At 58.9% G+C, this 56,861-nt stretch carries 50 protein-coding genes and 3 tRNA genes (1 of these 53 running past the window's edge); 26 read left to right on the top strand and 27 right to left on the bottom strand.

The genetic code is table 11. The annotated features are described in order from the left end of the window. A protein-coding gene (locus ADM64_RS08235; RefSeq protein WP_049172170.1) for a thiazole synthase crosses the window boundary here: on the top strand, positions 1-487 show its 3' portion. Its footprint begins 359 nt before the window's first position; the window shows 487 of its 846 coding nt (coding positions 360-846); the start codon falls outside the window, past its left edge; its stop codon occupies positions 485-487. After that, complete coding sequence (locus ADM64_RS08230; RefSeq protein WP_049172156.1) at positions 487-1,686, top strand: ThiF family adenylyltransferase; 1,200 nt, start codon at positions 487-489, stop codon at positions 1,684-1,686. The genes ADM64_RS08235 and ADM64_RS08230 overlap by 1 nt, the downstream gene beginning before the upstream one ends. A gap of 36 nt (positions 1,687-1,722) precedes the next feature. Here ADM64_RS08230 and ADM64_RS08225 read toward each other — a convergent pair whose 3' ends face one another. Next, positions 1,723-3,309, bottom strand: a complete 1,587-nt coding sequence (locus ADM64_RS08225) for an alkaline phosphatase D family protein (protein WP_049193827.1) — start codon at positions 3,307-3,309, stop codon at positions 1,723-1,725. Between the two features lie 209 nt (positions 3,310-3,518). Between ADM64_RS08225 and ADM64_RS08220 the strand changes: the two genes are divergently transcribed. After that, positions 3,519-5,330 carry a BCCT family transporter gene (locus tag ADM64_RS08220; RefSeq protein WP_049193825.1) on the top strand — a complete coding sequence of 604 codons (1,812 nt, stop codon included), beginning with the start codon at positions 3,519-3,521 and terminating at the stop codon, positions 5,328-5,330. Positions 5,331-5,546: 216 nt separating this feature from the next. Here the strand turns inward: ADM64_RS08220 and ADM64_RS08215 are convergent, their stop codons facing one another. The 5 genes from ADM64_RS08215 to ADM64_RS08195 form a co-directional block, all read right to left on the bottom strand. Further along, complete coding sequence (locus ADM64_RS08215) at positions 5,547-6,485, bottom strand: amino acid ABC transporter permease (protein WP_016421416.1); 939 nt, start codon at positions 6,483-6,485, stop codon at positions 5,547-5,549. Further along, a complete protein-coding gene (locus ADM64_RS08210; protein WP_042388211.1) occupies positions 6,485-7,171 on the bottom strand; it encodes an amino acid ABC transporter permease in 687 nt (228 codons plus the stop codon). The genes ADM64_RS08215 and ADM64_RS08210 overlap by 1 nt, the downstream gene beginning before the upstream one ends. Before the next feature lie 19 nt (positions 7,172-7,190). Then, complete coding sequence (locus ADM64_RS08205; RefSeq protein WP_049193824.1) at positions 7,191-8,132, bottom strand: glutamate ABC transporter substrate-binding protein; 942 nt, start codon at positions 8,130-8,132, stop codon at positions 7,191-7,193. 15 nt (positions 8,133-8,147) lie between these two features. Then, positions 8,148-8,876, bottom strand: coding sequence for an amino acid ABC transporter ATP-binding protein (locus ADM64_RS08200; RefSeq protein WP_042388208.1), 729 nt, complete (start codon positions 8,874-8,876; stop codon positions 8,148-8,150). A 120-nt stretch (positions 8,877-8,996) separates the two neighbouring features. Further along, positions 8,997-10,277, bottom strand: coding sequence for an MFS transporter (locus tag ADM64_RS08195; protein ID WP_049193822.1), 1,281 nt, complete (start codon positions 10,275-10,277; stop codon positions 8,997-8,999). Positions 10,278-10,538: 261 nt separating this feature from the next. Between ADM64_RS08195 and ADM64_RS08190 the strand changes: the two genes are divergently transcribed. From ADM64_RS08190 to ADM64_RS08175, 4 genes are all read left to right on the top strand, one after another. Further along, entirely contained in the window at positions 10,539-10,988 is a 450-nt protein-coding gene (locus ADM64_RS08190) for a MarR family winged helix-turn-helix transcriptional regulator (protein WP_049172172.1), read from the top strand. 34 nt (positions 10,989-11,022) lie between these two features. After that, the gene (purB, locus tag ADM64_RS08185) at positions 11,023-12,453 is read left to right on the top strand and encodes an adenylosuccinate lyase (protein ID WP_049193821.1); all 1,431 of its coding nucleotides are present in this window, start codon (positions 11,023-11,025) and stop codon (positions 12,451-12,453) included. 185 nt (positions 12,454-12,638) lie between these two features. Further along, complete coding sequence (locus tag ADM64_RS08180; protein WP_049193820.1) at positions 12,639-13,568, top strand: alpha/beta fold hydrolase; 930 nt, start codon at positions 12,639-12,641, stop codon at positions 13,566-13,568. Positions 13,569-13,934: 366 nt separating this feature from the next. Beyond that, a complete protein-coding gene (locus ADM64_RS08175) occupies positions 13,935-15,881 on the top strand; it encodes a vWA domain-containing protein (protein ID WP_224783812.1) in 1,947 nt (648 codons plus the stop codon). Between the two features lie 2 nt (positions 15,882-15,883). Here the strand turns inward: ADM64_RS08175 and ADM64_RS08170 are convergent, their stop codons facing one another. The 7 genes from ADM64_RS08170 to ADM64_RS08140 form a co-directional block, all read right to left on the bottom strand. Continuing rightward, on the bottom strand, positions 15,884-16,579 hold the full coding sequence (locus tag ADM64_RS08170) for a VOC family protein (RefSeq protein WP_049173075.1): 696 nt from the start codon (positions 16,577-16,579) through the stop codon (positions 15,884-15,886). Positions 16,580-16,699: 120 nt separating this feature from the next. Continuing rightward, complete coding sequence (locus ADM64_RS08165) at positions 16,700-17,275, bottom strand: NADPH-dependent FMN reductase (RefSeq protein ID WP_016421405.1); 576 nt, start codon at positions 17,273-17,275, stop codon at positions 16,700-16,702. Positions 17,276-17,317: 42 nt separating this feature from the next. Further along, on the bottom strand, positions 17,318-18,322 hold the full coding sequence (nrdF, locus tag ADM64_RS08160; protein ID WP_076773175.1) for a class 1b ribonucleoside-diphosphate reductase subunit beta: 1,005 nt from the start codon (positions 18,320-18,322) through the stop codon (positions 17,318-17,320). After that, the gene (gene nrdI / locus ADM64_RS08155) at positions 18,319-18,783 is read right to left on the bottom strand and encodes a class Ib ribonucleoside-diphosphate reductase assembly flavoprotein NrdI (protein ID WP_016421403.1); all 465 of its coding nucleotides are present in this window, start codon (positions 18,781-18,783) and stop codon (positions 18,319-18,321) included. The genes nrdF and nrdI overlap by 4 nt, the downstream gene beginning before the upstream one ends. Positions 18,784-19,127: 344 nt before the next feature. After that, positions 19,128-20,090 carry a MaoC/PaaZ C-terminal domain-containing protein gene (locus ADM64_RS08150; protein WP_016421402.1) on the bottom strand — a complete coding sequence of 321 codons (963 nt, stop codon included), beginning with the start codon at positions 20,088-20,090 and terminating at the stop codon, positions 19,128-19,130. Between the two features lie 53 nt (positions 20,091-20,143). Further along, positions 20,144-21,502: a 3-oxoacyl-ACP reductase gene (locus ADM64_RS08145; RefSeq protein ID WP_048732093.1), complete on the bottom strand. Its 1,359-nt coding sequence runs from the start codon at positions 21,500-21,502 to the stop codon at positions 20,144-20,146. A 47-nt stretch (positions 21,503-21,549) separates the two neighbouring features. Then, entirely contained in the window at positions 21,550-22,872 is a 1,323-nt protein-coding gene (locus tag ADM64_RS08140; RefSeq protein ID WP_016421400.1) for an acetyl-CoA C-acetyltransferase, read from the bottom strand. A gap of 296 nt (positions 22,873-23,168) precedes the next feature. Here ADM64_RS08140 and ADM64_RS08135 point away from each other — a divergent pair, with 296 nt between their 5' ends. The 5 genes from ADM64_RS08135 (at position 23,169) to ADM64_RS08115 (ending at position 28,456) form a co-directional block, all read left to right on the top strand. Beyond that, positions 23,169-24,062, top strand: coding sequence for a phosphoribosylaminoimidazolesuccinocarboxamide synthase (locus ADM64_RS08135; RefSeq protein WP_049173073.1), 894 nt, complete (start codon positions 23,169-23,171; stop codon positions 24,060-24,062). 5 nt (positions 24,063-24,067) lie between these two features. Further along, the gene (locus tag ADM64_RS08130) at positions 24,068-26,299 is read left to right on the top strand and encodes a S9 family peptidase (protein WP_370449653.1); all 2,232 of its coding nucleotides are present in this window, start codon (positions 24,068-24,070) and stop codon (positions 26,297-26,299) included. Between the two features lie 4 nt (positions 26,300-26,303). Further along, positions 26,304-26,975 (top strand): 5,6-dimethylbenzimidazole synthase, encoded by a 672-nt coding sequence (gene bluB / locus ADM64_RS08125; RefSeq protein ID WP_049173072.1) that lies wholly within the window; start codon positions 26,304-26,306, stop codon positions 26,973-26,975. Positions 26,976-27,108: 133 nt separating this feature from the next. Continuing rightward, positions 27,109-27,918: a polysaccharide deacetylase family protein gene (locus tag ADM64_RS08120; RefSeq protein WP_222865562.1), complete on the top strand. Its 810-nt coding sequence runs from the start codon at positions 27,109-27,111 to the stop codon at positions 27,916-27,918. Positions 27,919-27,964: 46 nt separating this feature from the next. Continuing rightward, positions 27,965-28,456: a glutathione peroxidase gene (locus ADM64_RS08115; RefSeq protein ID WP_049173070.1), complete on the top strand. Its 492-nt coding sequence runs from the start codon at positions 27,965-27,967 to the stop codon at positions 28,454-28,456. 6 nt (positions 28,457-28,462) lie between these two features. On the opposite strand, the gene ADM64_RS08110 is transcribed toward ADM64_RS08115, so the two are convergent. Next, positions 28,463-29,401, bottom strand: a complete 939-nt coding sequence (locus ADM64_RS08110) for a hypothetical protein (RefSeq protein ID WP_224783816.1) — start codon at positions 29,399-29,401, stop codon at positions 28,463-28,465. Positions 29,402-29,520: 119 nt separating this feature from the next. On the opposite strand from ADM64_RS08110, the gene ADM64_RS08105 reads away from it, so the two are divergent. Further along, positions 29,521-30,228, top strand: coding sequence for a hypothetical protein (locus ADM64_RS08105; protein WP_049193818.1), 708 nt, complete (start codon positions 29,521-29,523; stop codon positions 30,226-30,228). On the opposite strand, the gene ADM64_RS08100 is transcribed toward ADM64_RS08105, so the two are convergent. Next, complete coding sequence (locus ADM64_RS08100; RefSeq protein WP_016421392.1) at positions 30,225-31,232, bottom strand: acyl-CoA thioesterase; 1,008 nt, start codon at positions 31,230-31,232, stop codon at positions 30,225-30,227. The two genes, ADM64_RS08105 and ADM64_RS08100, sit on opposite strands and share 4 nt — an antisense overlap. A 29-nt stretch (positions 31,233-31,261) precedes the next feature. Here ADM64_RS08100 and ADM64_RS08095 point away from each other — a divergent pair, with 29 nt between their 5' ends. The 3 genes from ADM64_RS08095 (at position 31,262) to purM (ending at position 34,544) form a co-directional block, all read left to right on the top strand. Further along, a complete protein-coding gene (locus tag ADM64_RS08095; protein WP_016421391.1) occupies positions 31,262-31,702 on the top strand; it encodes a sterol carrier family protein in 441 nt (146 codons plus the stop codon). A 50-nt stretch (positions 31,703-31,752) separates the two neighbouring features. Further along, complete coding sequence (gene purF / locus ADM64_RS08090) at positions 31,753-33,321, top strand: amidophosphoribosyltransferase (RefSeq protein WP_049193817.1); 1,569 nt, start codon at positions 31,753-31,755, stop codon at positions 33,319-33,321. A 158-nt stretch (positions 33,322-33,479) separates the two neighbouring features. Next, positions 33,480-34,544: a phosphoribosylformylglycinamidine cyclo-ligase gene (gene purM / locus ADM64_RS08085; protein ID WP_016421389.1), complete on the top strand. Its 1,065-nt coding sequence runs from the start codon at positions 33,480-33,482 to the stop codon at positions 34,542-34,544. A gap of 370 nt (positions 34,545-34,914) precedes the next feature. Here the strand turns inward: purM and ADM64_RS08080 are convergent, their stop codons facing one another. After that, entirely contained in the window at positions 34,915-35,097 is a 183-nt protein-coding gene (locus tag ADM64_RS08080) for a DUF3073 domain-containing protein (RefSeq protein WP_005511943.1), read from the bottom strand. 260 nt (positions 35,098-35,357) lie between these two features. Next, on the bottom strand, positions 35,358-36,512 hold the full coding sequence (locus ADM64_RS08075; protein ID WP_049193816.1) for a YgfZ/GcvT domain-containing protein: 1,155 nt from the start codon (positions 36,510-36,512) through the stop codon (positions 35,358-35,360). A gap of 80 nt (positions 36,513-36,592) precedes the next feature. Between ADM64_RS08075 and ADM64_RS08070 the strand changes: the two genes are divergently transcribed. Continuing rightward, positions 36,593-37,480: an aminodeoxychorismate lyase gene (locus ADM64_RS08070; protein ID WP_049193815.1), complete on the top strand. Its 888-nt coding sequence runs from the start codon at positions 36,593-36,595 to the stop codon at positions 37,478-37,480. Positions 37,481-37,557: 77 nt separating this feature from the next. Here ADM64_RS08070 and ADM64_RS08065 read toward each other — a convergent pair whose 3' ends face one another. Both ADM64_RS08065 and ADM64_RS08060 read right to left on the bottom strand, forming a co-directional pair. After that, on the bottom strand, positions 37,558-38,238 hold the full coding sequence (locus ADM64_RS08065) for an FABP family protein (protein WP_016421386.1): 681 nt from the start codon (positions 38,236-38,238) through the stop codon (positions 37,558-37,560). 101 nt (positions 38,239-38,339) lie between these two features. Beyond that, positions 38,340-39,197: a DUF2993 domain-containing protein gene (locus ADM64_RS08060; RefSeq protein ID WP_016421385.1), complete on the bottom strand. Its 858-nt coding sequence runs from the start codon at positions 39,195-39,197 to the stop codon at positions 38,340-38,342. An 81-nt stretch (positions 39,198-39,278) separates the two neighbouring features. On the opposite strand from ADM64_RS08060, the gene mshD reads away from it, so the two are divergent. The 6 genes from mshD to ADM64_RS08030 all read left to right on the top strand — a co-directional run bounded on the left by mshD (position 39,279) and on the right by ADM64_RS08030 (position 45,754). Continuing rightward, complete coding sequence (gene mshD, locus ADM64_RS08055; RefSeq protein WP_049193814.1) at positions 39,279-40,187, top strand: mycothiol synthase; 909 nt, start codon at positions 39,279-39,281, stop codon at positions 40,185-40,187. 340 nt (positions 40,188-40,527) lie between these two features. After that, complete coding sequence (gene pstS / locus ADM64_RS08050) at positions 40,528-41,580, top strand: phosphate ABC transporter substrate-binding protein PstS (RefSeq protein ID WP_049193813.1); 1,053 nt, start codon at positions 40,528-40,530, stop codon at positions 41,578-41,580. Positions 41,581-41,816: 236 nt separating this feature from the next. Continuing rightward, positions 41,817-42,860, top strand: coding sequence for a phosphate ABC transporter permease subunit PstC (gene pstC / locus ADM64_RS08045; protein WP_049181149.1), 1,044 nt, complete (start codon positions 41,817-41,819; stop codon positions 42,858-42,860). A gap of 77 nt (positions 42,861-42,937) precedes the next feature. Then, positions 42,938-43,831 (top strand): phosphate ABC transporter permease PstA, encoded by an 894-nt coding sequence (gene pstA, locus ADM64_RS08040; RefSeq protein ID WP_049193812.1) that lies wholly within the window; start codon positions 42,938-42,940, stop codon positions 43,829-43,831. 48 nt (positions 43,832-43,879) lie between these two features. Beyond that, positions 43,880-44,656: a phosphate ABC transporter ATP-binding protein PstB gene (gene pstB, locus ADM64_RS08035; protein ID WP_049193811.1), complete on the top strand. Its 777-nt coding sequence runs from the start codon at positions 43,880-43,882 to the stop codon at positions 44,654-44,656. A gap of 267 nt (positions 44,657-44,923) precedes the next feature. Next, positions 44,924-45,754 (top strand): hypothetical protein, encoded by an 831-nt coding sequence (locus ADM64_RS08030; protein ID WP_049193810.1) that lies wholly within the window; start codon positions 44,924-44,926, stop codon positions 45,752-45,754. A gap of 350 nt (positions 45,755-46,104) precedes the next feature. On the opposite strand, the gene phoU is transcribed toward ADM64_RS08030, so the two are convergent. The 6 genes from phoU to ADM64_RS08000 all read right to left on the bottom strand — a co-directional run bounded on the left by phoU (position 46,105) and on the right by ADM64_RS08000 (position 54,164). Continuing rightward, the gene (gene phoU / locus ADM64_RS08025; RefSeq protein WP_080969597.1) at positions 46,105-46,842 is read right to left on the bottom strand and encodes a phosphate signaling complex protein PhoU; all 738 of its coding nucleotides are present in this window, start codon (positions 46,840-46,842) and stop codon (positions 46,105-46,107) included. Between the two features lie 90 nt (positions 46,843-46,932). After that, entirely contained in the window at positions 46,933-48,090 is a 1,158-nt protein-coding gene (dusB, locus tag ADM64_RS08020) for a tRNA dihydrouridine synthase DusB (protein ID WP_049193809.1), read from the bottom strand. A 132-nt stretch (positions 48,091-48,222) separates the two neighbouring features. Next, positions 48,223-49,962 carry a thiol reductant ABC exporter subunit CydC gene (gene cydC, locus ADM64_RS08015; RefSeq protein WP_049193808.1) on the bottom strand — a complete coding sequence of 580 codons (1,740 nt, stop codon included), beginning with the start codon at positions 49,960-49,962 and terminating at the stop codon, positions 48,223-48,225. Next, positions 49,959-51,509 carry an ABC transporter ATP-binding protein/permease gene (locus tag ADM64_RS08010; protein ID WP_080985627.1) on the bottom strand — a complete coding sequence of 517 codons (1,551 nt, stop codon included), beginning with the start codon at positions 51,507-51,509 and terminating at the stop codon, positions 49,959-49,961. Before ADM64_RS08010 ends, cydC begins: the two co-directional genes overlap by 4 nt. A gap of 29 nt (positions 51,510-51,538) precedes the next feature. Next, entirely contained in the window at positions 51,539-52,555 is a 1,017-nt protein-coding gene (cydB, locus tag ADM64_RS08005) for a cytochrome d ubiquinol oxidase subunit II (protein ID WP_049193806.1), read from the bottom strand. 19 nt (positions 52,556-52,574) lie between these two features. Beyond that, a complete protein-coding gene (locus ADM64_RS08000; RefSeq protein ID WP_049193804.1) occupies positions 52,575-54,164 on the bottom strand; it encodes a cytochrome ubiquinol oxidase subunit I in 1,590 nt (529 codons plus the stop codon). 218 nt (positions 54,165-54,382) lie between these two features. Here ADM64_RS08000 and ADM64_RS07995 point away from each other — a divergent pair. Beyond that, positions 54,383-54,455: transfer RNA gene (locus tag ADM64_RS07995), tRNA-Lys, on the top strand. A gap of 75 nt (positions 54,456-54,530) precedes the next feature. Here ADM64_RS07995 and ADM64_RS07990 read toward each other — a convergent pair. Beyond that, positions 54,531-55,061, bottom strand: coding sequence for an NUDIX hydrolase (locus ADM64_RS07990; protein WP_016421372.1), 531 nt, complete (start codon positions 55,059-55,061; stop codon positions 54,531-54,533). Between the two features lie 200 nt (positions 55,062-55,261). On the opposite strand from ADM64_RS07990, the gene ADM64_RS07985 reads away from it, so the two are divergent. After that, a tRNA-Glu gene (locus ADM64_RS07985) sits at positions 55,262-55,337 on the top strand. A 14-nt stretch (positions 55,338-55,351) separates the two neighbouring features. Continuing rightward, positions 55,352-55,425 (top strand) — tRNA-Asp (locus ADM64_RS07980). Between the two features lie 99 nt (positions 55,426-55,524). On the opposite strand, the gene ADM64_RS07975 is transcribed toward ADM64_RS07980, so the two are convergent. Then, positions 55,525-56,709 (bottom strand): IS256-like element IS3503 family transposase, encoded by a 1,185-nt coding sequence (locus ADM64_RS07975; protein WP_049193114.1) that lies wholly within the window; start codon positions 56,707-56,709, stop codon positions 55,525-55,527. Positions 56,710-56,861: the final 152 nt, after the last annotated feature.

Below are 56,861 nucleotides of genomic sequence, written 5' to 3'. Positions count from 1 at the left end.
GCTGCTGCCGGACCCGGTCGAGCTGGTTGCGGCAGCGGAGCAGTTGGTAGCTGACGACTTCGTCGTTTTCGCCTACACCAACGACGATCCGGCGCTGGCCAAGCGGCTGGAAGATCTGGGCTGTGCAGCTGTCATGCCGGCGGGCTCGCCGATTGGCACTGGTCTGGGCATTCTTAACCCACACAACATCGAGCTGATTGTGGACCGCGCGAATGTGCCCATCATCCTGGATGCGGGCATCGGTACCGCGTCTGAGGCAGCTCAGGCGATGGAGCTTGGCTGCGATGCAGTGCTGTTGGCATCCGCAGTGACCCGTGCACATGATCCGGTGGGCATGGCCACGGCGATGCGCTTCGGCGTTGAGGCAGGACTGACTGCTCGCGAGTCCGGCCGCATTCCACGGCGTCGACTAGCCCAGGCGAGCTCGTCGTTTGAGGGCATCATCACTGAGCGCGTCAGCGGCGCACGCGAGCAGGATTCTCTGTAATGGCTGAGCAGGGGGTCAATCTTTCGGACCGCGACCTGCGCCGGTACGCCCGGCACCTAACACTTCCGGGCTTTGGTGCCGAGGGGCAGCGAACTTTGCGAGCCTCCCGCGTCCTCGTCATCGGAGCTGGTGGCTTGGGATCGCCTGCGCTGTTGTACCTGGCCGGGGCAGGGGTCGGGCACATCACCATCATTGACGATGACGTGGTCGACGAGTCCAATCTTCAGCGCCAGGTCATTCACCGTGAGTCCGACATTGGTCGCCCGAAGGCCGAATCTGCCGCGGATGCCGTGCGGCGCCTTGACTCCGAGGCATCGGTGACCGCAATCGTCGGCAGGTTAAGCGTCGACAATGCTGAGGAGCTCTTCGCCACTCACGATGTAGTGCTCGACGGCGCGGACAATTTCGCCACCCGCTATCTGTCTTCCGATGCTGCGGAGCTGACCGGAACCCCGCTGGTCTGGGCCACAATCCTGCAGTTTGCAGGGCAACTGTCTGTGTTCTGGCCGGGCTGCGGTCCCATGCTTCGCGATCTCTACCCCGACATCCCCGACCCCGGCTCCGTGCCGTCGTGCGCCGCAGGTGGGGTTCTCGGCGCAATGGTCGGTCAGATTGGTTCCATGATGGTCGTCGAAGCAATCAAGGTGCTCACCGGTGTCGGCAAGGCCGCCGTCGGCAAGCTCGTGCTTATCGACGCTTTGGAGGCAACCACCCGCACACTGTCCTTTGCAACCGACCCGGAGCGCGAACCCGTTTCCGACCTGACCGAAATTGCGCAGGTGTGCGCAGCATCGTGGTCGGAAAATGAAGACGGCGCGGAGCAGAATGTGCGCAGCGTTGGTCCTCATGCAGTGCGTGAGCTTCTCGCCGAGGGCGTGCCTCTTATCGATGTACGCGAGCCCGAAGAGTATGCAGAGGCCGCCATTGCCGGATCGGTGCTTGTACCGCTCGGCGAAATTCGCAGCCGTAGGTGGGCTGCGATTCGCGAAGCGTGGGCTGAGCGGAACCTCCAGCCGAACTCCCCACGAGTTGTCATTCACTGCCACTCGGGTGCCCGTTCGCAGCAGGCAATTGAGCTGCTGGCTGGTGAGGTCGAGACTGATGGTGCCACGCCGGAGCTCATCAACTTGGACGGAGGTATTGTGGCCTGGCAGGCTGCGGGGCAGGAGACCGTCGTAAAGCGTGGTGGAACGCACTAATTAGCAGCTACCGCCACGCGCTGTTGAACAGTGTGCCTACGCCTGCGGCTTCAGCGTTGTCGACCACAACTCGGTGCCACGAGTGGTGAGCAGACGGACGGTCATCTCGCGTGAGTCGCCGTCGATATCGACTTCGCCGAAGTGCTGGAAGTCCTGTGTGGGGTCGGCGTTGGCATTTTCTTTACCCGGTGCGTGGACGTACTCCACCTTCGGCCCGAAGGTCGAGTCCATTTCGTTGGGGCCGAATGCGCCCGCGTGGAGAGGACCGGAGACGAATTCCCAGAAGGGTGCGAAGTCGGTGAACTGTGCGCGCTCTGGGCTGTAGTGGTGAGCCGCGGTGTAGTGCACATCGGCGGTGAGCCAGACGACATTTGAAACATCTTTAATGGCGCTGAGCAGGCGGGCGATTTCACGTTCACGTCCTGCAGGTGCACCGGCGGCACCATTGGATACGCTTTCTTGGTCACCATCGTCGCCGTCGGGGACGATGATTCCAAGCGGTAGGTCATTAGCAACAATCTTCCACGTCGCGCGGGAGTCCTTGAGGGAGTCGATTAACCAGTTGGTCTGCTTTTCGCCAAGGATTGGTTCTTCGGTTGTCGAGCGCGGATTATTGGAAGTGTTTTCTCCCTTGTAACTGCGCATATCCAGAATGAAGATGTCTAGCAACGGGCCGTAGGAAACCTTGCGGTAGACGCGCCCATCTACAGCCATTTGCTGATCAATTGGCTGCCACTCATGGAAGGCCTGGTAGGCGCGCTTGGCCAGAGTGTTGACATCGCGCTCGGTATAGCGATCGTCGTCTAGGACTTCGTTGGGGTACCAGTTGTTGACTGTTTCGTGGTCATCCCACTGAACCAGCTGCGGAACCTGCGCATTGAAGGCCAAGTAGTTCTTGTCCATGAGGTTGTAGGAGTACTGGCCACGATACTCTTCGAGGGTTTCAGCAACCTTGGATTTGGCCGGAGTGACATGGTTGCGCCACACAGTGCCGTCGGAAAGCGTGACGGATTCATCCAGCGGACCGTCGGCATAGCAGGTGTCGCCTGAGTGAATGAATAGGTCTGGATTGCGCTCCATCATGGTGGAAAAGCCGGTGTAGCCACCGATTTCGTCGTTAATTCCCCAACCCTGACCTGCGACATCGCCGGACCAGTGCAGGCGGATGTTGGATGCGCGGTTTGGGGCAGTACGGAAGGTGCCGATAACGGGATCAGAGCAGATTCCAGTATCTGCCTCTTCGAGCGTGACGCGATAGAAGATTTCCTGCCCCGGTTCGAGACCGACGACACGTAGACGTCCGGTGCCGTCAGTGTCTGGAGTTAACAGAGAGTTACTGCGGAATACCTTGGCATTCTGGAAGCTCTCAGTTGCAGCAGTTTCAACCACCATGTGGGCGGGGCGGTCTGAGCGAGCCCAAATTAATGCGCCGTCGCCGCGGATATCGCCACTTGCAACGCCGTGGGTGAGCTGTGGCCGAGAACGCAGTAACCCTGGGGAGGCCAGTGACGGCGAACCCGGTGTAGCTGAAGCCGCAGCTCTAGAGGCATGAGCGAGCGTGACTGAAGTGGCAAGTGCGGTGGATGCGCCTAAACGTAGAGCGCTGCGACGGGAAAGCTGCATGGAGTCGAACGATAGGTTTTCCACTTTGACGTTCAGTTAAACCAGCGTGAACTCGAAGGAAAAAGTCGCAATTACAGAACAAAGGCTTAGTTATTGAGAATGACTGGGCTTCCTTTTGTAACGTAGATAACCGACTTGGGAGGAATGTGTCTTCCGAGCTGTCTTTTCTGAGACAGACAATCTAGAAGTGAAAGGCGCTGACCCCGATAATGGGATCTACACAAACGCCACAAGTAAAAACGCAAGAAAAGAAGTCGGGCGGTTTTCTTAAGAACCTGCCGACCGACCCGTTGATCTTCACGACGGCGATGGGTTTCATTGTCCTCTTTGTGGCAGTGACCATAGCGCTGGGGGATACCGCTCGGGATGCCTACTCGGCCGCTTCCGATTGGGTTACGTCTAACATGGGCTGGCTGTTCATCGGTGGTGTCTCGGCAAGTTTTATCTTCCTCATCGGCTTGTTTGTGTCCCGCTACGGACGCATCCAGCTTGGCGATGATGACGAAGAGCCCGAATACACCATCGCCGAATGGTTCGGCATGCTCTTCGCCGGTGGTACTGGCTCCATGCTGATGTTCTGGGGCGTGGCTGAACCGCTCAACCATGCCTACAACCCGCCGTTCGGTCAAGAGCCGATGAGCCGCGAAGCTCAGAACACTGCGATGGCATTTACCATCTACCACCTGGGTATTCACATGTGGGTCATCATGGCGCTGCCGGGGCTCGCGCTCGGGTACTTCATTTACAAGCGTCACCTGCCGCCGCGCGTCTCCTCCATCTTCGCGCCGCTGCTCGGTACCCGCATCTACTCATGGCCGGGCAAGCTTATCGACGCCGTCGCCATCATCGGTACCGTCGTCGGTATCGCGGTATCGGTGGGCATGGGTGCGCTGCAGATTAACTCCGGTGCTGCTCGTGTAATCGGTACCCCGGAAAACTCGATGGTGCAGCTCATTCTGATTGCCATCATTATTGTGATTGCCTCGATTTCCGTGGCCCGCGGTCTGGACAAAGGTATTAAGGTGTTGTCCAATGCGAACATTTGGGCCGCCATGGCATTGATGGTTTTCGTGCTGCTCATGGGGCCGACTTTGACGCTGCTGCGCCAGACCGTCGATACGACAGGTGTCTACTTGGATGCGCTGCCTCGCATCATGTTCTGGACTGACTCTTACGACGTCAACCCGAATTGGAAACAGGGCGCCTGGACGGTCTTCTACTGGGCCTGGACAATCTGCTGGTCGCCATTTGTGGGCATGTTCGTCGCCCGTATTTCCCGCGGCCGTACAGTCCGTCAGTTCATTGCCGGTGTGATTGCACTGCCGACAATCGTGTCAATCATGTGGTTCTCTATCTTCGGCCGCGCTGGCTTCGAACTGGAAAATGAGCAGCCCGGTATTCTGACCAAACCAGTTGTCGAGGGCGGAGACCCGTCACCGGCGCTCTTTATCCTCCTGGAGCAGTTCCCGTTGGCAACGCTTGTCAGTGTGTTTGCGCTCTTTGTGATTATGATCTTCTTCGTCACTTCCATCGACTCGGCTTCGATGGTGATGGACATGATGTCTACCGGTGAGGAAAACAAGACTCCGACCTTCTACCGCGTGCTGTGGGGCGTCATGATTGGTGCAGTGGCAGCTTCTCTGCTGCTGATTTCTGGTGAAACCGCACTGGAAGCGCTGCAATCTGCGGTGATCGTCATCGGTGTACCGTTCTTCTTCCTCCACTTTGTGATGATGTACTCCTTGGTCAAAGGCATGAGTGATGACCACATGGCAGTGCGCAAGCCGGTTACCCGCCAGTGGGAGAAGACCGATACTCCAGAGAAGTTGGAGAAGCACGAAGCCGCACCCGCGCCGGGCTACGACGAAGAGGGCAATGAGCTGCCGCGCTTTGAGTACACCCACGATGAAGAGGGACGTCTGGTTATTCAGTCCGATGTGGTCGTTGAAGGTGAGTTTGAGTCTGGCGAAAAGTCGGAATCGGAGAGCCCAGAGGAGTCGGGGACGAAGTCTGAGTCATAGTAGAGCACGGTCGCAGTAGTGCCCGGCACTTGTGGCCACGCTATTCACCTATCGGTGCGCTGTAGCGTGGCCATCAGTGAGTAGTGCATCGATAAGAGCGAAGGCAAAGGCTGTAGCCAAATAAAAACGCCGCCCAGCGGAAACCTTTAGCAGTTTCCGTGGGCGGCGTCGCTGTGTTCGTCGTAAAGCAAGTGTGGCGTTAAGCCGTGATTAGCTCTACTCGTAGGTGCCTCGGAGGTCCTTGTAGTCCTCATCGTGCCAATCCACGTTGGCCTGGTCCTTGGTGGTGACACCGACGTCAGGCTGATGCGGGACCTTCGCAATGATGTTGCGGCGGGCGCGGCCGGCGCGGAGCTGGCTTTCGATACGCTCGGCAAGGTTGGCCAGGCCGAAGTTGATGGCAATGAGAATGATCGCCACGACGACCAGCGATGGAATCATGGCGCCGTAGTACTCGCCAAGCTGGCGGCCAGAGCGGACAACCTCGACGTAGCCAATCATGTAACCCAGCGCGGAGTCCTTCAGCGCAATGACCATCTGCGAGATAATCGCCGGCAGCATGGCGGCGACTGCCTGCGGCAGCAAAATAGTGACCATCGTCTGGCGGTGGGAGAGACCCAGCGCAATCGCGGCCTCACGCTGGCCCTTCGGCAGCGACTCGATGCCGGAGCGCAGTGTCTCGCCAATGACGGAGCCGTTGTACATGGTCAGGCCAAACACAACGGCGGCAAAGCCGAGGTAGTTCGACGGAAACAGCTGCCAAAGCGCGAACACCGAGTAGGCAAACAGCATGAGCACCAGCACCGGAATGGCGCGGAAGAACTCGACAATCACCGAGCACAGCCAGCGCACCGGTGCGACCGGGCTCAGCCTGCCGACGCCCAGGAGAGCGCCAATAACCAGTGCCAACACAATAGAGACGACAGCCGCGACAATGGTGCTGACCAGACCGGGCAGAATGTATGTGGTCCAGGTTGTGGATTCGAGGAAGAACGACCATTTATTGGCCTCGAACTGGCCCTTGTCGGCCAGCTTCATTCCCACCCAGGCGAGAATCGCAACGGTGATTGCGGCCACGATCCAGGTGAGGGTTCGGTTGAAGCGCTGAGCCTTGGGGCCCGGCGCGTCGTAAAGAACTGTTGCGCGAGTAGCCATTAGCGCTTCACCGCCCATCGCTTGCCAGCCCAGCCGAAGAACAGGCCGGTCGGCAGAGTCAGAATAATAAAGCCGACAGCGATGATGCCGAAGATAATCAGGATATCGCTGGCGTAGTTTTCGGTCATGGTCTTCATCAGCAGCGACGCTTCAGCCACACCGATTACCGAGGCAATCGTGGTGTTCTTGGTCAGCGCGATCAGGGTGTTGCCGAGCGGCACGATAGCGCCACGGAACGCCTGCGGGAAGATGATGTAGCGGAAGCTCTGGCCGAAGCTAAGCCCCAGGGAGCGGGCGGCTTCGGCCTGACCGAACGGCACAGTATTAATACCGGCGCGCAGGGACTCCGCAACGAAGCACGAGGTGTAGGCAACAAACGCCAACACCGCGAGACGGAAGTTCTGCTTGACAATGAAGGAGTCATTCTCCGCAGCCAGCAGCAGCCCCAAGTTGTAGTAGAGACCCATCGAGGCCAGCAGCACAATCAACGTCAGCGGGGTATTGCGGACAATGCTGATGTACCAGGTCGACAGGGTACGTAGGATTCCCACGGGGCTCACGCGCATAGCGGTGAGAAGCGTGCCAAAAATCAGGGAACCAATTGCCGAAGCAATCGTCAGTTTGATGGTTACCCAGAAAGCCGGAAGCAGTTCCGGCCCCATTTCACTCCATAGTTCTGGATTCATTGTTTGCTCGCACCCCTTCCTACTTCTTCTCTACGAACGACAGATCGCCGATTGCCGGCTTGTCGTCGAGCTCGAACTTGTCGCCCAAATGCTTCTTCAGGATCTTCTGAAGCTCACCGGTGTCGTACAGCGACTCCAGCGCCTCATTGATGGCCTCACGGCTGGCATCATCACCCTTGGGCAGGCCGATGCCGTAGTACTCATTGGTCCAGTAGGAACCATCGGGGTTGCGCAGCTCGACCACGCGGAAGTCGTCGCCGAAGCGCTCCTTGTAGCGCTGGGCGAAGCCCGCGAGAATAGTTGCATCGGTAGTCAGGGCATCGACGACACCCTGCTTCACACCTTCCGCGCACGCGGCGTAGGTATCGAACTCCTGCAGCTGTACCTCCGGCAGAGCGTCCTTGACCTTCTGCGCTGGGGTGGAGCCGGATACAGAACACAGGCGAGTGCCCGGGGCGACGTCGTCAAGCCCCTGGATGCCCTCGGAACCGCGCACTAACAGTGCCTGGTGCGTGACCAGGTACGGGCCGGCGAAGTCGACGGCAGCCAGGCGGCCAGCGTTGATGGAGTAGGTGGCGGCGATCATGTTGACCTCGCCGTTGTTAATCAGCGTCTCGCGCTGAGCGGACGGGGTCTCGCGCCACTCCATCTCGGGCACATCCCAACCGTTCTTGTTGGCGATGTACTCAATGACGTAGCGGGAAACATCGTTGTCGACGCCCGCGAACTCACGGTCCGGAGTGCGCTCACCGAGACCCGGCTGGTCAAACTTCGTACCCAGCGTCACGTGTCCGGCCTCGATATCGGCCAGCAGGTTTCGGGGTCCGCCGCTACCGCAGGCCGCGAGGCTCATTGTCGTGGCAACAGCTACAACAGCCGCCGCAACTCGCTTGCCGACGACACCTCGGCGGCCCCGGTTGCGACTGCGCCCCCGGCCTCCTCGTAAGAGTGAAAACTTCATAGTGACCAGCCCTGCCTAATGTCCGACGATTTTGGCCAAGAAATCCTTGGCGCGATCGCTCTGCGGGTTGGTGAAGAAGGTCTCCGGGTCGGTGTCTTCGACAATCGCACCGTCGGCCATGAACAGGATGCGGTCGGCCACGCGGCGGGCGAAGCTCATCTCGTGGGTGACACAGACCATGGTCATGCCGCCCTTGGCCAGGTCGGTCATGACATCGAGGACCTCGTTGATCATTTCCGGGTCGAGCGCGGAGGTGGGCTCGTCGAAAAGCATGACCTTCGGGTCCATGGCCAGGGCGCGTGCGATGGCGACGCGCTGCTGCTGACCGCCGGAGAGCTGCGCCGGGTACTTGTCAGCCTGTTCCGCAATGCCGACACGGGCGAGCAGCTTGTCCGCACGCTCGCGGGCCTCGGCTTTGGAGATCTTGCGGACCTTCAGTGGGGCCAACGTGACATTGTCGCGAATGGTCATGTGGCTGAAGAGGTTGAACTGCTGGAAGACCATGCCGACCTCAGCGCGCAGGCGGGTGAGTTCCTTACCTTCTTCGGGAAGGAGCTTGCCGTTGATGCGAATTTCGCCGCTGTCGATGGTTTCCAGGCGGTTGATGGTTCGGCACAGTGTGGATTTACCAGAGCCGGAGGGGCCGAGGATAACTACGACCTGGCCAGCTGGGATTTCCAGGTTGATGTCGCGCAAAGCGTGGTAATCGCCGTAGTGCTTGTTCACCTCGGCAATCGAAATCATGCTCTGTGGTGTGGATGATTCAGTCATGGGGGAAAGTATAGGTGACTCACGACACATAACTGCTATCGGTGTTCCTTGTCCGATATTCACCTGTAAAAAGTGACTGCACACCAATTAGTTCTAAAGATCCACGCGATGGCGCCTCGCAACAGGCTTGCGGCCATGCACGAACCAGTAGAAGACGGCCGCGAGAACCACCACGACCGCCAGGCCTGCGTACATCTTGTCGAAGCCCATAGTGGCGGCTACCGAACCAAGCACGATTGGGCCGAGGCCGATGCCCGCGTCGACAAGCAAGAGCAGCGTCGAGATGCCCGTGCCCAACTTGTGTGCCGGGGCCAGGTGCACAGAGATGGTCTGGCAGGCCGGCATCAGCGTGCCGTAGCCCAGGCCGCAGAGCGCACCGGCGGCGATAACGTGCCAGTCAGCGCTAGCGAAAGCCAGAACAAGCAGTGAGATGGTGAAGCACACCAGGCCGATGGCGATGACGGGGTTGTCGCCGCGGCGATCTTGTAGGCGTCCCAGTGAGAAACGCGCCGCCATCATCGCCACCGCATAGGCGATGAAGAAGAAGCTGGCGCCCCTAGTCAGGCCGCTCAGCTGCGAGTATCGGTTCAGGAATGTAATCACGCCCGCATACGCCAGGCCGACGAGCAGCATGAACAGGCCGATTGGCACCACTCTCGGCGTCATGATGTCATCGAAGGAAAATGTGCGCTTCGTCTCGCTTGCCGACGAATCCTCGGTGGCCTCGGCCTTGTCTGCCACGGTGGTGGGCTCGGTGTGTTGTGGGAGGACTAGCGCCAGCACCAGACCTATAACGGACAGGCCGAGGGCGGTGGCGAAGAGGACGCTGTAGCCGACCGAGCCAATGAGAGCCAGGCCAAGAGCTGGACCAATGGCCGTGGCCAGAGTGGTGCCGAGTGATATGTAGCCGGTGCCCTCTGCACGTCGCGAAGCGGGAATGGCGGTCTGGGCGGCGGCCATCACGGCGGTGGAGGCGAAAGCGTAGGTCAGGCCGTGGATGATGCGGATCGTAATTAAGATCGGCAGGGAAGCGGCCCAAATATAGGCGGCGCAGGCTGCAACGATGACAGTGAGCGAGCCGAGCATGATTTTGCGACCACCGAAGGTGTCCACCAAGTAGCCCGAGAAGAGGCGAGCGATGGTGGCACCGACAACGAAAGAACTGGCGGCGAAGCCACCGGCGGCGTCGGAGGCGGAGAAGCGCTGGACGGCGTAGAGCGCCATGACCGTGATTGAAAGGTAGAACACCAGGTACATGCTGAAGTTAATCAGCCAGCTGATTATGAAGGCGGGGGAGAAGAGCTTGTCTTGTCCGCGCTGCTCGTCCTGCTCGTTCTGTTTGTGCCTGGTCTGTGTGGTCGTATGCGTTGTCATGCTGAAAGTACGGTCTCTTTTCTCGTTTGAAAACAATCGTGGAATTAGTGCTGTGGCAAAACTGCTTTCCGGTATTTGTATCGTGCAAAAATGCAGTTAGGGGTCGAATTATAACAATTGGTTTGTATGATGCAAATGCATTCCCGTGGGATTAACTCTGTCCGCGGCACGCTAGAATAGGTGAGGAATTAAGCAAACAGATACATCCCGCAGGCCCATTAAAGGGCCGACATAAAGGCGACAAGAGGATTGACTGCCACCGTGCGAAACGACGACCTGGCCGCGCTCGTTTACGAGAACATGCTGCTATCCCGGGTGAGCTCCAGCGGCTACCGACCACATCGTAAGGACATCCTGTTGGATCGCTCCGCCGCAGCACTGCTGGCTAGGCTGGAAGCACAGCCGGATATGACAGTCGCCGAGCTCTCCGATGCACTAGGGCTGGACATTTCTACAGTGCATCGCCAGCTGGCCGCCGCCATGCGGCAGGGGTATATCGCGAAGAGGTCCGCGCCGTCGTCAAGCGCGAAGGTGCATAGCGCGACCGACAAGGGGCTAGAGCTGCTGCACCGGGAGATTGAGGCGCGTAAGAATACCGTCGATGACATTACGCATGGCTGGGAAGACTCGGAGCTCGCGGAGTTCGTGCGATTGATGCGCAAATTCAACGAGGGCGTGGAAGAAATGCGTGGTCATCCATGGCCTAGATAACCGCGGATGCCGGGGTCATGGAATACTTGAGGGCGTGGCTGAGAAAAAGAAGATTGCAAACGTCCTTGCTAACCGATACGCCTCTGCGACTCTGGCGGAGTTGTGGAGCCCTGAGTACAAGATCATCCTCGAGCGCAAGCTCTGGATTGCAGTTTTGAAGGCCCAGGTCGCCCGCGGAATTGAGGTTCCGGAGGGCACTATCGAGGCGTATGAAAAGGTCATCGACCAAGTTGACCTCGACTCCATTGCCGCCCGTGAGCGTATTACTCGCCACGATGTGAAGGCCCGCATTGAAGAGTTCTGTGAACTGGCTGGCACCGAGCACATTCACAAGGGAATGACCTCACGAGACCTGACTGAAAACGTCGAGCAGCTGCAGGTTCTGCAGTCGCTGAAGGTCGTGCGTGACAAGGCCGTTGCCGTTGCCGCCCGCACTGCCGAGAAGGCCTCCGAGTACCAGTCGCTGGTCATGGCGGGTCGTTCCCACAACGTCGCCGCGCAGGCAACGACTCTGGGCAAGCGCTTCGCCTCCGCTGCGGACGAGATGCTGCTGGGCATCGAGCGCGTAGAAGACCTGATTTCCCGCTACCCACTGCGTGGCATCAAGGGCCCGATGGGTACCGCCCAGGACATGCTGGATCTGCTTGACGGTGATGAGTCCGCACTGGCCTCCCTCGAAAACGAAATCGCTGAAGGCCTCGGCTTCGACCGCGTCTTTGACTCCGTTGGTCAGGTCTACCCGCGCACCCTCGACTTCGACGCTCTGTCCGCACTGGTCGAGCTGGGCGCAGGCCCGGCGTCGCTGGCCACCACCATCCGCCTGATGGCCGGTAATGAGACCGTCACCGAGGGCTTCAAGGAAGGCCAGGTCGGCTCTTCCGCCATGCCGCACAAGATGAACGCCCGCTCCTGTGAGCGCGTCCACGGTTTCCAGGTCATCCTGCGTGGTTACATGACCATGCTCTCCGAATACGCCGGTACTCAGTGGAACGAAGGCGACGTTTCCTGCTCCGTGGTTCGCCGCGTTGCACTGCCGGATGCTTTCTTCGCCATGGACGGCATGTTCGAAACCTTCCTCACCGTCCTGTCCGAGTTCGGTGCATTCCCGGCCATGATCGACCGTGAGCTGGAGCGCTACCTGCCGTTCCTGGCTTCCACCAAGATCCTCATGGCAGCCGTTCGCGCTGGTATGGGCCGCGAGGAAGCCCACGAGATCATCAAGGAGCACGCCGTCGCCACCGCACTGGATATGCGCGAAAAGGGTGCTGAGCAGAATCTCACTGAACGTCTCGCTGCAGATGAGCGTTTCCCGCTGGATGCCGCAGGGCTTGCCGACGCTCTGGCGAACCGCCATGCGTTCATCGGTGCCGCGGAATCCCAGGTTGACCGCGTAGTTGCACGTGTGCAGGCTGTCGTGGACAAGTACCCAGAGGCCGCGGCCTACAAGCCGGGCGAGATTCTGTAGCTTCGCGAGCGTCACGCGCGAAACACGTAAACGAAAAAACGTAAAGACGTAAGGTCCCTTGAAAAACTCTGTCACGTTGGTGGCAGAGTTTTTCTTTGTTTGTTGACGAAAGCACCAGTGAGCAGCCAAGTTCCTCGGTACGATGAGCGATAAGCATCGAAACCTCTACTCGAAAGGTGCCCGACGTGACATCGGCTGTTAGGACTTCGCTTTCTCGCCCAGGTGCCACATTGAATGTGCTGCGCTGGGTTCCAGAAAATGACAAGGGCGCGCCCATTACTCCTAAGGGAGTGGTGCAGATTGTCCACGGCATGGTCGAGTACGCCAACCGCTACGCCAAGTTCGCCGAGTACCTCGTATCCCAGGGTTATGCCGTCGTCGCGCACGACCATCGCGGCCACGGTATGACCAAGACGGATGCTGGCATCCCGGGCTTCTTCGCTGACTACGGTGGCTGGAACCTGATTCTCGAAGACCTCCACGCGGTGCGCCAGTACGTTGATGCAGAATTCCCAGGTAGCAAGCACTATATTCTCGGCCACTCCATGGGGTCGCTTCTGACTCGTAACTACATCGCCAAGTACGGCGAGGGGCTCACCGGTGTCATTATCATGGGCACTGTGTCGTGGCCAGGGGCTAAGGGCGACGCGGGAATGAAGGTGGCAAACCTGCTGGCTAAGATTCGTCCTACCGCGCCGGGCAAGCTGCTCAACACTCTCACCTTTGCTGATTACAACAAGGACTTTGAGCGCCGCACTAAGTTTGATTGGCTCACCCGCGACCACAAGATTGTCGATGCTTATATTGCGGACGACAAGTGTGGTTTCGTTCCCACCAATGCCTTTTTCCGCGACCTTCTCGTCGGCACGCACTACGCGAACTCGCCTGAAGCCTATGAGAAAGCGCCTGATGAGCTGCCGCTTTTCGTGGTTTCCGGTGCCGTTGATCCGGCGGGTGGCGCTGCCTGTGTGACTGAGGTCGTGGGCAAATACCTGAACGCGGGCAAGAAGGACGTGCGCTTTAAGGTCTATCCGGATGGTCGCCATGAGATTCTCAACGAGTTGAATAAGGAAGAGGTCTACTCCGACATTGTGGCGTGGTTGGAGTCCCGCTAGGGGGAGCTGGTTAATAGACAAAAAGTATGCGCGTTCGGCGGGTCGACCGGTGGGCATCTTTTGCTACTTATCCCAATGCGAGTTACTGACTGCGTTTATGTCAGCGGCGGCAGGGCGATGCAAGTTACTGACTGCGTTTATGACAAAAATGGCCTGAAAAATTGCCTGAAAGTGTCATAAACTCATACAGTTTCACATTTGCAGCCCGTAATCATATTTGGCGCCCGTAATTTTTGGGGTCTGCCCAGTCATTATCTTGAGAATCAGACATACTTTTGTCATGTAACGTTCTTTTTACGCTTGAAGATTTACGCTTGAAGAAAAGGAACCGACCACATGATCAGAAGAAGACAACTCTCAGCGGTCGTGCTCACCATCTCCATGCTGCTGGTGCTCGTAGGCTCTTTTGCGGGAATCACAACAGGGCGTGCACAGGCGCAAGAGGCCGCGAGTACTATCTCGCCAACCATGGTGATCCTGGATGCTTCAGGGTCAATGCTTGCCGACGACGCGGGCGGCCAGACCCGAATGGAGGCAGCGAAGACTGCCACGAGTAAGTTCGCGGGATCGGTGTCAGAGGACTCCGAAATTGGGTTCATGGTCTACGGCACGGAAGTTGGCAATTCGCCGGAGGAGCGGGAAGCTGGCTGTCAGGACATCACCACGCTGCTGCCCGTGCAGGCGGGTAACTCGGCGAAGATTCCTGCTGAAGTAGGAAAGGTCCAAGCCTCCGGCCACACCCCGATGGGGCCTGCGCTGCGTCAGGCTGCCGATGAGTTGCCGAAAGAAGGGCAACGTTCGATTGTGTTGGTCTCCGATGGTGAGGACACCTGTGCTCCGCCACCGGTGTGCGAGGTAGCCAAGGAACTCAAGCAGCAGGGCATTGACCTGGTCATCAACACAGTTGGTTTCCTTGTTGATGCAGGTGCACGTGCTGAACTGGAGTGCATTGCTGAGGCCACTGGCGGTGAGTACCTGGACGCCCAGGACTCCGATTCGCTGGCTGAGTCCATGAAGACGCTGGCGACCCGCACCGCACGCACCGCGCAGTCCAGCGCGCAAGAGATACAGGGCGGCGACGCTCCTACGAGCGCTACCAAGGTGCCTGCCGACGTGGAAACGTTCTCGACCAAGCTGCGGGAAAAGACTCCTGAGTCCGAGCGCAGCATCGGTAATCAGGAAGGCGACGGTGCTGAGTACTTCTCCGTCCCGGTTGCTGAGGGAGAGCGGCTTGCAATTAGTGCGGCTACCGTGCCGGGAGCGTCGTCAGGCGCGACGTTGATGGACCTAGATGTTCGTAACTTCGCGCTCACTATGCATTTGGATGACAGCAGTTGCTTCCTGGCCAATGATTTCGGCAATGGCATCATCGACTCCAATGGCCCCTTTTTCGCATCGATAACAACCAAGCAGTCCGGGGGAGCTGAGGGGGACTGTAAGCCGGGCAATGTGGTGTTCTCCGTGGCTCGGAAAGGCGGCTCCTTCGAGGGCCAGGACATTCCTGCAGAAGTAACCATCAAGCGTTTCGCCAACGAAAACCTGATTGATGTGCCGGAGGCGTTCCCGTCCGACAAGGAGAGCTTGAACCCTCCGCCCGCGACACCGGAAGCAGATCAGGCTAAGAAGGTCACCCCAGGTTCGTGGTTCGATGACGCCACGGAACTTACTGCCGACAACATCAGCAGCGTCACGGCCGACATTGTTCCTGGTGAGACGCACGTGTACAAGATCAAGTCCGAGTATGGGCAGCAGCTCCGCGGCGCCGTCAAACTCATTGACGCCCCAGAAGCGGACAAGCTTGCACAGATCTCCGGCCTGGATATCAAGACGCTGAACTCGGCACGCCAGCTCGCCGGCAGCGAGGAAAACCGTCCGGCCAATGAACACCAGATCGGTGAAGAGACTACATTTGGTAACTCGGCCCGGATTAACTATCGCAATCGGATCGGCGAAGATAGTGAAAAGTCGGGCGATTACGAGGCTGAAAGAGCCTGGTTGGATGGCGACCAGTACATCGTTGTCTTCTTCAACAACAGCTGGGGTGCCGGTCAATCCCACGATGTCGCGGGTGTTCAAAACGTCCCGGTGACTTACCAGCTGACCACGGAGTTGGTCGGCGAGAAGATTCCGGGCCCAGCTTTTGAACAGGTCGCGCACAAGTCGCCAAGTAGCGAGGCCCCGACTAGTAGCCAGCAGAATCCGAAGGGCACCGAAGAAAACGAGGATGACGGCTCTTCCAACATGATGTGGTTCTCTATTGGTGCAGTTCTGTTAGCCGTCGTCGGCGCGGCAATCGCGTTGACCCGTAAGTAACGCTAGAGCGTCCAGTACACGCCGAATCGGTCAGGCTTGACGACGGCTTCCGTGCCCTCGGCAACCTCAGCGCCTGTTAGGCCAAGCGCTTGGCAGGCGCTTTCGACCTCTTCGGCCGAATCGCTGGAGAGGCGCATCGCCACACCGTCGCCGAAGGTGAAATTGTGCATGCCCGGCGAGTCGAGCGTCATGAAATTCCCTGACCCGAAAAGCCGGTTGTATACCTCGGTGGCGGCGGCAGCCTGTGGTTCGTCGCCTGTCCACATGAAGTAGGGAATAACGGCGGGATTCGCTGTCTTTGCGGCAGCGTCCGTGCTTGCAGCCCCGCTGGTTAAGGAATCAATCATCAGTTGCCAGTTGACCCCATTGCCGTCGACCAACCAGCCAAAGAGCGGCGAGAAATCGTAGCTGGTCAGGGGCATGAGCGTAGCACCACCGCTGATGGTTTCATCACCCGCCATCAGATGCTCCCACAGTCTGCGCAGCTGGTTTTCCTGACCAGGGGCAAATCGCACCATAAAAGACACAGCGGGGGTTAATCGGCGGTTCCCGTTCTCAATGAGTTCAAAGTCCATCCCGCCGATGGTGAGCGTGGTGGAGTTGGGCTTGATGTTGGAGTGAAAACCTTCGGCGTAAAACCGCGCAGCGGCGCGGGGGTCGTCGTTAAGCGCGATCACGGCCGAGATAGAAACAGTCATGAAAATGAGCCTAACGACGAGCGCCTAACCGCGCAGAGAACGCAGCGTTTGATCCTAGTCAGTGAAGAATCTTCATACGGCGATATCCCCAGTAACGCTGCGCTGATTAGGGGATTTCAGTTAGTGGCGTGGGCTCTGCTCGCGAACTAGGTCTGCAAATCTGTTGATGTAGTCGCGAACAAAGTCCTCAGTGCTTGACGACGTGAATTCTCCTTGTTCGTCAATGAGTGTTGGCGATTGTCCCAGGAAGACCTCTGGCTGACCGAGCATCGGCATGTCGAAGTACGACAGCGCGAGTCGCAAGTTCTTCTGAGAGCTATAACCGCCCATACGGCCGACGGAGTGGCTGATAATTCCCGCGGGCAGGTTCTTCCATGCCACATCACCGTTGGGCTTAGATCCGATGTCAACGGCATTCTTCAGAGCTGCAGGAATTGTGCGGTTGTTTTCTGGGGTGACAAATAGGATGCCATCGCTGGCTTTAATGGTTTCCCGGAAACTGGTGTATTCCGCGGGAGTCGCAATATCGGACACTGCGGGGTCGTCGTAGTCGAAGTTGTAGAGAGGGAGGTCACGAATCTCGACGATGTCGACTTTGAAGTCATCGGGGAAGTACGTGGCTGCCTTGAGTGCAATCTTTCGTGCATAGGAGGCTCGACGCAAGCTTCCTACCAGGATAGAAATCTGTGCAGTCATGCGAATGTTCCTTTCTTAGGATGTATGGGGAAAGACGTGGATTTAGAAATCCCAGTCTTCATCTGCGGTGTCTTCGGCTTTTCCGATGACATATGCGGAGCCAGAACCGGAGAAAAAGTCGTGGTTTTCATCTGACCCCGGGGTGAGGGCGGCGAGAATCTCGGGCTTGAATGCGGTCTCATCATGGTTAAACCGCTGCGGGTAACCCAAGTTCATGAGCGCTTTGTTGGCGTTGTATCGAATGAAGTTGGCAACGTCGTCGTAAAGCCCGAGTGGTTGGTATAGGGCTTCGGAGTACCTTAGTTCGAGCTGGTATAGCTCGTCGAGAAGCTCGAAGACGAAAGCCTTCATCTGCGCTTGCGTGGCGCTGTCGTAGGTTTCTACGCCTCGCTGGAACTTGTAGCCGGAGTAATAGCCGTGAACAGCTTTGTCGCGCAGAATCAGGCGCACCATGTCGGCGGTGTTGGTCAGGATGCCTCGTGATGCGAAGTGCAGCGGGAGGTAGAAGCCGGCGTAGAGCGAGAAGGACGAAAGAAGCGTTGCTGCCGCCTTTCGCTTGAGCGGAACGTCGCCATAATAGTGTTTGAGCACAGCTTTTGACCGAGCCTGCAGGATGTCATTGGCGACTGCCCATTGGTAGGCAGCGTCGATGTCAGGGGTATTGGACAGCGTGGAAAATACTGAAGAATAGGACTTTGCATGCACTGCTTGCATGAAAGCGATATTCGTGTAGACGGCCTCTTCATGTTCTGTGCGGGCATCTTGAATTTGGGAAATCTCTCCGACAGACGCCTGGACTGTGTCGAGCATGGTCAGTCCGGTGAAGACCTTCATGGTCAGCTCGCGTTCTAGATCGGTGAGGCGTCGCCAGTCTGCAAGGTCATTGGACAGTGGGACTTTTTCGGGCAGCCAAAAATTTGCTGTTAGGCGATTCCACACTTCGAGATCTTTGTCATCGTGCACTCGGTTCCAGTTGATTGGCCGAAGGCGGGCAGCTGGGTCCTTGCGAAAAGACGGTGGCGTAGTTGAATAGCTGTAGATGTTCAAGAAGTAGCGCTCCTCCAGAATTTTTCCAGGCCCTCTTTGACGTTTTCCACATCGTGGTCTGTCCCCAGTAACTCGTAGTGGTATAGCTCCGGGACCTGGCATTTTGCAGAAATGATGGCTCCGGCTATGCAAAAGTCGGTGCCGAAATTTGTGTTGCCCGAGGTGATGACACCGCGGATGAAACTCCTGTTGGTTTCGTCGTTGAGAAAAGCGATGACCTGCTTAGGCACCGCGCGGCGCCGACATCCGCCGCCATAAGTCGGTGTGATCAGGACAAATGGGCTGCGAACGCGAATCATTCCGTCTTTTCGCGGATGTAACGGGATGCGTGCTGCTGGTTGAGCCAGCTTTTGGACGAACCGGTGAGTGTTTTCAGAAGCACTGGAGAAGTACACGATTCGGGGTGACTCCTCCGGTGGGAGTTCCGTGAAAGTCAGCGGCGTCTTCGATGATGAAGACACTCGATTACCTCCTATGTTCAATCGATTGAACATAGAATAGAGGAATGAATGGGATGTCAACAAGGCGTTGCTTACGTGCGGTTGAACAGTGCTTAGTCACGCAACTGCGAAGTAAAGCCGCGACTCTGCATTAACGGCGGAAAAATCCAGCAGCTAACTATCAAGGCGAGAAAGTGGCGGGGNNGGGGGGGGAAGGAGACGGTGTCTCTCTGGGGGGGCATGCCAGTGGTGCCCTCGGCAAAAGCACAACTGGGAAAACAAAAACGCCACGCTTTGGAAAGGTCCAGTCAATGAGGAGACTGGTTTTCCAAAGCGCGGCGTTTTCTACAGCGCTTTCGTGTCAACTACTTCAGCGGACGAACACTTCCGGTGAAGTGCGGACGCTTCTTCTTGCGATCCCACGCGACAATGTTGACTGCGCGGCCGATGTTGGAGCTGCCCTCAGTCAGGTTGTGAGCAGCACCTGCACCGTCACCGGTGTGGGTGAGTGCGACATTGATGGTGGTCGGCAGAACGACCGGCGCACCGAAGGAAATCTGGAACTCGTACGACTGACCCGGCAGAACCTGTGCCTCAGCCAGCGCGCGGGAGGCGGTGTACATGCCGTGTGCAATCGCTGCTGGCATGCCCAGAGCCTTCGCGGAGACAGAGGTGATGTGAATCGGGTTCCAGTCACCGGAAACCTTGGCCCACTTGCGGCCGGTGTTGCCAGCCAGCTTCCACTGAGCGGTGGGGAAGGGAACCTTGAACTGCTCGCGTTTGATGGTCTCGGCGCCGGACTTGATGGCCTCACGCTGTGCCTGGACCTCTTCGAAGCCCTCGGCATCCTTCAGGCGAACGCCCTTGGCCAGATACACCGACTGCTCCTCGACCAAGGTGGCGCCGGATGTGGACGATGTAACAGTTGACTCCAGAACAACCTCAGTGCCCGAGCGGTGAGCGCGGAATGCGGCAACCTTCACCGCGATATCAACTTTGCCACCGAGTGTGACAGGCGAGATTTCGCGGTAGGTGTTCTCGGTGTGGACCAGGCCCATCATCGGCAGCGGGAAATCATCCGCAGCCATTAGCTCCATCTGGATGGGCATGATTAGGGCGTGGATGTGGCCGAAGAAAGCCTGTTCAGACTTCGGGGCGCCAACGACGTCGCGGAAGTCCTGGTCACGGTCGGCATCGACAGTGACGCCCTTGACCACTAGTTCATCGACCTTGATTTCGGTGGAGTTCGGGCGTTTCTTCGCCGAACCAGCAGCTGCCTTGGCGTAGAGCGGAACCAGATTGGGAATGGCATCCAGGGTCTTAGCCATAAGTTTTCCTCTTTCCTCCTTATCGGGAGCCTATGCGGAAGCCGCGACTTCGCTTAGGCGCCGACGATGTTCTGACCGCAGACGCGCAGGACGTGACCATTGACGCCGAGAGCGCGGTCGGAGACCAGGAAGGCGATTGCCTGGGCGACATCGCCCGGCTGGCCACCCTGCTGCAGCGAGTTCACGCGTCGAGCAACCTGGCGGTTGACGAACGGAATAGCAGCGGTCATGTCGGTCTCGATGAAGCCCGGAGCAACAGCGTTGATGTTGCCGCCGCGCTTAGCGAACTCCTCAGCGTAAGCCTCGACCATTGCGATAACGCCGGCCTTAGAGGTGGCGTAGTTGGTCTGACCGCGGTTACCTGCGATACCGGAGGTGGAAGCCATGGTGGCAATACGCGGAGCCTTCTCGAAGGCCTTGTGGTTCAGCAGCTGCTCGTTCATTTTCAGCTGAGACTCGATGTTGACGGCGATGACCGAGCCCCACTTGGCGTCGTCCATGTTGGCGAACATCTTGTCGCGGGTGATGCCTGCATTGTGGATGACGATGTCCAGGCGGCCGTAGCGAGCTACAGCGGCATCTGCAATGGCGTTGCCGGCGTCGTCGGCAGTGATGTCCTGCTGCAGAGCCAGGCCACCGAGCTCGTTGGCAACCTTGGACAGAGCCTCGCCAGCCTGCGGAACGTCGATGACGATGACCTCTGCGCCGTCAGCCTTGAGCTGGCGAGCGATAGCGGCACCGATACCACGGGCGGAACCGGTGACAGCGGCAACCTTGCCAGCCAGCGGCTTATCCCAGTCGGCCGGGATCTCACCAGCGTCGGAGGTGACGCGGAGGAACTGGCCGTCGATGAAGGCCGAGCGGCCGGAGAGGAAGAAGTGCAGGGAGGAAATCACGGACGGTGCGGTGACCGAGACACCCGGAGCAACGAGGATACCGTTGGCGGTGGAGCCGCCACGAACCTCGTGGCCGAGGGAGCGAATCAGGCCCTCGATACCACCGGCGACAGCGTTCTCAGCGATCTCGGCCGGGGTTGCGTTGTGGTGAGCATCCTTGGCGCGGGAGACGGTGACGATGCGGCCACCCTTGTCCAGCTTGCGCATGTGCTTTGCAGCAGCGAGCACTGGGCCCTGCAGCTCTGCCGGACGCTTGGCCTCAGTGGCGACGAGGACAATGGCACCAATCTTGTCGTCAGCGGCGGTGCCACGACGGACCTGCAGGCCCCACTCAGCCAGCTGGGCTGCAACTGCGTCTGCATCTGCACCCTCGCCGGTGACGAGCACCTTGTCGTTGTTCAGCAGCGGACCGCCCGGCTTGTGGCGGCGCAGGAACGGTGGCTGCGGCAGGCCAGCGGCCTTAGCCAGTCCAGTGAGCGGACCACCGTTGACGAGTTCCTGGTACTTATCGGTCATGGAAAATTCTCCTTGAAAGTAAAAGTGTCTTTATCGGTGGTGCGCTTTTAGACGCGAGCCTCGAGAACTGCGACAACACCCTGGCCGCCCGCAGCACAAACGGAGATCAGGCCGCGAGTGGTCTTGCCGGTCTCGTCTGCCTTCTGGCGCAGCATCTTGGCGAGGGCTGCCACAATGCGGCCGCCGGTAGCGGCGAATGGGTGGCCGGCTGCCAGGGAAGAGCCCTTGACGTTGAGCTTCTCGCGCGGAATGGAGCCCAGCGGGCCTTCCAGTCCGAGCTTGGTGCGGCAGAACTCCTCGTCCTCCCATGCCTTCATGGTGGACAGGACGGTGCCGGCGAAGGCCTCGTGGATCTCGAAGAAGTCGAAGTCGTCGAAGGTCCAGCCGTTGCGGGCCAGCAGGCGCGGGGTGGCGTAAGCCGGAGCCATCAGCAGGCCCTCGTCGCCGTGGACGAAGTCGACTGCGGCTGCCTCGGAATCGACGACGTCGGCAAGCACCGGCAGACCGCGCTCAGCGGCCCACTCCGGGGTGGAGACGAGGACGGCGGAGGCGCCGTCGGTAAGCGGAGTGGAGTTACCAGCGGTCATGGTCGGCTCTGCTTCCAGACCGCGGCCGAAGACTGGCTTGAGCTTGGCCAGCTTCTCCGGGGTGGAGTCCGGGCGCATGTTGGTATCGCGGGAAACGCCCTTGTACGGGGTGACGAGGTCAGTGAAAAAGCCCTCGTCGTAAGCGTTTGCCATGTTCTGGTGGGAAGCGGCGGCGAGCTCGTCCTGCTCAGCACGGGTAACGCCCCACTTGGCGGTGGTGATGGCCTGGTGCTCACCCATGGACAGGCCAGTGCGCGGCTCGCCGGTCGACGGAGTGTCTGGAGCCAGGTCGGACGGACGAGCCTTCAGGAAGACCTTTGCCATGTCCAGAGTGGACTTCTGGCGGCTGGCCTCCAGCAGGATCTTGCGCAGACGGTCGTTGACAGCAATCGGAGCGTCGGAGGTGGTGTCCACGCCGCCGGCGATGGCGGAGTCAATCTGGCCCAGCTTGATCATGTTGGAGACAGAGTTGAGGGCTTCCATGCCGGTGGCACATGCCATCTGAATGTCGAAAGCCGGGGTGTCCGGCGCCAGTGCGGAGCCGAGGACACACTCACGGGTGAGGTTAAAGTCACGGGAGTGCTTCAGCACAGCGCCGGCGGAGACTGCGCCGAGGCGCTCGCCGCCGATACCGAAGCGAGCGACGAGACCGTCGATTGCGGCGGTCAGCATGTCCTGGTTCGACTCGTTAGCGTATTCCTTGTTAGAACGAGCGAACGGAATGCGGTTACCACCGACGACGACTGCGCGGCGCAGAGAGTTATTGTTGGCCTGAGCTGCCATGTGATTGTTCCCTTCAAAATCCTTGAAGTGTGACGTGAATTACTAAATTTAGACAATACTGGTATCGGTGTTTTCTGTCACGTTTTTAGAAATATTTTTGTCCAGTCATCTACCGAGCGGGGGAGGTGAGGGGCAAACACCGTCGTCCACCTGTGAAAAATTCGATGGGCAGCACTCCGGAATCTCAAAAGTTTTCCCGCTTGACGACGGTAATTGCGTCAATCCCCACTAGTTGGGGTGGCGGCCGGAGGCATCAATAGAGTGCAAAGGCGTATAGGGGTTTAGACTTTATCGCCATGCGACCTGAACTTTCCTCGTATAACCATCTTTCCGCGGGCAAGGTCCGGGAAATCTACGAGATTGACCCTGAGACTCTGTTGCTTGTGGTCAGTGACCGTATTTCTGCCTTCGACCACATTCTGGAGACCCCGATTCCTGACAAGGGTCGAGTGCTCACCGCGATGAGCGTGTTCTTCTTCGATGAGATTGACTTCCCGAACCACATGGCTGGCCCGGCTGACGATGAGCGCATTCCGGAGGAGTGCCTAGGTCGTGCGCTGGTGTGCAAGAAGCTGGACATGCTGCCATTCGAGTGCGTCGCACGTGGCTACCTGACAGGCTCTGGCCTGGTCGAGTACAAGGAAAACGGCACTGTCTGTGGCATTGAGCTGCCAGAGGGCCTCGTCGAGGGCTCCAAGTTGCCAGAACCGATTTTTACCCCGGCCACCAAGGCTGAGCTGGGCGAGCACGACGAGAATGTCTCCTTCGACGCCGTTGTGGAGTCCCTGGGGCAGAAGCGCGCCGAAGAGCTTCGCGATGCCACCCTGCGCATCTACTCCCAGGCTGCTGAACTGGCTGCTAAGCGCGGCATCATCCTGGCCGACACCAAGTTTGAGTTCGGCCTCGACTCCGACGGCAACCTGGTGCTGGCCGACGAGGTTCTCACCCCGGACTCCTCCCGCTACTGGCCAGCCGACTCCTACCAGGAGGGTTCGGTTAACCCGAGCTTCGACAAGCAGTACGTCCGAAACTGGCTGACCTGCTCCAAGTCCGGCTGGAAGAAGGACGAGGGCACTCCGCCGCCGGCGCTGCCGGGTAGTGTTGTGGAAGCAACTCGCGAGCGGTACGTCGAGGCCTACGAACGACTGTCGGGCCGCCGCTTCTCGGACTGGATTGGAGAACCTGCGTGAGCGAAGTGACCTTGGACTCGGCATCCGTCGGCAAGCCTGCAAAAAAGGATTTGCCCGCACCCCGTGCACAACGGAAGCCGGTGACTCGGTCCTTCCACGGAAGGGACTTCACCGATAACTTCGAGTGGCTCCGCGATAAGGAAAACTCCGAGGTTATCGACTACCTAGAGGCTGAAAATGCCTATACGGAGGCTTTTACCTCCGATCTTGACGGCACCGCGGACGCGATTTTTAAGGAGATCAAGTCGCGCGTGCAGGAGACCGACATGTCGGTCCCAACTCGCCTTAACGGCTGGTGGTACTACTCGCGCACGCAGGAGGGCAAGTCCTACGGGATGAGCTGTCGCGTGCGTGCGGAGGCCGGTGACGGTCTTGCCGCGTGGACGCCGCCGACCATCGCCGACGATGCCCCAGCACCAGGAGAACAGGTCATCCTGGATGCCAACGAGCTGGCCGAAGGCCATGATTTCTTCGCCCTCGGCGCAGCGAGCGTCTCCGCGGACGGCAATCTGCTGGCCTATTCCACCGACGTCACAGGCGACGAACGCTACACGCTGCGCGTAAAGGATCTGCGCACGGGTGAACTGCTTGATGACGAAATTGCGGGCATCGCCGCAGGTGCTACCTGGGTCGGCTCCGAGTGGATCTTCTACCAGAAGGTCGACGAAGCCTGGCGGCCGGATTCCGTGTGGCGTCACCGCGTGGGCACCTCCACCGAGGATGATGTCTGTGTCTTCCATGAGCCCGATGAGGCCTACTGGGTTGGAGTCGGCACGGTACGCAGCGAAAAGTACCTGATTATTGAGAGCTCCTCGAAGATTACTTCCGAGGTTTGGTACCTGGACGCCAGTGACCCGACCGGTGAGTTCACCTGCGTGCGCCCGCGTGAGGCCGGTGTTGAATACGACATCGATCACGCCGTCATTAGCGGCCGGGATATGTGGCTGATTACACACAATATGACTGGTTCGAACTTCGCACTGGCCATGGTGCCGGCGGGGTCTTTCGACAGCATTTCGGATCTCACTGAGCTGGTTCCGCACCGCGATGACGTCCGCGTTGAGGGCGTCGACTGCTTCGCTGGGCACATCGCGTTTGGTTACCGTCGTGGCGGTATTGGCCGTGTGGCGCTGGCGGTATTGGGTCAGGATGAGGATGGTGCTGGCTCCGCTGGTGATGCCTCTGATACAAGCCATGCTGCTGCTCCAGTGCCAGCGTCCGCTGTGAACTTCGTCGAGCTCGACTTCGACGAAGAGCTCTACTCTGCAGGCACTACCGGCAATGCTGAATGGGACACCCCGGTGTTGCGCTACGCTTACGGCTCCTTCACCACGCCGTCGCAGCTTTGGCAGATTGATATTGCCTCGGGCAAGCGGGTGCTGCTCAAGGAGCAGAAGATTCGCGGGAAGTTTAATCGCGGTGATTACGTCGCCAAGCGTGAATGGGTGAGTGCAGCCGACGGTGCCCAGATTCCGGTATCGATTATCCACCGCGCGGACCTGGACCTGAGCAAGCCGAATCCGACGCTGCTCTACGGCTACGGTTCCTATGAAGCCTCGATGGATCCTGGCTTTTCCATCGCGCGACTGTCGCTGCTGGATCGTGGGATGATTTTTGTCATTGCACACGTCCGCGGTGGTGGCGAAATGGGCCGCGGCTGGTGGGAGAACGGTCGCGCAACCACGAAGAAGAACACATTCACTGACTTCGTCGCCGTCGCTGACTACCTGCTGGATTCTGGGTGGACCACACGCGAGCAGCTGGTAGCACTCGGCGGTTCGGCGGGCGGCATGCTGATGGGCGTGGTCGCGAACATTGCTGGCGATAGGTTCGCGGGCATTCAGGCCGTGGTCCCGTTTGTCGACTGCCTGACATCCATGCTGATGCCAGAGCTGCCGCTGACCGTGGTGGAGTGGGATGAGTGGGGCGATCCCTACCACGACCCGGAGGTCTACGACTACATGGCCTCCTACGCGCCGTACGAGAACATCTCGGCCGATGCGAAGTACCCGAAGATTCTCGCGATTACTAGTTTGAACGACACCCGCGTGCTCTACGTGGAGCCGGCAAAGTGGATCGCCAAGCTGCGCGAGGTTGTCGGAGGTCAGCCGGGGCAGTTCCTGCTCAAGACCGAGATGTCCGCAGGTCATGGTGGTGTTTCCGGTCGTTACGAACGCTGGCGTCAGACTGCCTTCGAGTACGCCTGGATTGTCCACACTGCTGGTGCGGTGGAGTAACGGCATGGATATGCGCACGCTGCTGTCCGCGCAGGGTTTTGACACCGATTCGCTTTCCGACGATCAGTTGGCCGTCTACCACACCCTTTTTCGGCGGCGGGATGTGCGCCGCGAATTCGCCGGAGAAGTGGTGGACAGGGAGCGATTGATGCGCGTGTTGGCGGCGGCCCATGCAGCCCCGTCGGTGGGGCTGTCCCAACCGTGGGACTTTCATATCATTCAGAATCCGGACCGCCTGCAGCAGTTTGCCGACCACGTAGCCGGACGTCGCGCTGAATTCGCGGCCAAGCTCGAAGGCGAGCGGCGTGAGACCTTCAATCCGATTCAGATTGAAGGAATCGTGGACTCGGGAACGGGCATCGTCGTCACCTATGACCCGACCCGTGGCGGCAAGAACATTCTCGGCCGCGACACCGTCGATGACACCGGCCTCATGTCAGTCGCGCTGGCTATTCAGAATCTGTGGCTGGCTGCTACGGCAGAGGGGCTCGGCGTCGGCTGGGTCAGTTTCTACCATGAGGATTTTCTGGCTGACTTTGTCGGTGTCGAGGCACCCGTGCGCCCGGTGGCCTGGCTGTGCATTGGTCCAGTAACGCACCTGGCCGAGGAGCGTGACTTGGAGAAGTTCGGTTGGCGCAAGGGACTGGCTCTCGATGAGGTTGTGCATTGGGGATAATCCGCGCTGCAGACGCACATTGATGTGCTGCGATGGCGCTTTTTGAACTCTTATTTGAAAGGCTTCTGAGTATTCTCCAAGCCTTGTCCTCTCCGTTACCAAAAATTTACATACGCCTGTTTTTGTTGAATCCATGGCAGGCAGTGGGGTGCAAGAACAGATTCGGACGACCGACCAGGTCATTCGTCCAGCGGGCAAAGAGCTCGTAACTGTTGACGGTGGTGTGGTCGGTTCGCCGCTTTTGGTGTCGGTGTCGGGTTTGCGCGATGGCACATTGCTCGACGTCGCTCGTTTCGTGGCAGCGATGGAACAGCGCGGTATTACACCGTCTCTGCTGGTAGCGCCGCATGCGGGTAAAAACTGGTCGTTGCGGGAAGCTCCGGCGGTGCTGGATTGGCTCCGCCGTCGTAGCGATGACGGCATCGAGATTGTTCTCGCGGGGTTCGATCAGTCAGTTCGAGGCCGAGGCGCGGAATTTGCGTCGTTAAGCGAACATGAAGCGCGTTTGCGCCTGACCGCCGCAACGCGCCAGATGCGTGCGATGGGTTTTGAGACGGACGTCTTTGCACCACCGAAGTGGACCATGTCGCCCGAGACCATGAACGTGCTGCCGGAGCTGGGCTTCCGAGTGGCAGCGGACCGAAATGGTGTCCGCGACCTGACCACTGGTGCTGTTGATCCGACTCGCGTGCTGGCTATCGGCGAGGGCTTCGGCGGCGCCGGTTGGTGGCGCCGTGCGGTGCGCTCCTCGGTGCAGCGCTCGCTGGAGAAGGGCCGCGCGGTGCGCATCTCCGTTAACGCTTCGAAACTGCGGGAGCACAAGCTGCGCCAGGATGTTGTCGGCATCATTGACCAGGCGGTCGATGGGGGTGCGCAGCCGGTCAACCACTCTTCGGTGCCGCTGGGCCGCGAGCTCTTTGAAGGCATGGAGCAGGTCGGCTAGTCGCTACCTCTGACGGCTATCGGGGGACTGCCCTAGTGTGGGGTTTATGAGCAATCTCTTCGACATCCCAGTGACCACCATCGACGGCAACGAAGCAACGATGAATGACTGGGCCGGCCACGTTCTGCTTATCGTCAACACCGCCTCGGAGTGCGGTTTCACGGATCAGTACGACGATCTGCAAGGACTTTTCGACGAATTCGCACCCCGTGGCTTCTTCGTCCTCGGCTTCCCCTGCAATCAGTTCGGTGGGCAAGAGCCCGGCAACGCCGAGGAAATCAAGCAGTTCTGCCAGCGCGAATTCGGCGTTACCTTCCCGCTCTTCCAAAAGACGAAGGTCAACGGCCATGGCGCGCACCCACTGTACAAGCTGTTGAAGGAAACCCCGGACGCCGACGGCGAGGCTGGGGATGTGAAGTGGAACTTCGAAAAGTTCGTTGTCTCGCCCGAGGGTGAGGTCATCGGCCGTTTCCGCTCCAAGGTCTCGCCTGACGACGATGCTCTGCGCGACCTCATCGAGGAAAACTTGCCTATTTAAACTTGGCTATTTGGTGGCGTCCAGCGGTGCCTGCTCGAAGTAGCCCGTGGCACCGTAGCCCACGATGCCACCTCGGTTGCGCAGGGTCATGCTAGCTAGACCGACCTTGCCAAGCTCATCGCCACCGATGGTGACCCAGTCACCCTGAACCGCGACAACCATGTTGGCGTGCACCCCAAGGCCTGCGGGGTAGCGGTAGAAAATGATGTCACCCACCTGAGGAGAGAAGTCCTTGTCGGTGACGAAAGCATCATGTGCCTTGTAGGCATCCATGAGCTGTTCGACATCCGTAACCAGCCATGGGTTCTCGGCTGCGGCAGCCGAATCCTCGGGCGTATCAAAGACCGGAACACCCGCGGACGCGAGCAGGAATGACAAGAATGGCGCAGTCCAGGAACCGGAGCAGTCGACCGTGTTGCCGAATGCGTCAAGGTTTGGATTCAGCTTCGCGGTCTGGTTCGCAGCTGTGGGTGCAGAACCCGGCCTGGTGGCAGCAGCGGCGGCGACGGCATCTGCATCAGCAGTTGGGTCTGCGTCTGAATTCGGGTGCTCGCCGACCTTGGGGATAACGCTGCGGATGTCGTCATCAGTAGCGCCACACGCCAGGCCGAAGTAAACCTCAGGGGAGGGCTGCTCCTCGTACTGATAGCGCGCAACATCCTTCAGAGCCTGCTGATAGTAAGGGCGGTCTGCCTCGGTGCGGGGGAACGTGCCACCACGCCACGCCAGAACATTGATAGGACCGAAGAGCGTGAACCACCCGGCGAAGAGGAATACCGCCGTCAGTACCAGGATGGAAACAGGCGGGATAGCGGCGCGAACACGTTGCAGCATGCTCGGTGAGGATGCGTTCTCCTGGCCGTCGTCAAGCGATGGTGAGGAAGACTCAGACCGTGCTGCGTGAGGCTGCTGTGCGGGCACAGGCGCGGGTGAATCGGTGGTCATATCTTCTCAGGATAGTAGGCGGCGCTGCGCTCGTCCTTGGCGAGTGCGTCTGAGCCGTACGTAATGGCCTAGTCTGCGGCTCCTGCTGCAGAAGAGGGCGTGCAGTTAAACTGTGGTTCATGACTTCACCCGACATGCGTAACGAGGCCGAGCACGACCCTCGTGAGGATCTGCCGAGCTTCCTGCGTGAGCCGGACAAAATAGACAAGCTTCTCTATGCATCGCTGATGCTGGTTGCCGTGTACGGCTTTGCAATCATCCCGTTCCGTGCGGTTTTGCTGCTCAAGTACACGTTCTTGCACACATGGCTGACAGGATCGAATCTGTCGGTGCTGATTCTCGCGTCGGAAAACGAGGACCGGCCGCTCTTCCTCTTCGCTGTTGTAGTGATTGCGGCGCTTTCGACAATCAAGTTCATGCCGTTCTTCTACTGGATGGGCAAGAAGTGGGGCACGGAATTCATAACGATGAGTTTCGGCGGACACCCACCGCGATGGTTTAAGAAGATGGAGAACTTCATCTATGAACGCATCGGGCTGAGTGTGCTGGCATCGTTTGTGCCATTCTCGCCGATTCCGGCCACGATTGTCGTGGCCATCGGTGGTATTGCGAAGGTGCGCGGCTGGGTAGTAGGCGTGTACCTCTTCTTCTGTGCCGCAATGCTCAAGTGCTTCTACCTGTACTTGGGCCTGAAGTTTGGCCCAAGCATCCAGGGCTCCCTGCAGACGATTGACCGGTACGTCACCTACATCACCTTCGCGCTGATTGGCTGGATGTTCCTATCCATCTGGTGGAAAAACAGGAAGCCGGGTAGCCAGGCGGCTTAATCCTGTTCGCGCTCAATCAGCGGCAGCGGGCTGTACTTGTCACGCAATGCCTTCAGTGACAGATCGTGAGCGTGCAGGCGCTTGTCCTCATCCGTCGTCGGCTGGAAGTGCGGTACCGGCTGCGGGTTGAAATCGTCATCAATTGCGACATACGTCATGGTCGAATGCAGTGCCTTGCGCAGGCCGCCGACACCCTTGCGGGGCTCACAGCAGTAGACCTGCACCGACAGGTGCATCGAGGTCGTGCCTGTACGCAGGATGCGTGCGCGCACCTCAACCAGGTCGCCAATGTGGATTGGGCTGTAGAAGCGAATACCACCTGCGTAGACAGAAATGGTCTGGCGCCCTGCCCAGTTGGTGGTAACTGCCGTCGCAGCCTCGTCGATCCACTCCATGGCGGTGCCGCCGTGGACGTTTCCGCCCCAGTTGACATCGGTCGGCTTTGCCAGGAAACGTGTGGTCAGTTCGGGTGCGGAAGAGTCCGCGGAGTAGGTCTGCGCGCGCATGCTGGCTTCGATGTCGCGGCGGAGCTCAAAACGGGAAAGAGCGGCTTTCTCAACGCGCTCTTCTTCCTCTGTTTGCGGCACCCACTTCGGCACCGGAGTCGACTTACCGTTTTCATCCATGGCCACGAAGATCACCAGGCAGTCAGCTGCGCGGGTGAACTTGCCCTCGCGCGGATCAGCCGAGAGCACTTCGTTGACGATGTGCATGGAACTGCGGCCGGTATGCGCAATCTTGGAGCGCACCTCGACAATGTGGCCACTGGGAATCGGGCGAGTGAAGTGAATGTGACCGAAGTACGCAGTCACGCAGTAGCGTCCCGACCAGCCGGTCGCGCAGGCGTAAGCGGCCTTGTCAATCCACTGCAACACACGGCCGCCGTGGACAGAATTGGTTCCGGCCATAATGACATCGGTCGGCGATGCCATAAAACGGAGTACAAGAGATGGTGACGCTGGAGCATGCACCTGTTCAGCTTTTTCAGTTGACTGCGTATCCATATATGAAAGCATAACTCTAGGATGAGGTTATGGTATCCAAAATCTCGCCTTTCGACGTTCGCAGCGCTCTTTCCACCGCCGCACCCTGGGCGGCGCAACGGCTTCTCGGCCGCGAATTGCTATCTGACCAAGAGGCTGCCTCCTTCATCGGGCCGGATGGGGCGCAGGGGTCGTCGTTAAGCCGTGCGAGCCTTGCCAAAGCGGTACGTCTGTCCGTGCGGATGCTCGCCCAAGAGGCTCCGGGGCATAGCGTCGAGGTGCGCGTGCCGCCCTTCGTCGCGGTCCAGTGCATTGAGGGCCCCAGGCACACGCGCGGTACGCCGCCCAATGTCGTGGAGATGTCGCCGGAGATTTGGCTGGGACTCGCGTGCGGAATGATCACGTTAGAGCAGGTGCAGGCGCACATCGATATGTCGGGAACGCGCGCGGCGGAAATTGGGAATCATCTGCCGGTGGCGCGCATTTCTTAAAGCCCGTGGGGGGATGCTGAATTGGTGCCCAGGCGGGTGGGGCTATTAGTGTGAATGTCGTGGCCGATACCAACATTTCAGGTGCACCAAAGACCAAACTTTTGCCAATTTCGCCATACGACGATTTGGGGGAGACATCCCCGCGCGAAGAATGTGGCGTTTTTGGCGTTTGGGCACCTGGCGAAGACGTGTCCAAACTCACCTACTATGGCCTGTTTGCCCTGCAGCATCGCGGCCAGGAAGCCGCCGGTATCGCAGTCGGCGACGGCGACCAAATTCTCGTATTCAAGGACCTGGGCCTTGTTTCCCAGGTTTTTGATGAGCAGACGCTCGACGCTCTGAAGGGGCACGTAGCGGTGGGGCACACGCGCTACACCACCGCTGGCGCTCCTGCGTGGGAGAATGCACAGCCGATGTTCCAGATGGCCTCCGACGGCACGGACATCGCGCTGGGGCACAACGGCAACCTGACCAACCACCTCACGCTGTTCCATGAGGCGGTCGACAAGGGCCTGCTGCGTGAAGAGGGCGAGCTGCCCAGTGACTCCGCAATCATGACCACTTTGCTTGCCGACGAAACCGGCAAGATTGACCACCCCGAAGATTACGGCTGCAGCACCAATGTAGAAGCGGCCGCGATGGCACTGCTGCCGCGTTTGAAGGGTGCTTTCTGTCTTACTTTCACCGATGGCGAGACGCTGTACGCCGCGCGTGACCCATACGGTGTGCGCCCGCTGTGCCTGGGGCGCCTGTCCGGTGGTTGGGTAGTCGCATCCGAGACTTGCGCGCTGGATATCGTCGGTGCATCGTTCGTCCGCGAGATCGAGCCAGGCGAGATGGTGACCATTGATGCTTCCGGTGTGCGTTCGCAGCGTTTTGCCGAGACCACCCACGCTGGATGCATTTTTGAGTACGTCTACCTGGCCCGCCCGGACTCCAACATCCGTGGTCGCTCCGTCAACGCGGTGCGTCTTGAGCTGGGCCGCCAGTTGGCACGTGAGTTCCCGGCTGACGGTGACCTGGTGATGCCGGTGCCGGAATCCGGTACCCCGGCCGCTGTTGGCTACGCCCAGGAATCGGGCATCCCGTTTGGTCAGGGGCTGACCAAAAACGGCTACGTGGGGCGTACCTTCATTCAGCCTTCGCAGACGATTCGTCAGTTGGGTATCCGACTGAAGCTGAACCCACTGAAGGAAGTTATCGCCGGTAAGCGCTTGGTCGTGGTCGATGACTCCATCGTCCGCGGCAACACTCAGCGTGCCCTGATTCGCATGCTGCGTGAGGCTGGTGCGAAGGAAGTGCACGTGCGCATCGCCGCACCGCCGGTGAAATGGCCGTGCTTCTACGGCATTGACTTCGCTTCCCCGGGCGAGTTGTTGGCCAACGGTGTCGATGAGAATGACATTGTCGCCGGTATCGCAACCGCGATTGGTGCCGACAGCCTGGGATTTGTCTCTATCGATGGCATGGTCGCCGCTTCCGAGCAGGCAAAGACCGAAGTCTGTTGTGCGTGCTTCGATGGCAAATACCCGCTGGGGCTGCCGGAGGGCAATCCGAATGCGGCAGCGGTGGAAAGGATGCAGGCAGCCCAGGCTGCCAAAGCCGCAACGAGCAATTAGCCTCGAAACCTCCTTAGAATGAACTACGAGAACTGAACCGAGAACGAAGCGCAAGCGGTGCTGTGGATTGCAGCCGTTGCTTTGTTCCCGGTCCGCCAATACTCCCGGATACGGCAGTAACGCCGCCCGGGGGAGAAAGTTTAAAGCGAGAGCCTCTAATGACCGAGAACGTTTCTGGTGCTTCCTACGCTGCAGCCGGTGTCGACATCGAAGCCGGCGACCGCGCCGTTGAACTATTCGCCCCGATTGCCAAGAAGGCCACTCGCCCAGAGGTCCGTGGCGGGCTCGGCGGTTTTGCCGGCCTGTTTGCACTGGGCAACTACGAAAAGCCGCTGCTGGCCGCATCCTCCGATGGTGTGGGGACCAAGTTGGCCGTGGCGCAGGCCGTCGGCAAGCACGACACCATTGGCCTGGACCTGGTCGCCATGGTCGTCGATGACCTGGTTGTGTGCGGCGCCGAGCCGCTGTTCCTGCAGGACTACATTGCAATTGGCAAGGTCGTGCCGGAGCACGTCGCCGAGATTGTTTCCGGCATCGCCGAGGGATGCGTCCAGGCGGGTTGCGCCCTCCTGGGCGGGGAGACTGCAGAGCACCCGGGTGTGATGGAACCGGGTGAGTACGATGTCTCCGCTACCGGCGTCGGTGTCGTGGAAGAGGACAAGCTTCTCGGCCCGGACCGCGTGCGTGAGGGCGATGTCATTATCGCCATGGAGTCCTCTGGACTTCACTCCAATGGCTACTCGCTGGCTCGCTACGTTCTCCTGGAGAAGGCCGGTCTGGAGCTCGACGGTTATGTCGAGGACTTCGGGCGCACCCTCGGTGAGGAGCTGCTGGAGCCAACCAAGATTTATGCGAAGGACTGCCTGGCTCTCATGAACGAGGCCGAGGTCCGCACTTTCTGCCACGTCACCGGTGGTGGATTGGCTGGCAACATGGTTCGCATCATGCCGGAAGGCCTGACCGCCGACATGAGCCGCGCAACTTGGACCCCGGGTCCGATTTTCAAGACCATTGCTGAGCTCGGCAACGTCTCCCGCGAGGAGATGGAGAAGACCTTCAACATGGGTGTCGGCATGGTTGCGATTGTTTCCGCAGAGGACCGCGATCGTGCCCTGGCTCTGTTGACTGCCCGCCACATCAACGCTTGGGAGCTGGGTACTGTCCGCAAGAGCGAGGCGGGCGAGGACGGGGCTGTTTTGCGCGGCAGCCACCCGCGCTTCTAAGCGTCGGCCGGCCGTCGGTTTACTGCGACGGGCGGCCGGGGACTGGGCCGGCTGGTCTGCCGTGGAGGGCGGCCTACTGATGCGACGGGGCGGTCTAGATTCTGGGTTGCACAACGGAGATCCCAGAAAACCACGGGCTGCAAATGTGAAACTGTATGAGTTTATGACACTTTCGAGCCGTTTTTCGGGCGATTTTTGTCATAAACGCAGTCAGTAACTCGGATTGATCCGCCACCGCCGAACATAATCGGCGGAACATAAACGCAGTCGACTAAGCAAAAGCAAGCACCCACCAACGGAATCGTTGGTGGGTGCTTGCTTTATTGAAATAGAAACGCTTTGCGGAAAATACGACAGCGGTTAGCTTGCGCTAGCTGTCGCGACCAGCGCCTGAGGCCCATTCCTCCCAGTCAGAGTAATAGTCGTCTCGATCGGACTCGTTCGACTTGCCGACGAGTTCCCGCTGCAGACGTTCCAAATCCATTTCTGGTGAATCGTACTTGAGCTGACGGGCAACCTTCGCCTGCTTTGCTTTCGCACGGCCGCGACCCATGGCCTGACCCCCTTGTGTAATCCGTGGGGCGGCACGGGGATACGGCCGACCCACTTATGTCTTATTGCGTTAATTCCTGTAAGACACCATAGCCGATTTTTAGACGAAGGGGTTACGCGGGGAGGCCCATAGTGGGTCGTGTCCTCGCGCTCAGACAACTCAATATGTGCTGTGGCCTGGGGAAATGTCCTTTCTGAAAAAGAATGGAAAAAGTTATTTTTTCACCACTCTGTCTGGTGGCTTTACCTATTTCCTGTTACCTATTTCCCACGCAGGCGGTTGATGGCCACACGGCCCGGCGGCAGCTGCTCAACGCGGTCGATGGAGGAAGGGTCGACGGCCACGGCGCAGTCACCCACCACAAGGCCCTCGCGCTCCTGAGCTGAGCGTTTAAGCAGAGCCAAAGCAATCGGGCCGTAATCGGCATGTTGCACGACGGTGCCCACGCGGCCCACGGCGCGCTTGCCCATCATCACTGGATCGCCGGTTTCCGGCAGGGTGGCCGAGCCGTCGAGCTGCAGCATCACCAAAACTCGTGGGGAGCGACCAACATTGTGGACACGTGATACCGTCTCTTGGCCGCGATAGCAGCCCTTGTCCAAGTGCACGGCAGCCGTGTCGAATTCAGAGGCGATCCAGCGCGGAGCCTCATGCGGAATCATCTTCTCGTCTACGTCGATTCCCAGCTCTGGCCGCAAGGAGACTACGCGTTCGGCCTCCCAGCCCATCAGGCCGACTGGGGAGGCGCCAGCGGCCACCAGCGCGTCCCAAGCACCGACTAAATCCTGTCGGCGTACGAGCACATCCACACGCCCGCCGCGTGGCCACGGCAGGTGCCGGACGTAGGAATGTCCCACAGTCGTAGCTTTACCCACCTGCGGGAATGCGAGACCAGCGGCTACCAGGACCTCAGGGGCATTCGGCCCCATGACGGAAATAATCGCCCTTTCTACCTCAGCAATTTCCACCTTGGACCAGAACACCATCATGTTCAGGTACTTCAACAGGGAGTCGAAGCCGGCAGGGGGCACGTCGATAAGCACGGAATCGTCCAAAACAGTCAACGTCATGTGATGGAGAACGTGACCGTTTGCATCCAGGTTCAGTGCTTCAGTGACAGTGCCGGGAGCGGCTTCGTCGACCTTCTGCGAAAAAAGTGTGTTGAGGTAGGTCAGGCGATCCTCGCCAGTGACCTCAATAACGCGGTAGTACGAGCGATCTACTACGCCGCAGTCCTCCTGCAGGTGACGTTGCTCTACCAGCGGACGGCCGTAGTGCCATGCCACGCTAGCTTGCCCTGTGGTTTGCTCAACGTTTTTCGCTGAGTTTCCGTCTGGGGCGTTCTCTGAGGCCTTCTCCAAACCTTCCATCTGTCCGCCCAGTTCGAGGGCAGCGGCGCCAGCCACGTGAGACATCAAAGGACTTACATACTCAACACTCACTCCCTCATGTTAACCAGAAATCCTCAAATTAAGCATGGATTAAGCTTGTGTGTATGACGGATTCGCTTTCTTCTCTAGTGCTTATCGACGTCTTCGCAGACGGCGGCCCGGTTGCTGTCGAGGCAGGACAGCCGTTCCTCTACGCGGATGATCTCGGAGCTATTCGCGGCGACGGAGTTTTTGAAACACTCCTGGTCAGGGGTGGTCATACCTGTAATACTGACCGGCACGAGAAGCGATTCGCATCGTCAGCGCTAATGCTGGATTTGCCAACCCCAGATCTGCAGCAGTGGCGGGCGGCTACCGAGGTCGCACTACAGGAGTTGCGCGATAGGTCAATTGAGGGGGATGCGACGTTGCGGTGGGTGTACTCGCGTGGTCGTGAGTCCACCGGAGAGCCGACTGGCTACGTTTTGGCTAGCTCCGCGGAAAAGGTGGCGGAAAACCGTCTGAAGCCGGTATCGGTCATGCTTGCAGAGCGCGGTTTCTCGCTCGACCTTGGCTCCCGTGCACCGTGGGCGCTCATCGGCGCGAAAACGTTGTCATACGCAGCTAATATGGCCGCTTTGCGCTATGCCAAGTCCAAGGGTTTTGACGATGTCATCTTCACGTCCGCAGAGGGCAAGCTCTTGGAAGGCCCAACATCGACCATCATCGTTCAGCGCGGCAATGAACTGCTGACTCCCAACCCCGGTGAAGGAGTGCTGCCGGGCACAACTCAGGCAGCGCTGTTTGAAACAGCCGCCAACTGCGGCTGGGAAGTCACCCCGACGGTCCTGGTGCCCGGGGACCTATTCACCGCCGATGCGGTATGGCTGGTGTCTTCGGTGCGTATCGCGGTCGTGGTTAAGTCCATCGATGGTGAGCCCATCCGGCAGCCGGATGCAATCGCGGAAAAGGAATTCCGCGACCTGTGTGACAAGGCGCTGGCGACGCAGTAGGGCCCCAAATAGTAGGGCTTGATGCAGTTGGGCGACGCAGTAGGGCCCCACAACGCCCGTCGTAAAGCGGGGAGAACCTAGCCCGCGTAGCGCTTGAGCTGCGCGGACATGCGGGGAGCGAATTCCTCATCCCGCAGGCGCTCGTCTACCCACCCGAGATCATTGTTCGGCATCAGACCGTAGAGGCGCTTGCCCGGGCCAAGGGATGCAGGACCGGTAGCAGTGACCATTGTGGAGGCTGCCTGCAGTTCCCATGCACGCTCGGAAACCGGCTTGCCGTAGTAGATCTCAGTGACGCCGGTGGAGTGGACGCAGATGAACTCAATCTCGTCCTCGTTGTTAATGCGCCAAAATCCTGTTTCGCGCTGGTCAGGGCCGGTCGGCTTGCCTTCTTCGTCCAGCTTCCAGATGCGCGACTCATACTTCAGGTAGTTCTCGCCATCGTGGCTGAAAATGAGCTGCTGGCCGAAGTTGTACTCGCCGTCGACGACAGTGTTCGCCTGCCCCTCACCGCGCCACACGCCGACCAGCGGCAGTAGTGCCAGCAGGCCGTCGTGAATATTCGGGCCGAAGCGCAGGTTAGCGGTCTCGTCGGGGATCGGGAGCCCCTCAAGCTCAGTGATGTTGCGCGTAGCGGTGCTCTTGGCCTGTTCGGCCGCGCGGTTGATGGCCTCGTTGCCGTCGAGGCGAGGGGCTTCCGCAGCTGCAGGCTCCTGTGCAGCGGCGTCTGTCTGGTTGCTGCCATTCTTCTCGGTCATGCTTCACACTCTACCGCTGAAGCTCTTGTGGCCATGTATGGGCTGTTGTCGCATGGTGCTAACGCTGCACCGACGCTTAACGGCGATGCTTGACGACGGCCTTAGCGACGCACCCGACAGTTCTTCTCCGGCAGCTTCTCCGTGGATTGAGCTGACGCCTCGGCATCCTGCTGGGATGTCGGCGGCATGAAGTTTGTTGGCGACACGGTGCACAGAATCTGTTCGCCTTCGATGGTGATAGAACCGCCCGACACGTACACGCGAGTCGCCGGCATGCCCATCGGTATCTCTGAATCCCGCAGCGTCAGAGCGAAGGTGTCCATGATGTGCTGCGTATCAGCCTCAGACAGCTCAGGTTTGATGTGGCTTTTAGAATCCGTTGGGGACGAGGGCGCAGAAATAATCTCCATCGGCGTAATGACCACGTCGCGGCTGACAATGCGCAACTTCGCCGTAACCTGGGTTTTTCCCTGCCATCCGGCTGGCGTGGCCTCGAAGATAGCCTCGGTCTCCCAGCCGCCGGTGGGGGAGGAGTCCTTCAGGCTCTGGATACTCAAGTCTGTCAGTCCCAGCTTGTTTCCCAGAGAGACACCGTCGAGCGAGAGCTTAGTGAAGTACTGCTTCGTCGGCGATTCTGGGAAATTACCGCTGAGCACCGCCGATGCCGGGACCTTAACGTTGGAGGCTCCGTACTCCAGAGATACCAAGCCGAAGTCGGGCACCTCGACATCGCGGATGCGCGAGGTTACGGAGCTCCATTTTCCCGTAACAAAAGAGGACAAGTAGGCCTTGCCCCCAATGGCGACGTATGGGGTCATCTCCAGCTGAGCAGTCTCCTGAATATGCTCGGAGAGCTTGTACTCCGCATGGCTGGCGAAGCCCATGTCGGTGGCAATCACCAGCGCGGCAACGGCGAGGATAGAGCCACCGATCTTCTTCTGTCGTCGGGAAATGGACACACTCTATTAGTACCCCATCGCTTTTGGCTCAGACGACATCGGGGAAGTGTTGAATTCGCTGCTGTGTATAGGGTGGGGCGTATGAACGTAACCGAACTGCTTGACGTAGACACCACCGCCGCCGATACGCTACTGCAGCACGCCCACTCCGCCGACGGCGTGGAGGCGTTCGGCGAGGCTTTCGTCCGAGGGCTTGACGACGAATCTTTCGGGCATCGACACTTTGCGATTATTGAGAACGACCGTTACTTGGGCCTGGCCGCCGTTGCGCCGGATGCTGTGGAGATGGTTGTTGACCCGGAGTTTCGTAAGCAAGGAGTGGGGGCGAAGCTGCTTGCGCACATCGATGCTGAGGTCGGCGAGCGTCTGCCTATCTGGGCTCACGGTGATGTCGCCGGTGCCAGCCGCTTGGCAGAGTTGACGGGACGCAAGGTTGTCCGCGAGCTGTTGCAGATGTCCGTTTCGGGCTCAGCGTTGGAGAAGGCGGCGGGGGACGTCGATAAGCGTGATGATGTTGAAGCCTTGACCCTGACTGCGGCACGTGCGAAGTGGGGCGCGGCAGCGGTAGATCGAGCGTGGTTGGCAGTGAATAACGAGGCGTTTGACTGGCATCCGGAGCAGGGCGGTTGGTCGCAGCCACAACTCGATCGCGCTCGGAACGTGCAGTGGTTCGACCCGGAGGGCGTGTTCTTTGCTGCGGATGTGGCCGGGGCGCGCGACAGTGCGGAGGAGATTTGCGGTTTCCACTGGACGAAGTGGCATGCCGAGGAGTCTGTGCCAACTGGCGAGGTGTATGTGATTGGACTGAGCTCGAAGGCACGCGGACGTGGTCTCGGACGATGGCTGACCAACGTTGGGCTTTCCTATCTCCGAAAACGGGGAGCGGAAAAGGTAATTCTCTATGTCGAAGGCGACAATGCGCCTGCAGTGCGCACGTACCGTGCGGTCGGTTTCGAGGTGGCCCGCCGTGATGTGATGTACGGCGCGTAGATGCGACGGTTCGGTTTATTGGGGGAGTTATTGAAGGCGAGCTAGGGGGGGGCGAGCTTAGCTTTATCTCAGTTTTAGGTGGTTTTCCTCTGGCGCGGGGCAATGATTCTTGTGTTTTTGAGGAGATGCTGTCCAATCCTCAGTGTTTCAGGGGCGCATTTTAGGGCCTCTTACAGGGAAAATGAGGATAAATAAAGAATTACTTGCGCCGTTCACCAATTGTTAATGTTCTGAACAGGTTCCGGTTACTATCGGTAGATAGGTTCAGCGCAGTGGACCGGAGTGTGGCGGTTCCACGTGAACTGTTTCACTCATTGTGTAAAACCCCGGAGGATTTACTGTGCTGAAGAAGAACCGTGCGGCATCCGTCATTGGCCTGGCCGCTGTTGCAAGCCTTACCCTGGCTGCTTGTGCTGAAGGGCCAACGCTGCAGGGCGAGGGCGCTACCTCGCAGCAGCGTGCAATGGACCTGTTCGCCACCAAGTTTGAAGAGGCCGGCTCGACCCTGTCGTACAACGCATCTGGCTCTGGTTCCGGTCAAACTCAGTTCATTGCCGGCACCGTTGCTTTCGCTGGCTCCGACTCTCCGCTGAAGGAGAAGGACGGCAAGGACCAGGTTGCAGAGGCTAAGAAGCGCTGCGATGGTAACGATGCATGGCACCTGCCGATGGTTATCGGTCCGGTTGCCGTTGCCTACAACCTCGAGGGCGTTGATGTCACTCTGACTCCGGCTCTGGTTGCTGAAATCTTCGACGGCAAGATCACCAAGTGGAACGACCCGAAGATTGCTGAGGTCAACAAGGACGCGAAGCTGCCGGAGAAGGACATCAAGGTTGTCTACCGCTCTGAGGAGTCCGGTACTACTGATAACTTCATGAAGTTCCTGAGCGCAGCTGCTCCGGAGCAGTGGAAGCACGAGGCTTCCAAGTCCTTCCCGACTGCTACTGGACAGGGCGCTAACGGCTCGGCTGGTGTTGTCGACGAGGTTTCCAACATCGACGGTGCTATCACCTACGTTGAGGCTGGTTTCGCTAAGGACAAGGACCTGGGCATTGCCAAGATGGACTTTGGCCATGGCCCGGTTGAGCTGAACAACGACACCGTCGGTAAGGCTCTGGATTCCGTCACGTTCAAGACTGAGGGTCACGACATGGTTGTTGACACCGACGCTCTGTTCGCAATGGATGAGAATGGCGCTTACCCGCTGATTCTGACCACCTACGAAATCGTCTGCTCCGCTGGTTACGACGAGGAGACTCGTGACCTGGTTAAGAGCTTCCTGAAGGTTGTTCTGGAAGAGGGCCAGGGCCCAGAGCTCGAAGAGCGGGGTTACATCCCGGTTCAGGGTGAGTTCAAGGACAAGTTGTCCGCAGCGGTTGACGCTATCAAGTAATTCGTTGCGCGCAACGCGGGTGAAAGCAGAGTTGGCTCTGTTGTTACCCGATTGGCGCGAGGATTACTTCAGCCGGCCACGCAGATTTGAGCTGTAGGCCGAAAACCTGACGTAGACCGGTTGGCTTTATATATCGACACCTCAGTTGATTGGGTACCGCTCGTAGAGGGGTACTGAGGCCAATCGGTCTTCATGTGCGTTGAAGCACAAATCACTTCTACTTAGGAAATGAGATCATGAGTTCCTCGACTCCCATTGAAGGGAAGCAGGAGGCTGTAGACAGCAGTCTGTTGCAGTCCTCAGCACCGCAGGTGGATTCCTCCGGCGACGAGAGCTCGGAAGAGCAAGCCATTCAGTCCGGCGTTGTTCGTCCTGGTGACCGAATCTTCAAGATTCTGGCGGTAGGATCTTCCGCATTGGTGACTGCTGCCATCATCGCAATTGCAGTGTTCCTGCTCCTGCGCGCAGTTCCGGCAATGTCCCGTAACGAAGCGAACTTCTTCACCTACACCGAACGATGGAACCTGGCGGATACCTCCGCCATGTACTTCGGTATTCCGAACATGTTTCTGGTGACCGTCGCGGTTTCCATCCTGGCGCTGATTCTGGCGATGCCGGTTGCGCTGGGTATTGCCATCTTCCTGACTGCCTATGCTCCAAAGAAGATGGTCAAGCCGCTGGGCTACCTCGTGGATTTGCTGGCCGCAGTGCCGTCGATTGTTTACGGTCTGTGGGGTTTTATGGCTCTCGGTCCGGCATTGGCCGGTCTGTACGGGTGGTTGGCTAAGACACTGGGCTTTATCCCGATGTTTGCCCTGTACCCAAACTCGCCGGCCTTCGAGACTGGTCGAAACCTCTTCACCGGTGGCATTGTGCTGGCAATTATGATTCTGCCGGTTATCGCGGCTACCACCCGCGAGGTCTTTGTTCAGACCCCGCGTGGTCACATTGAGGCATCGCTGGCTCTCGGTGCGACCCGTTGGGAGATGGTCAAGCTGGCCATTCTGCCATTCGGTCGTTCTGGCTTTATCTCCGGCTCGATGCTGGGTCTGGGACGTGCCCTCGGTGAGACGATGGCTCTGTACCTCGTAATCTCTCCGTCTTCGGCATTCCGTGGTTCGCTTTTCGACGGCGGTACCACCTTCGCAACCGCAATTGCCAATGCGGCACCGGAGTTCAATGACAACCTCAAGGCCGGCGCATACATGTCCGCAGGTTTGGTGCTGTTCTTGCTGACCTTCGTGGTCAACTCCGCAGCCCGAATCATTGCGAAGAAGTAGCAAGGTCGTAGGAAAAGAAACGAGAAGTAACAATGACTAGTTCAACTACTGATTCTTCGCCTCACGGCCCCGCAGACATGGTCCCCACCACGGAGTCGGCATTCACCCAGATTAAGGGTTCCCGCAAGGTAGCGGACAACGTCTCCACGGTCCTCATTTACTTCTGCATGGCTCTTGCCCTGATCCCGCTGGTGTGGGTTCTCTTTGAGCTTGTCGTCCGAGGTACCCCGTCACTGCTGAGTGGTGAGTGGTGGACTGCTTCCCAGCGCGGTGTCACCCTTGGTGCATCTGCCGGTGGTGTTGCTCACGCAATCGTCGGTACCTTGGTTCAGGCTCTGGTCACAACTCTCATGACCGTGCCATTCGGTATCTTCGTCGCTATCTACTTGGTCGAGTACGCAGGTAACTCCCGCTTGGGCAAGGTCACCACCTTCATGGTCGACATCCTCTCCGGTGTGCCGTCGATTGTTGCGTCGCTGTTCATCTACTCGATGTGGGTGGTCATGTTTGGCATGAGCCGTTCCGGTTTCGCCGTCTCGCTAGCGCTGGTTCTGCTGATGCTGCCAATCGTTGTCCGCAACACCGAGGAAATGCTGCGCATCGTTCCGCACGAGTTGCGTGAAGCCTCTTACGCTCTGGGTGTTCCGAAGTGGAAGACCATTTTGAAGATCGTGCTCCCGACCGCACTGTCGGGCATCGTCACCGGCATCATGCTGGCCGTCGCCCGCGTCATGGGTGAGTCCGCACCGATGCTGATCCTGGTTGCAACCTCACGAATCATCACCTATAACCCGTTCGGCCAGTCGCAGTCCTCACTGCCGCTGTTCATGCTGGACATGTACAAGGCCGGTAATACCGGTGCGGCATTCGACAAGATGTGGGGCGCAGCGCTCACGCTGGTTCTCATCATTGCCCTCATCAATATCCTGGCGCGCGTCATATCCGCCAAGTTCTCCGTCAAGAGCAGTTAATGCTGGGCGCCTAACGTCCGCTATTTCAAGGAAGGTTTTTGAAAGACCATGGCTAAGCGCCTAGACCTTAACGATGTCAACATCTACTACGGCGATTTCCACGCTGTGCAGAACGTCGACCTGCACGTCCCGCCGCGTTCTGTTACCGCATTCATTGGCCCGTCCGGCTGTGGTAAGTCCACCGTGCTCCGTTCGCTGAACCGTATGCACGAGGTCATCCCGGGTGCCTACGTCACTGGCGAGGTGCTTCTCGACGGCGAAAACATCTATGGCCCGAAGATTGACCCGGTCTCCGTTCGTAACACCATCGGTATGGTGTTCCAGCGTCCGAACCCGTTCCCGACCATGTCCATCGAGGACAATGTCGTGGCTGGCCTGAAGTTGGCCGGTGTTAAGAACAAGGCTCGTCTCCAGGAGGTTGCCGAGAAGTCCCTGCGCGGCGCCAACCTCTGGGATGAGGTGAAGGACCGCCTGGACAAGCCGGGCGGTGGCCTCTCCGGTGGTCAGCAGCAGCGTCTGTGCATCGCACGCGCAATTGCAGTTGAGCCGGAAGTTCTGCTGATGGACGAGCCGTGTTCCGCACTGGACCCGATTTCCACCCTGGCAATCGAGGACCTGATTCACGAGCTGAAGGAAGAATTCACCATCGTCATCGTGACCCACAACATGCAGCAGGCAGCTCGTGTGTCCGATCAGACCGCATTCTTCTCCCTCGAGGCAACCGGTAAGCCGGGTCGCCTGGTCGAGGTTGGCCCGACCAAGAAGATCTTCGAGAATCCGGACAAGAAGGAAACCGAGGACTACATCTCCGGTCGCTTCGGCTAAACGCTTTGCGTATGCCGTAAGAAGCAAAAAGAAAGAGCCCCGTACTTCACGCGTCTTCACGCGAGGTACGGGGTTCTTTTTGTTGTTGCAGTTTATGAGATTGCTGTTTGTTTCGGTGTGGGGCCGGGGGTGAAAATAATGTTTGTTTTGGGGCGGAATTGTCTGTTTGTTATCGGGCGGGGTAATCTTCCGAAGACGCAATCGAGCGTCCCCCGGAAAACTGTAGAGGGATCTGGGTAAATATATTTACATAGGAGTTATTCAATTATGGATAACCAGCAAAACGCGCAGTTCAATCCTCAGTTTTCCCCTGTGGGTGAGCAATCTTGGCCAGTAATCGCCGAAGAGAAAGCGCCGAAGCCAATTGTCGGTTACATTGCACTTGTAGTTGCGATTATTGGTTTACTCGGTTGTATCCCGGGGGCTTTGATTATTGGTTGGGTGGCGCTACCGGTTGCATTTATTTTATCGGTCGTCGGACTGTTTCAGCGCGCAACTACCAAAAAACCAGCTCTTATCGCTCTGATTCTTTCTGTGTTGGGATTGCTCATTGCGCCAATTGTATTTGTTTCTTCGGTAGGCAATGCCGTGGATGATGCGTTCAATCGGGATACGACTGCCTCTAGCCCGGATGGAAGCAAATCTGATTCTTCCGATTCTGGTGCTGCGGGCAGTAGTCGGGAGAATCCGTTGCCGATTGGAACGACCATCGAAAGTGAGCAGTGGGCCATTACTATCGATAGCGTAAATCTAAACGCTAACGATGAGGTTCTGGCGGAAAATCAGTTCAATGACCCTGCTCCAGAGGGGTTTGTATACGGACTTGTGCATGTTACTGCAAAGTACAAGGGGAATGACCCTCAGGGGCAGAGTTCCTGGCTTGGTATTAATTATGTAACTGCAGGTGGCCAAACCACGGACGAAACGGAGCTTTGGGCGGTGGCGCCTGACGAGTTTGACACCCTCGAGACGGTGTATGAGAACGGCGAAATCGCAGGTAACGTGGTAATCGTTGTGCCCATTGATGGGGCAGATCAGGGAGTTCTGGCAGTCACCCCAGATTTAATGTCAAAGAAGTCTTTTGTTGCTGTCTCTTGAGTAGCGGCTGTCTCTTGGGTCGCGGGGATGGACACGATATAAGAATCGGCATTCTCCAGACATCTAACGCGAAAAGTAATCGCACAAACAGTTACTGACTAGGTTTATGTCAGATGAATAGCGTTTACTCGCAGTAAAGTGTCATAAACCTAGTCAGTTTCTCGGGCTGGGGCAGTGTTTGGCTGGGGAGGTGTTTAGCCTGGTGAGGCTTAAAAACGGCTCCACTCCGGCCTAAAAACCCGCGCCCCAGGCCAGCAGCCACCCCCAACATCTCTACAGCTCAGCCCAACACCCAGCCCCGCCCAGCAGCCCTACAGCCCAGCCTCCCAACAGCCTGCAGCTTCACGGACCTACATACGCAGGTGACGCTCCAAGGCCTGCAGGCGTTGGTTAAAGCTGCGCTGGTCGCGCTCATCCTCGAGCTTGTCCAGGTAGACATCGCGCTTGTAACCGGTGGCCAGGTAAATAATCCGGGCGGCAACCTCGACAGCGTGATCCGCGTAACGCTCGTAGAAGCGGCTCAGTAGAGTGACATCCACTGTCTGCGCAGGGGAGTGCGGCCAATTATCGTCGTTGGTCAGCGTAAACAGGTGCTGGTGAATGTCATCGATGCTGTCATCGGTCTTATCCAAGGCCAATGCCTGGTCAACGTCGTAGTCGATGAGCACCTGACGGGTTTCGTGCGTCATCTGTTCAGATACGGAGGCCATCTCGCGGAAGAACCCCTCCACGGGCTCTGGTAGTGCCTTGTTCGGGTGGCGACGCCGGGCAACGTTGGCAATATGCACACTCAATGCGCCCATGCGGGAGATGTCCTCGACAATGTAGAGGCCACTGACAATCTGTCGGAGATCACCAGCCACAGGAGCTTCGCGGGCCAACAGCTCGAAGGCTCGCTGCTCCGCATCCTGGCGCAGGTCCTCGAGAGAATCAATCTGGGAAAGAACTGTTTCAGCCGAGACCAAATCAGCCTCGAAGAGGGCCTTGTTCGCAAGCTTGTGCATGGAGCCAACTCGGTCACACATCACAATCAGGCTGTGAGCCAAGTTGTCCATTTGTTCTCGGTAGACAGTGCGCATGCGTTCCATAGTAGGCAATCCTCAACAACGTCGCGCGTTAGTGGGGAGCCCCCAATTACCCCTCGTAAAGTTATGTAAACACTCGCTCAGAACCGAAGCTTAGCCACCGGAGTGCATAATCTCCGCGCCCTCGGGCACGGTGTCGTCCTCCGGGTCGTCCAGCCAGCCCTCCGGCAAGACCACCTTTGCAGGGGACCCCTGTCGGCCGCGGGCGCCGTCGGCGTCCTCCGGGCGGGCGTGGGCGCTGGGGCCGTCGTAAAGCGGTGCGAGAATCTCGTCGAGCGTTGCCAGCGAATCGACGCGCGCAAGAGACTTCCGCACCTCACTGCCGGCAGGGTATCCCCGCAGGTACCAGGCAATGTGCTTGCGCAGGTCGCGGCAGCCCTTACGCTCGCCCTCGTGCTCCACGAGCAGTTCCGCGTGACGACGGATAATCCCCGCGACCTCACCAAATGTTGGTGCCGGCGGCACTTCTTCGCCACGCAGCTCGGCGGACAACTGCGCGAACAGCCACGGGCGGCCAAGGCAGCCGCGACCGACGACGACACCGTCGCAGCCGGTCTCGTCGAGCATTTTGCGGGCATCGGTGGAGGCGAAGATATCGCCGTTGCCAAGCACTGGGATATCGCTGAAGCCGGAGTCGACCATGTGCTCCTTCAGCCGCGCGATCTGCGACCAGTCAGCGTGGCCGGAGTAGCGCTGCGCTGCAGTGCGGGCGTGCAGAGCCACAGCCTGGGCGCCCATCTCGGCGGCGATGCGGCCGGCGTCGAGGTGCGTGTGGTGCTCGTCATCGATGCCGACGCGGAACTTCACGGTCACCGGGATGTCCGTGCCCTCCGTGGCCTTGACCGCTGCGGCGACGATGTTGCCGAAGAGGCGACGCTTATATGGCAGCGCCGAGCCGCCGCCCTTGCGGGTGACCTTTGGTACCGGGCAACCGAAGTTCATGTCGATGTGGTCGGCGAGGTTTTCGTCGACGATCATCTTCGCGGCCTCGTAGGTCCACTTCGGGTCAGTGGTGTAGAGCTGCAGGCTGCGGGGGTTCTCGTCGGGCGCGAAGGTGGTCATGTGCATGGTCTTTTCATTGCGTTCGACCAATGCGCGGGCGGTGACCATCTCGCAGACGTAGAGACCGGAGACCGTGCCTGTACGCTGCAGCTCCTGCTCGCGGCACAGCGTGCGGAATGCCACGTTGGTGATACCGGCCATCGGCGCGAGTACCACGGGGGAGGCGAGCTCAAAGGGGCCGATGTGCATGTGCGCGGACGTGGCATCGGCGGGTGTGGCGGCACTGAGTGGACTCGTGGAGGTATCTAACACGTACAGTATTGTGTCACGCTGAACTGCCGTTTTCGAATCTGTTTTATCTGGCAGATCGGATCGCCCCGGTTAGCGCTGCGTCCGCGGATGCCTGACGACGATCACCGTTCGGCGCCCCCTCCCACCGGGCAGGTCGGTGGTATTGCGGAGAATTTCCAGGATGTGACTCGACTCCTCGTCGAGGTGTTCAGTGGGCTCGTCGAGAAGCAAAATTGGCGCTGTGCTGACAAGCGCACGGGTGAGAATGAGCCTGCGTCGCTGACCACCCGAGAGACTGTCCGCGCCGCTGTCCAGAATCGTGTCCAGGCCGTCGGGTGCGGCATTGACCCAATTGCGCAGGCCCACGGCGTCCAGTACGGAGTAAATGTCCTCGTCGCTGACCTGCGGGTTACCAATAGAGATGTTGTCCCGCACCGTCGTGGCGAAGATATGCTCATCCTCGGCGACGAAGCGCACCAGGTCGCACTGCTCCGTGTTTACGTGGGGCTCTCCGGCACTTGCCGCACTGCGCCACAGCTCACGTCCGTCTCCGTCAATGATAGTCACCGTGCCCGCAACCGGCGGGATTTGTCCGGCGATTGTTTTCAGCAGCGTGGTCTTTCCGCTTCCCGACGGCGCCGTGATCTCCCGGTAGTCGCCAAAGGTGACCTCGAAGTTTTGCATCGGCAGTTGAGCTGGCTGGGCAGCGGGCCCTTCCGCAGTATTCGAGCTGTTGTCGTCGGGGTAGCCCACGATCAAGTCTTGAACCTGCAGAGTTGGCCGAACCGTCAGGTGGTTCTGAGCGAGCGGGGACGTGTGGATTGGCGCTGTGGGGACTGGGGCTGAGCGCATGGCATCCGCTTCCCCTGATTCACTCGCACTTGACGCGAGCGTCAGCAAGGCTTCCCTCGATTGCGCCAGTGTTTGCGCAGCAGCTGGCAGCGGACCAACCGACTCAAAAGCCGCCAGCGGCACCAGAACCAGAACCGTCAGCCACTCGGGAGAGTGCAGCAAACCGCCGCCAGCGCCCCCGGCCGAATCCGTCACTAACCACGACGCTACGACCACGGTCAGGACAGCGGTCAACACGCTAGCCGCGGTGCTCAGTGCGGAGGCGCGGGCATTTGCTCGACCTGCGGCGTCATCGATGGCCGCAACCGTTTTGCTGGAGGATGACGCGGCAGAGACTGCCTCATCCAACTGGCCGTGGATACGCAGGCCGGCGGCGTCGGAAAGCAGCGCTTCGACGGCAGCGGCATGCGACTGAAGCGCGGCCGCGCGACGCTGACTTGAGCGCGCAGTGGTGCGATACGTCAGGTAAGGAGCAACACCGCCGGCCAGAAGCAGTCCCACCGCCAGGAGAACCGCAGCGGCAGGCGAGAGTAGAGCCACAAAAATGACGGCGATGAGAGAGGTCATCAGCGCCACCAATGCGGGCACTATTGATCGCACGACGGCATCGGCAAGTGCGTCAATATTCGCCCCAAGCGCTGTGACAATATCGGAACGCTCACGCAGCGCCAGCGTACGGTCGGCCACGAAATGCTCCCATAGCTTCACGCGCGAGCGCTCGGCGGTGCGCAACGCCACATCGTGGGAGACCAACCGGTCGAGGTATCGAAACGCAGCTCGCGAAATACCCAGCGCGCGCACAGACGTCACCGCCAAGGTGATGTCCATCAGCGGTGGCATCTGCCAAGAACGCGTAATCAGCCACGCCGACACCACGGTCAGACTCAGCGCGGACAGCAGCGTGATGGTGCCCGCCAACACCGGCCAAACCAGGTCGCGGGGTTTCACCAGGCGACGAAGCGCTTGCAGAGTAGTCATCGCGACTGCACCTCCACCACGCCGTCGGCGGCCGCAATCAACAGCGGATCATGGCTGGTGGCAATCACTGTGGCTCCGCGCCGGGCACGTGCGTGCAGGAGCCTAATCACGGACTGCGCACTGTCGGCATCCAGGTGAGCTGTCGGTTCATCGAGGAGGACGAGGTCGCGGGTGTCGTCGGCAAGCTCGCGCCGAAGCGCCTCCCGCTGACGTTGCCCGAGCGAGCGCCGCGAATTGTCTCCCACCGTCGCTGCGTCCAACACTGGGCGCTGGGGCAGCCACGCGATGCGCCGCAGCAGATCCTGGTCACGGAGAATGCGCTGGCCGTCGCGAATAGTTACGGAGCCTTCCAACCCCTCGTGCACGATGCCGGCGACCGCAAGCAGCGCTGTCGTCTTGCCCACGCCGTTCGGCCCCGCCAGCACCGTCACCGTGCCCGGCCGCGCGATGGCGCTTAATTCACTTGGCCGCACGCCGTCTCGCCCCGGCGCGGAAAGACGTTCGAACACGACTGTGGGTGCGCTGGGGACACTGCTTGACGACGTTCCTTCGGCCGTTCCCTCCACAGTTTCAGAGATGGTGTCTGTGGAGTTTGGAGTCTGGCCAGCGTCCTTGTCTAACAGTTCCGTGACTTCGGTGGCAGCGACCACACCGTCCTGGGCGGCGTGGAATTTCTGGCCAACCTGGCGCACCGGGCCATAGATTTCTGGGGCGATGATGAGCACTGCCAGGCCGGTTGCCAGCGTCATGTGGCCTCCCAGAAGTCGGAAACCGATGCCGACGGCGATGAGGGCGATTGACAGGGTGGTGAGGAATTCCAGGACCGACGCGGATAGGAAAGCGATGCGCAGGACCTCCATGGTGGATTTCCGGTGGCGGGTCGACAGGCGCTTGATTTCCTCGCTGGGGGTGTCGGCCATGTTGTGCGCTTTGAGCGTTGGCAGGCCGATGACCAGGTCGAGAATCTGACCACGCACCGTGCCGATGTCGGCCAGACGGCGTTCTGTGCGGCCCTCAGTGAGGCGACCTACCAGCCACATGAACAGCGGAATAAGAGGCAGCGTGACAACCGCGATGGCAACCGATGGGAGGTCCAACCATGCGACTGCGACCAATGCCATCGGGGTAGCCAGCGCTGCGGCCACCAGTGCGGGGAGGAAGTCCGCCACGTAGACGGCCACACCATCGAGCCCGACCGAAAGCAATGCGCGCCAGTGCGCGGTGTCGACAGTGCGAGGATCGCGCAGAGCCAGGGCTCGCAGTGCCCGGCTGCGCAGGTCTGTGGCCACGCGTGCACCCGCAGATTGGCCGAAACGCACGAGCGCGTAGGAGCAGGCCACCCGAACGAGTACAGCGGCCGTGGCTATCAGCGCGAATAATGTCCAATTAGGAGTTGCCTCACCCAGAACCTGCGCCGTAATAGTGCCGATCGCCAGCCCCAACGCGATTGTGGCACCTGTGCTCGCGGCGGTCAGTGCGCCCGCGAAAATGACCCAACGCCAGGCTGGGGCCGACAGCTTGAATAGTTTCGGATCGACAGGTGCCACTTTTTAGAAACTAACCTCCAACGGACGGTCTACTGCGAGACCTTACGTTCAGCCATCAACCGCTTGCGGAATACCCAGTATGTCCACGCCTGGTAGGCAATCACCAGTGGGGTAATCACCAGCGCGGTCCAGGTCATGATTTTCAGCGTGTAAGGGTTAGAGGCGGAATTCCAGATATCGAGGGAAACGCCGTCGGCAAGCGTCGTCGGCATCAGATACGGGTACATGGCGCCGAAGACAACGGTGGTGACGGCGACTACGGTGACCGCGGTTGCGGAAAAAGCGATGCCATCGCGGTTGCCTACGGTTGCGGAGATGGCAATGACCAACCCCGCGACGGCGATGACGACAACAGCCCACAGCCAGGTCTTTCCGTAGCCCAGCTGTGTCCAGATGAGGAACACGCCGCCAAATATCAGCGCCGACAGTGCCGGAATTCGAGCGGCGTTGCCGACCTCGTCGCGTAGCTTGCCGGCGGTCTTCAGCCGCAGGAACGTAACTGCGTGAAGAGCGAACACAGCCGCAAACGCAATCCCGCCGACCAGGGCGTACGGGTTCAGCAACCCGAGCAGGGTACTAAAGCCGGAGTCCAAGTTCTTGTCGGCATTCAGCGGGACACCACGCACCAGGTTCGCGACCGCTACGCCCCACAGAATCGGCGGCAACCAGGAGCCGAAGATGATTGCGCGGTCGCACCAGGCGCGCCAGTGCTCATCGTTGACTTTGAAGCGCCATTCCAGCCCGACGATACGGACAATCAACGCCACCAGAATCAGGAAGAGCGGCAGGTAGAAGCCGGAAAACATAGACGCATACCATTCCGGAAACGCCGCGAAGAGCGCGCCGCCAGCGGTAATTAGCCACACTTCGTTGCCGTCCCATACCGGCCCGATAGTTCCGAGCATCGCTTTACGACGCGGTTCATCGCGGCCAACGAACGGCAGCAGCATTCCGACGCCGAAGTCAAAGCCCTCGAGAAGGAAGTAGCCGGCGAACAGGAACGCGATCAGGACAAACCACAAAACGGGAAGATCTAATCCGAACATGTCAGAGATACATCCTTATCTACTTTGTGTCCTCAGTCGCGGAGACTTCGGAGTCGGGGCTGGCAGCGGACTGGGCATGGACCTTGTTGAATCGAACCGGAGACGAGATGATCGCGCCCAGATTGGTAGCGATTGGTGACGACGGGCCAGCGTGCTCGGGGTCATTGCCGATGGCGTTGATAGCCTCAGCGGATTCGGTCGGAGGTCCGGCAATAACTGCGCGGCGAATCAACCAGAACCACACCACTGCCAAAATCAGGTAGAGCAGGGTAAAGCCCACCAGGGTGATAATCACCGTGGCCGGTGCGTGGTCGGACACACCCATATCGACGGTCATGCGAATCAGCTCGGTGCGCGGGTCGCCCGCGTGATCCGGGTTCGGGTGCACAATCCAGGGCTGACGGCCCATCTCCGTAAAGATCCAGCCAGCGCTGCTGGCCAAGAACGGGAACGGAATCGCGAGGATACTGCAAGCGGCGAAAATGCGGGCTCGCTTGCCCGTCGGCACGCGCCCCTTGCGAGTAAATAGCCAAGCGAAAAACGCGATAGCCAGAGAACCGACCATGAGCCCAATCATGGCGCGGAAAGACCAGTATGTGACGAACAGATTCGGAGAGTAATTGCCTGGGCCGAAGACCGCCTCAGCTTTTTCTTGCAGGTCCTGCACGCCCTGGAGCGTGACGCCACTGAACTTGCCCTCGGCCAGGAAAGGCAGCACCCATGGCACCTCGATGAGATGCAGCACCGAGTCGCAATTGTTGTGCGTACCGACGGTCAGAACCGAGAACATTGGATCTGTCTGCGTGTGGCACAGGGACTCGGCCGATGCCATCTTCATCGGCTGCTGCTCGAACATAAGCTTGGCCTGGATATCGCCGGTGATAAACACCGCCAGCGAGCTGAGCACAGTTGTCCAGAGCCCGACCTTCATGGACTTGCGGAACGTCCGCTCGTGGACACTATCGCGCTGACCACCACGGCGGCTCTGAACCAGCCACCAGCCACTGACACCGACAACGAGCGTGCCGGCGGTAAGGAAAGAGCTGGCTACGGCATGCGGGAAAGCTGCTAGGGCGGTCGAGTTCGTCAGCAATGCGCCAAAGTCTGTCAGCTCTGCGCGGCCGGTTTCCGGGTTGTAGACCGCACCCACAGGATGCTGCATGAACGAATTGGCGACGATGATGAAATACGCCGAGATATTCACCGCAATGGCGACAATCCAAATCGAGAGCGTGTGCATCCAGGTGGGGATACGCCCCCAGCCGAAAATCCATAGGCCCAGGAAGGTGGATTCCAGGAAGAACGCGATGAGTCCTTCAAGAGCCAGCGGGCCGCCGAAGACATCACCGATCATGCGGGAGTACTCCGACCAGTTCATACCGAACTGGAATTCCTGGACGATACCCGTGGCTACGCCCATGGCGAAGTTAATAATGAAGATGGTGCCGAAAAATCGTGTCGCTCGGTACCAGAGGTCATTTTTCGTCGTGGCCCACAGTGTCTGCATGAGCGCGACGAGCGGAGCTAGACCAATTGTCAGCGGGACAAAAATGAAGTGGTAGACGGTGGTTATGCCAAATTGCCAACGAGATATATCGACGACATCCATGTTTCCTCGACTGAAAAAAGTAGACATAAACGATGCGTGTACTCCGACGGATTTGTCGAAGCCTGCATCAAGTGTCCGCAGTATTCCTGCTTATTAATTCAGTCGGACAGGAGGGGTAAAAAGTTCCGGGGCGTGAACTTATCGACGCGGGCAGGGCAAAACTCGCGGAGGGCAATTATTAAAAACAAGCGCGTAATTGCTAGGCTATTTTGTTGCGCGGGCCTTTAGCTCAGCTGGTAGAGCTACGGACTTTTAATCCGCAGGTCGCGGGTTCGAGCCCCGCAGGGCCCACAAGCACGCAAAACCCCAGGTTATTAACGGCCTGGGGTTTTGTCGTATCTTGCCTGCATTTGCTCTCCGCGGTACCTATTTTTCCCGCTTGTGGTAGCCCATCCGTGGCTTGAAGCCCGCCGGGTGCTTGAGCTGCGCCACTGCATCGGCGACTATCAAGCGGAAGCGTGGCTTCATCGGTGGCATCTGTGAGATCTGGAACCATCCGACATCAGTGGATTCATCATCAGCGACATAGGGGACGTCGTCGCCAACAACACTGCAGCGCATGGAGATATCCAGATATGAGGCAACATCGCCGTTGAGGTGTTCGATAGGGCCAACGGCGCCAGTGCCAAGCAGGGCCTCAACTGTGACATCGAGTCCCGTTTCTTCCTTTACCTCTCGCACGGCGGCGTCGTGAGGCTGCTCGTCCGGGTCGATAATTCCGGTGACTGGGGTCCATTCACCATTATCGGAGCGACGAACCAGCAAGACCTCGGGCAAGGCGTACATCGGTGCATTCGGCGGAACATCGCGAATGACGATAGCCGTGACACCGGGGAGCCAGAGCGGAGCGTGGCCCACTTTTTCGCGGAGCTGAACAATGAAATCCGGAATTGCCATAGTTGCGAGCTTATCTGAGTACTAGTAGCGTCCGCGGAAATAGTAAGAAACTCCAGTTCAACCGTAGATTTTGGGAAAAGGGTACTTATCCTCTATAGTTCTTTACGTTGCTAAGAGCGCGCGCAATTGCAATGTTCATACACTGCAGATGTACGCGGAATATGCCATTGAGTGGCCAACTCTTTGCAGCGTTAAGTCGGGCTCCCATCGTCTAGAGGCCTAGGACTCCGCCCTTTCACGGCGGCAACACGGGTTCGAATCCCGTTGGGAGTACCACTAAAAATCATGATGGCCCTGTGGCGCAGTTGGTTAGCGCGCCGCCCTGTCACGGCGGAGGTCGCGGGTTCAAGTCCCGTCAGGGTCGCAATTCTAAACGCCAGTTCCGGTTGGAGCTGGCGTTTTTTGCTTTTGGTTAGTGGTGGGTTAAGTAAAGAAAAGTGTGTCTTTTCCGGGCGTGTTGCGGTTATTTGATCCAGCCTTTTTGGATGCCGAGGTTGTGTTGGTAGCTGGTGTCGATGGCGGTGTCGTATTCTGCTGGTGCACCGATGTCATTGGTAGTGGCTGTGGTGTTGTGGGTGATCAGGTCTGTTGCTGTGGAAAGTGCGTCTTGACCCCATCGTTGGTCCCTGGCGATCTTGACCGGATCGTCAGGGACTTCTGTATGTAGATACAGCCACCAATCCATCACTGTGCGTTGATGCGGTAGTGATAGTCCGCGGTGTCTGCGGGCTAGTTCTTTTATGGGGGCGTTGATGCCACCTTCGAGGCTGTTTGTTGTTGCTGCAAGGTTGTCGGGGTCGATGGTTGTTGGTGGGGGTTGCAGGTAGGTAAACAGCAGGTCTCTGCGGTGCAGAGATAGCAATGATTGATAGGCCGCTCGGACGCGTTGGTGGGTGTAGACCTTGGTGTAGGCGCCGGTAACGGGGTCTTTGATGGTGGTTTTCTCGTTCATCCATTCCCGGTAGGTGTGGTCGAATTCGTGCAGGTGGGCGACCCATGTGGATGCTTGGTCAAGGTCGGTGATGCGAGTGAGTTTCAGGGCTAGGCGGTAGAGGGTTTTGCCGGCATCGGTGCGGGGGTTGCTGGTGGTGTGGCGGCAGACTGTTCGTTGGGCGTGGACGAGGCAGCGTTGGATGCGTGTTGTTGGCCAGCAGTGGTGGATGGCTGATTGGGCACCTTGTCCGCCGTCTGTGACTGCGATTAGTGGTGCGGCAATGGGGCGTAGGAGTTCGGTGTAGGCGGCGGTGGTTTCGTGTCTGGCCCAGGTCCAGTTGATGACGTGGGTTTTACTGGCTGCGATCAGGAGGCATCCGGACTTTAGATAGGTCGCGTCGAGGAAGATTTGGTCATGGATGCGGAATGAGTCGATGGTGGGTGTGGGGATGATCCACCAGCACCATCGGAATCGGTGGTGCATGGTTTGCCTGGTTACGCCATGGTGTGCGGCGAAGGTGGTTAGAGATTGGGTGCCGGTGGCCCATTGGATGAACAAAGCCATGGTGGCGGTGTTTTTGTTGTGGGTTTGGGTGTTGCGGGTAAAGGAGTGTCCGCAGTGGGTGCAGCGCCAACGGGTGGTTGATTTGCTGGTGGTGCCGTTTTTCTTTGTGTTGTTGCCGCATAGTGGGCAGCTGGGGCGGTTGGTGGTCATCCTTTAATCCAACCGGTGTGCGGTTAGCACAAATGTGGCCGGAGGTGCGGGATGGTGTGGGTAATAGCTTTCGGGGAGCTATTCTTTGGTGATTTGTGGTGTGTGGTCTGGGGTTATGGTGGCATGCGGACACACTTTTCTTTACTTAACCC

Source organism: Corynebacterium sp. 401_CJEI, from assembly GCF_001076435.1.
GTDB lineage: Bacteria > Actinomycetota > Actinomycetes > Mycobacteriales > Mycobacteriaceae > Corynebacterium > Corynebacterium jeikeium_D.
Note: the sequence above shows the minus strand (reverse complement) of the source record. Positions and strands in the feature narration are given on the sequence as shown.

What these genes read in the sequence shown, in the direction of transcription:
- ADM64_RS08230 (WP_049172156.1), top strand. Translation starts at nt 487, where the DNA reads ATGGCTGAGCAGGGGGTCAATCTTTCGGACCGCGACCTGCGCCGGTAC.
- ADM64_RS08225 (WP_049193827.1), bottom strand. Translation starts at nt 3,309, where the DNA reads ATGCAGCTTTCCCGTCGCAGCGCTCTACGTTTAGGCGCATCCACCGCA.
- ADM64_RS08220 (WP_049193825.1), top strand. Translation starts at nt 3,519, where the DNA reads ATGGGATCTACACAAACGCCACAAGTAAAAACGCAAGAAAAGAAGTCG.
- ADM64_RS08215 (WP_016421416.1), bottom strand. Translation starts at nt 6,485, where the DNA reads ATGGCTACTCGCGCAACAGTTCTTTACGACGCGCCGGGCCCCAAGGCT.
- ADM64_RS08210 (WP_042388211.1), bottom strand. Translation starts at nt 7,171, where the DNA reads ATGAATCCAGAACTATGGAGTGAAATGGGGCCGGAACTGCTTCCGGCT.
- ADM64_RS08205 (WP_049193824.1), bottom strand. Translation starts at nt 8,132, where the DNA reads ATGAAGTTTTCACTCTTACGAGGAGGCCGGGGGCGCAGTCGCAACCGG.
- ADM64_RS08200 (WP_042388208.1), bottom strand. Translation starts at nt 8,876, where the DNA reads ATGATTTCGATTGCCGAGGTGAACAAGCACTACGGCGATTACCACGCT.
- ADM64_RS08195 (WP_049193822.1), bottom strand. Translation starts at nt 10,277, where the DNA reads ATGACAACGCATACGACCACACAGACCAGGCACAAACAGAACGAGCAG.
- ADM64_RS08170 (WP_049173075.1), bottom strand. Translation starts at nt 16,579, where the DNA reads ATGACTGTTTCTATCTCGGCCGTGATCGCGCTTAACGACGACCCCCGC.
- ADM64_RS08165 (WP_016421405.1), bottom strand. Translation starts at nt 17,275, where the DNA reads ATGACTGCACAGATTTCTATCCTGGTAGGAAGCTTGCGTCGAGCCTCC.
- ADM64_RS08150 (WP_016421402.1), bottom strand. Translation starts at nt 20,090, where the DNA reads ATGGCTAAGACCCTGGATGCCATTCCCAATCTGGTTCCGCTCTACGCC.
- ADM64_RS08145 (WP_048732093.1), bottom strand. Translation starts at nt 21,502, where the DNA reads ATGACCGATAAGTACCAGGAACTCGTCAACGGTGGTCCGCTCACTGGA.
- ADM64_RS08140 (WP_016421400.1), bottom strand. Translation starts at nt 22,872, where the DNA reads ATGGCAGCTCAGGCCAACAATAACTCTCTGCGCCGCGCAGTCGTCGTC.
- ADM64_RS08135 (WP_049173073.1), top strand. Translation starts at nt 23,169, where the DNA reads ATGCGACCTGAACTTTCCTCGTATAACCATCTTTCCGCGGGCAAGGTC.
- bluB (WP_049173072.1), top strand. Translation starts at nt 26,304, where the DNA reads ATGGATATGCGCACGCTGCTGTCCGCGCAGGGTTTTGACACCGATTCG.
- ADM64_RS08120 (WP_222865562.1), top strand. Translation starts at nt 27,109, where the DNA reads ATGGCAGGCAGTGGGGTGCAAGAACAGATTCGGACGACCGACCAGGTC.
- ADM64_RS08115 (WP_049173070.1), top strand. Translation starts at nt 27,965, where the DNA reads ATGAGCAATCTCTTCGACATCCCAGTGACCACCATCGACGGCAACGAA.
- ADM64_RS08110 (WP_224783816.1), bottom strand. Translation starts at nt 29,401, where the DNA reads ATGACCACCGATTCACCCGCGCCTGTGCCCGCACAGCAGCCTCACGCA.
- ADM64_RS08105 (WP_049193818.1), top strand. Translation starts at nt 29,521, where the DNA reads ATGACTTCACCCGACATGCGTAACGAGGCCGAGCACGACCCTCGTGAG.
- ADM64_RS08100 (WP_016421392.1), bottom strand. Translation starts at nt 31,232, where the DNA reads ATGGATACGCAGTCAACTGAAAAAGCTGAACAGGTGCATGCTCCAGCG.
- ADM64_RS08095 (WP_016421391.1), top strand. Translation starts at nt 31,262, where the DNA reads ATGGTATCCAAAATCTCGCCTTTCGACGTTCGCAGCGCTCTTTCCACC.
- purM (WP_016421389.1), top strand. Translation starts at nt 33,480, where the DNA reads ATGACCGAGAACGTTTCTGGTGCTTCCTACGCTGCAGCCGGTGTCGAC.
- ADM64_RS08080 (WP_005511943.1), bottom strand. Translation starts at nt 35,097, where the DNA reads ATGGGTCGCGGCCGTGCGAAAGCAAAGCAGGCGAAGGTTGCCCGTCAG.
- ADM64_RS08075 (WP_049193816.1), bottom strand. Translation starts at nt 36,512, where the DNA reads ATGTCTCACGTGGCTGGCGCCGCTGCCCTCGAACTGGGCGGACAGATG.
- ADM64_RS08070 (WP_049193815.1), top strand. Translation starts at nt 36,593, where the DNA reads ATGACGGATTCGCTTTCTTCTCTAGTGCTTATCGACGTCTTCGCAGAC.
- ADM64_RS08065 (WP_016421386.1), bottom strand. Translation starts at nt 38,238, where the DNA reads ATGACCGAGAAGAATGGCAGCAACCAGACAGACGCCGCTGCACAGGAG.
- mshD (WP_049193814.1), top strand. Translation starts at nt 39,279, where the DNA reads ATGAACGTAACCGAACTGCTTGACGTAGACACCACCGCCGCCGATACG.
- pstC (WP_049181149.1), top strand. Translation starts at nt 41,817, where the DNA reads ATGAGTTCCTCGACTCCCATTGAAGGGAAGCAGGAGGCTGTAGACAGC.
- pstA (WP_049193812.1), top strand. Translation starts at nt 42,938, where the DNA reads ATGGTCCCCACCACGGAGTCGGCATTCACCCAGATTAAGGGTTCCCGC.
- pstB (WP_049193811.1), top strand. Translation starts at nt 43,880, where the DNA reads ATGGCTAAGCGCCTAGACCTTAACGATGTCAACATCTACTACGGCGAT.
- ADM64_RS08030 (WP_049193810.1), top strand. Translation starts at nt 44,924, where the DNA reads ATGGATAACCAGCAAAACGCGCAGTTCAATCCTCAGTTTTCCCCTGTG.
- phoU (WP_080969597.1), bottom strand. Translation starts at nt 46,842, where the DNA reads ATGGAACGCATGCGCACTGTCTACCGAGAACAAATGGACAACTTGGCT.
- dusB (WP_049193809.1), bottom strand. Translation starts at nt 48,090, where the DNA reads ATGCACATCGGCCCCTTTGAGCTCGCCTCCCCCGTGGTACTCGCGCCG.
- cydC (WP_049193808.1), bottom strand. Translation starts at nt 49,962, where the DNA reads ATGACTACTCTGCAAGCGCTTCGTCGCCTGGTGAAACCCCGCGACCTG.
- cydB (WP_049193806.1), bottom strand. Translation starts at nt 52,555, where the DNA reads ATGTTCGGATTAGATCTTCCCGTTTTGTGGTTTGTCCTGATCGCGTTC.
- ADM64_RS08000 (WP_049193804.1), bottom strand. Translation starts at nt 54,164, where the DNA reads ATGGATGTCGTCGATATATCTCGTTGGCAATTTGGCATAACCACCGTC.
- ADM64_RS07990 (WP_016421372.1), bottom strand. Translation starts at nt 55,061, where the DNA reads ATGGCAATTCCGGATTTCATTGTTCAGCTCCGCGAAAAAGTGGGCCAC.
- ADM64_RS07975 (WP_049193114.1), bottom strand. Translation starts at nt 56,709, where the DNA reads ATGACCACCAACCGCCCCAGCTGCCCACTATGCGGCAACAACACAAAG.